The organism is Methylobacterium sp. WL7 (genome assembly GCF_008040085.1).
In the GTDB taxonomy this organism is placed as follows: Bacteria; Pseudomonadota; Alphaproteobacteria; order Rhizobiales; family Beijerinckiaceae; genus Methylobacterium; species Methylobacterium mesophilicum.
This window is the reverse complement of record NZ_VRVG01000006.1, coordinates 56624-103802: the sequence shown is the minus strand read 5'-3', so window position 1 is coordinate 103802 and position 47179 is coordinate 56624. Positions and strand designations below refer to the sequence as shown.

The 47179-nt window shown below is 70.2% G+C and carries 46 protein-coding genes and 1 tRNA gene (1 of these 47 only partly in view); 24 read left to right on the top strand and 23 right to left on the bottom strand.

Translation table 11 applies throughout. From position 1 onward, the window contains the following. The 4 genes from FV233_RS03325 to FV233_RS03305 form a co-directional block, all read left to right on the top strand. A partial coding sequence (locus FV233_RS03325; protein ID WP_147896602.1) for an ABC transporter substrate-binding protein occupies window positions 1-1757 on the top strand: 1757 nt, incomplete at its 5' end. Beyond that, window positions 1754-2770 carry an ABC transporter permease gene (locus FV233_RS03320; RefSeq protein ID WP_147896601.1) on the top strand — a complete coding sequence of 339 codons (1017 nt, stop codon included), beginning with the start codon at window positions 1754-1756 and terminating at the stop codon, window positions 2768-2770. The genes FV233_RS03325 and FV233_RS03320, both read left to right, overlap by 4 nt. Continuing rightward, entirely contained in the window at window positions 2770-3912 is a 1143-nt protein-coding gene (locus FV233_RS03315) for an ABC transporter permease (RefSeq protein WP_147896600.1), read from the top strand. The genes FV233_RS03320 and FV233_RS03315 overlap by 1 nt, the downstream gene beginning before the upstream one ends. Window positions 3913-4796: 884 nt before the next feature. Next, complete coding sequence (locus FV233_RS03305; protein WP_147854746.1) at window positions 4797-5039, top strand: hypothetical protein; 243 nt, start codon at window positions 4797-4799, stop codon at window positions 5037-5039. 28 nt (window positions 5040-5067) lie between these two features. Here the strand turns inward: FV233_RS03305 and FV233_RS03300 are convergent, their stop codons facing one another. Together FV233_RS03300 and FV233_RS03295 are read right to left on the bottom strand one after the other, a co-directional pair. Continuing rightward, window positions 5068-7284 carry an HWE histidine kinase domain-containing protein gene (locus FV233_RS03300; protein ID WP_147896599.1) on the bottom strand — a complete coding sequence of 739 codons (2217 nt, stop codon included), beginning with the start codon at window positions 7282-7284 and terminating at the stop codon, window positions 5068-5070. Between the two features lie 55 nt (window positions 7285-7339). Further along, complete coding sequence (locus tag FV233_RS03295; protein WP_238259915.1) at window positions 7340-7681, bottom strand: SelT/SelW/SelH family protein; 342 nt, start codon at window positions 7679-7681, stop codon at window positions 7340-7342. 170 nt (window positions 7682-7851) lie between these two features. On the opposite strand from FV233_RS03295, the gene FV233_RS03290 reads away from it, so the two are divergent. Together FV233_RS03290 and FV233_RS03285 are read left to right on the top strand one after the other, a co-directional pair. Then, a tRNA-Val gene (locus FV233_RS03290) sits at window positions 7852-7926 on the top strand. Between the two features lie 159 nt (window positions 7927-8085). Next, window positions 8086-9618, top strand: coding sequence for an acyl-CoA carboxylase subunit beta (locus tag FV233_RS03285; protein WP_147856001.1), 1533 nt, complete (start codon window positions 8086-8088; stop codon window positions 9616-9618). 35 nt (window positions 9619-9653) lie between these two features. On the opposite strand, the gene FV233_RS03280 is transcribed toward FV233_RS03285, so the two are convergent. Together FV233_RS03280 and FV233_RS03275 are read right to left on the bottom strand one after the other, a co-directional pair. Then, the gene (locus FV233_RS03280) at window positions 9654-10115 is read right to left on the bottom strand and encodes an ABC transporter ATPase (protein WP_147896598.1); all 462 of its coding nucleotides are present in this window, start codon (window positions 10113-10115) and stop codon (window positions 9654-9656) included. A 48-nt stretch (window positions 10116-10163) separates the two neighbouring features. Then, window positions 10164-11078: a metallophosphoesterase gene (locus FV233_RS03275; RefSeq protein ID WP_147856003.1), complete on the bottom strand. Its 915-nt coding sequence runs from the start codon at window positions 11076-11078 to the stop codon at window positions 10164-10166. 185 nt (window positions 11079-11263) lie between these two features. Here FV233_RS03275 and hemC point away from each other — a divergent pair, with 185 nt between their 5' ends. Beyond that, window positions 11264-12187: a hydroxymethylbilane synthase gene (gene hemC, locus FV233_RS03270; protein WP_147896597.1), complete on the top strand. Its 924-nt coding sequence runs from the start codon at window positions 11264-11266 to the stop codon at window positions 12185-12187. A gap of 61 nt (window positions 12188-12248) precedes the next feature. Here the strand turns inward: hemC and FV233_RS31595 are convergent, their stop codons facing one another. The 4 genes from FV233_RS31595 to FV233_RS31590 form a co-directional block, all read right to left on the bottom strand. Then, window positions 12249-12383 carry a hypothetical protein gene (locus FV233_RS31595; RefSeq protein WP_281407127.1) on the bottom strand — a complete coding sequence of 45 codons (135 nt, stop codon included), beginning with the start codon at window positions 12381-12383 and terminating at the stop codon, window positions 12249-12251. Between the two features lie 9 nt (window positions 12384-12392). Then, on the bottom strand, window positions 12393-13463 hold the full coding sequence (locus FV233_RS03265; protein WP_147896596.1) for a phytoene/squalene synthase family protein: 1071 nt from the start codon (window positions 13461-13463) through the stop codon (window positions 12393-12395). After that, entirely contained in the window at window positions 13444-14967 is a 1524-nt protein-coding gene (locus FV233_RS03260) for a phytoene desaturase (protein WP_147857003.1), read from the bottom strand. Before FV233_RS03260 ends, FV233_RS03265 begins: the two co-directional genes overlap by 20 nt. A gap of 76 nt (window positions 14968-15043) precedes the next feature. Continuing rightward, complete coding sequence (locus tag FV233_RS31590; protein ID WP_147896595.1) at window positions 15044-16609, bottom strand: hypothetical protein; 1566 nt, start codon at window positions 16607-16609, stop codon at window positions 15044-15046. Between the two features lie 273 nt (window positions 16610-16882). On the opposite strand from FV233_RS31590, the gene FV233_RS03250 reads away from it, so the two are divergent. Genes FV233_RS03250 through FV233_RS03240 form a run of 3 tightly spaced genes read left to right on the top strand, consistent with a single transcriptional unit; the run spans window position 16883 to window position 19620 of the window. Next, complete coding sequence (locus FV233_RS03250) at window positions 16883-17854, top strand: GDP-L-fucose synthase (RefSeq protein ID WP_147896606.1); 972 nt, start codon at window positions 16883-16885, stop codon at window positions 17852-17854. A 47-nt stretch (window positions 17855-17901) separates the two neighbouring features. After that, a complete protein-coding gene (locus FV233_RS03245) occupies window positions 17902-18933 on the top strand; it encodes an SGNH/GDSL hydrolase family protein (RefSeq protein WP_147896594.1) in 1032 nt (343 codons plus the stop codon). A gap of 3 nt (window positions 18934-18936) precedes the next feature. Next, window positions 18937-19620, top strand: a complete 684-nt coding sequence (locus FV233_RS03240; protein WP_147896593.1) for a GDSL-type esterase/lipase family protein — start codon at window positions 18937-18939, stop codon at window positions 19618-19620. A 144-nt stretch (window positions 19621-19764) separates the two neighbouring features. Here the strand turns inward: FV233_RS03240 and ilvD are convergent, their stop codons facing one another. Next, window positions 19765-21594: a dihydroxy-acid dehydratase gene (gene ilvD, locus FV233_RS03235; RefSeq protein WP_147896592.1), complete on the bottom strand. Its 1830-nt coding sequence runs from the start codon at window positions 21592-21594 to the stop codon at window positions 19765-19767. Between the two features lie 146 nt (window positions 21595-21740). Between ilvD and ade the strand changes: the two genes are divergently transcribed. Both ade and FV233_RS03225 read left to right on the top strand, forming a co-directional pair. Beyond that, the gene (gene ade / locus FV233_RS03230; RefSeq protein WP_147896591.1) at window positions 21741-23462 is read left to right on the top strand and encodes an adenine deaminase; all 1722 of its coding nucleotides are present in this window, start codon (window positions 21741-21743) and stop codon (window positions 23460-23462) included. Window positions 23463-23551: 89 nt separating this feature from the next. Beyond that, window positions 23552-23977, top strand: coding sequence for an organic hydroperoxide resistance protein (locus tag FV233_RS03225; RefSeq protein WP_147856348.1), 426 nt, complete (start codon window positions 23552-23554; stop codon window positions 23975-23977). Window positions 23978-24205: 228 nt separating this feature from the next. Here the strand turns inward: FV233_RS03225 and FV233_RS03220 are convergent, their stop codons facing one another. From FV233_RS03220 to FV233_RS03195, 6 genes are all read right to left on the bottom strand, one after another. After that, window positions 24206-25039, bottom strand: coding sequence for a MaoC family dehydratase N-terminal domain-containing protein (locus FV233_RS03220; RefSeq protein ID WP_147896590.1), 834 nt, complete (start codon window positions 25037-25039; stop codon window positions 24206-24208). A gap of 1 nt (window position 25040) precedes the next feature. Beyond that, window positions 25041-26189, bottom strand: coding sequence for an acyl-CoA dehydrogenase family protein (locus tag FV233_RS03215; protein WP_147896589.1), 1149 nt, complete (start codon window positions 26187-26189; stop codon window positions 25041-25043). 8 nt (window positions 26190-26197) lie between these two features. After that, window positions 26198-26947, bottom strand: a complete 750-nt coding sequence (locus FV233_RS03210) for an SDR family oxidoreductase (protein WP_147896588.1) — start codon at window positions 26945-26947, stop codon at window positions 26198-26200. Window positions 26948-27410: 463 nt separating this feature from the next. After that, window positions 27411-28547: a CaiB/BaiF CoA-transferase family protein gene (locus tag FV233_RS03205; RefSeq protein WP_147896587.1), complete on the bottom strand. Its 1137-nt coding sequence runs from the start codon at window positions 28545-28547 to the stop codon at window positions 27411-27413. Between the two features lie 141 nt (window positions 28548-28688). Continuing rightward, entirely contained in the window at window positions 28689-31847 is a 3159-nt protein-coding gene (locus FV233_RS03200) for an efflux RND transporter permease subunit (RefSeq protein WP_147896586.1), read from the bottom strand. A gap of 49 nt (window positions 31848-31896) precedes the next feature. Beyond that, window positions 31897-33096, bottom strand: coding sequence for an efflux RND transporter periplasmic adaptor subunit (locus tag FV233_RS03195; RefSeq protein WP_147896585.1), 1200 nt, complete (start codon window positions 33094-33096; stop codon window positions 31897-31899). A gap of 363 nt (window positions 33097-33459) precedes the next feature. Between FV233_RS03195 and FV233_RS03190 the strand changes: the two genes are divergently transcribed. Beyond that, entirely contained in the window at window positions 33460-33681 is a 222-nt protein-coding gene (locus FV233_RS03190) for an HOOK family protein (RefSeq protein ID WP_147855248.1), read from the top strand. A 426-nt stretch (window positions 33682-34107) separates the two neighbouring features. After that, a complete protein-coding gene (locus tag FV233_RS30120) occupies window positions 34108-34281 on the top strand; it encodes a hypothetical protein (RefSeq protein WP_187277754.1) in 174 nt (57 codons plus the stop codon). 4 nt (window positions 34282-34285) lie between these two features. Here FV233_RS30120 and FV233_RS03185 read toward each other — a convergent pair whose 3' ends face one another. The 3 genes from FV233_RS03185 to FV233_RS31730 are packed head-to-tail and all read right to left on the bottom strand — an operon-like array spanning window position 34286 to window position 36359. Next, complete coding sequence (locus FV233_RS03185; RefSeq protein ID WP_147855247.1) at window positions 34286-34504, bottom strand: hypothetical protein; 219 nt, start codon at window positions 34502-34504, stop codon at window positions 34286-34288. After that, window positions 34501-35112, bottom strand: coding sequence for a cysteine hydrolase (locus FV233_RS03180; protein WP_147855246.1), 612 nt, complete (start codon window positions 35110-35112; stop codon window positions 34501-34503). Before FV233_RS03180 ends, FV233_RS03185 begins: the two co-directional genes overlap by 4 nt. After that, window positions 35109-36359 (bottom strand): GNAT family N-acetyltransferase, encoded by a 1251-nt coding sequence (locus tag FV233_RS31730; protein ID WP_147896584.1) that lies wholly within the window; start codon window positions 36357-36359, stop codon window positions 35109-35111. Before FV233_RS31730 ends, FV233_RS03180 begins: the two co-directional genes overlap by 4 nt. A gap of 97 nt (window positions 36360-36456) precedes the next feature. On the opposite strand from FV233_RS31730, the gene FV233_RS03170 reads away from it, so the two are divergent. The 9 genes from FV233_RS03170 (at window position 36457) to ureG (ending at window position 43040) form a co-directional block, all read left to right on the top strand. Beyond that, window positions 36457-37470 carry a LysR family transcriptional regulator gene (locus tag FV233_RS03170; protein ID WP_147896583.1) on the top strand — a complete coding sequence of 338 codons (1014 nt, stop codon included), beginning with the start codon at window positions 36457-36459 and terminating at the stop codon, window positions 37468-37470. A gap of 70 nt (window positions 37471-37540) precedes the next feature. After that, complete coding sequence (locus tag FV233_RS03165) at window positions 37541-38161, top strand: urease subunit gamma (RefSeq protein ID WP_147855852.1); 621 nt, start codon at window positions 37541-37543, stop codon at window positions 38159-38161. 91 nt (window positions 38162-38252) lie between these two features. Beyond that, a complete protein-coding gene (locus FV233_RS03160) occupies window positions 38253-38549 on the top strand; it encodes a type II toxin-antitoxin system PrlF family antitoxin (protein WP_147855853.1) in 297 nt (98 codons plus the stop codon). Next, window positions 38546-38962: a type II toxin-antitoxin system VapC family toxin gene (locus FV233_RS03155; RefSeq protein ID WP_187277800.1), complete on the top strand. Its 417-nt coding sequence runs from the start codon at window positions 38546-38548 to the stop codon at window positions 38960-38962. The genes FV233_RS03160 and FV233_RS03155 overlap by 4 nt, the downstream gene beginning before the upstream one ends. Before the next feature lie 5 nt (window positions 38963-38967). Further along, window positions 38968-40695 (top strand): urease subunit alpha, encoded by a 1728-nt coding sequence (ureC, locus tag FV233_RS03150; protein ID WP_147855855.1) that lies wholly within the window; start codon window positions 38968-38970, stop codon window positions 40693-40695. Window positions 40696-40728: 33 nt separating this feature from the next. Continuing rightward, the gene (locus tag FV233_RS03145; RefSeq protein ID WP_147855856.1) at window positions 40729-41214 is read left to right on the top strand and encodes a DUF29 domain-containing protein; all 486 of its coding nucleotides are present in this window, start codon (window positions 40729-40731) and stop codon (window positions 41212-41214) included. Window positions 41215-41218: 4 nt separating this feature from the next. Continuing rightward, entirely contained in the window at window positions 41219-41737 is a 519-nt protein-coding gene (locus FV233_RS03140; RefSeq protein ID WP_147896604.1) for an urease accessory protein UreE, read from the top strand. Further along, a complete protein-coding gene (locus FV233_RS03135) occupies window positions 41724-42413 on the top strand; it encodes an urease accessory UreF family protein (RefSeq protein WP_147896605.1) in 690 nt (229 codons plus the stop codon). The genes FV233_RS03140 and FV233_RS03135 overlap by 14 nt, the downstream gene beginning before the upstream one ends. 9 nt (window positions 42414-42422) lie before the next feature. Then, window positions 42423-43040, top strand: coding sequence for an urease accessory protein UreG (ureG, locus tag FV233_RS03130; protein ID WP_147856786.1), 618 nt, complete (start codon window positions 42423-42425; stop codon window positions 43038-43040). A gap of 20 nt (window positions 43041-43060) precedes the next feature. On the opposite strand, the gene FV233_RS03125 is transcribed toward ureG, so the two are convergent. From FV233_RS03125 to FV233_RS03105, 5 genes are all read right to left on the bottom strand, one after another. Then, on the bottom strand, window positions 43061-43285 hold the full coding sequence (locus FV233_RS03125; protein WP_147856787.1) for a hypothetical protein: 225 nt from the start codon (window positions 43283-43285) through the stop codon (window positions 43061-43063). Window positions 43286-43418: 133 nt separating this feature from the next. After that, on the bottom strand, window positions 43419-44192 hold the full coding sequence (locus FV233_RS03120) for an ABC transporter permease subunit (RefSeq protein ID WP_147896582.1): 774 nt from the start codon (window positions 44190-44192) through the stop codon (window positions 43419-43421). Further along, on the bottom strand, window positions 44189-45106 hold the full coding sequence (locus FV233_RS03115) for an ABC transporter permease subunit (RefSeq protein ID WP_147856789.1): 918 nt from the start codon (window positions 45104-45106) through the stop codon (window positions 44189-44191). The genes FV233_RS03120 and FV233_RS03115 overlap by 4 nt, the downstream gene beginning before the upstream one ends. A gap of 52 nt (window positions 45107-45158) precedes the next feature. Next, the gene (locus tag FV233_RS03110; protein ID WP_147896581.1) at window positions 45159-46214 is read right to left on the bottom strand and encodes an ABC transporter ATP-binding protein; all 1056 of its coding nucleotides are present in this window, start codon (window positions 46212-46214) and stop codon (window positions 45159-45161) included. A gap of 4 nt (window positions 46215-46218) precedes the next feature. After that, window positions 46219-46905 (bottom strand): Crp/Fnr family transcriptional regulator, encoded by a 687-nt coding sequence (locus FV233_RS03105; RefSeq protein ID WP_147857045.1) that lies wholly within the window; start codon window positions 46903-46905, stop codon window positions 46219-46221. A 246-nt stretch (window positions 46906-47151) separates the two neighbouring features. Here FV233_RS03105 and FV233_RS03100 point away from each other — a divergent pair, with 246 nt between their 5' ends. Next, on the top strand, window positions 47152-47179 hold the beginning of the coding sequence (locus FV233_RS03100; RefSeq protein ID WP_147857044.1) for a UDP-3-O-acyl-N-acetylglucosamine deacetylase. Its footprint extends 884 nt past the window's final position; the window shows 28 of its 912 coding nt (coding positions 1-28); it begins with the start codon at window positions 47152-47154; its stop codon lies beyond the right edge, outside the window.

Below are 47179 nucleotides of genomic sequence, written 5' to 3'. Positions count from 1 at the left end.
TCGCCACCCGGGGCCGCCGCACCGGGACCGCCGGCGGGACGATCCGGACGCTGATCGCGAAGGCCCGGGATGTCCGCTACCTCTCGGTCTACGGCTACACGCGGCTCGTCGGCTACGATGCCGACCTGCAATTGCGGCCCGACCTGCTGGAACGGATCGACGTGGACGGCGGGGTGTTCACCTTCACGCTGCGCCAGGGCCACCGCTGGTCGGACGGGCACCCGTTCACCAGCGAGGATTTCCGCTACTACTGGGAGGACGTCGCCAACGAGAAGGCCCTGAGCCCCGAGGGGCCGCCGGTCTTCTTCCTCGTGGACGGCAAGCTCCCGAAGGTCGAATTCCTCGACCCGGTGACGATCCGCTTCAGCTGGGACCGGCCGAACCCGATGTTCCTGCCGGCGCTCGCGGCGCCGCGCGATCCGCTGATCTACCGGCCGGCGCACTACCTCAAGACCGTCCACGCCCGCTACCTCGGCAAGGAGGCGGCGGACGCGAAGGCCAAGGCGCTGAAGCTGCGCGGCTGGGCGGCCCTGCACAACCGCCTCGACGACAATTACGAGCTGAACAACCCGGATTGCCCGACCCTCCAGGGCTGGGTGCCGCGGACCCGCTCGCCGGCCACGCGCTTCCGGTTCGAGCGCAACCGCAGCTATCACCGGGTCGACACCGCCGGAACCCAGCTCCCTTACGTCGACACGATCGTGATGGACGTCGCGTCGCAGGGGCTGCTGGTCGCCAAGACCAATGCCGGCGAGGCCGACCTGATGTTCCGCGGCCTGTCGATGCCGGACATCCCGAGCCTCAAGGAGGGCGAGAAGGCCCACGGCTACCGCACCAACCTGTGGCCGGTGGCGCGGGGCTCCGAGATCGCGCTCTACCCGAACCTCACCACCCGGGATCCCGGCTGGCGGGCGCTGAACCGGGACGTGCGCTACCGGCAGGCCCTGTCGCTCGCCATCGACCGGCGGACGCTCAACAACACGCTGCTGTTCGGGCTGGGCACCGAGGGCAACGACACGATCGTGGCCGACAGCCCGCTCTACACGCCGGAGTTGCGCACGCTCCACGCCGGCTACGACCCGGCCGGGGCCGCGCGCCTGCTCGACGCGATCGGGCTCACCGGCCGCGACGGCTCCGGCATCCGCCTGATGCCCGACGGGCGCGCCATGGAGGTCGTGGTCGACAGCGACGGCGAGGCCGAGATGGTGCTGGACGCGCTCCTGCTCATAACCGAGTTCTGGCGCGAGGTCGGCATCCGCCTTGTGACCAAGCCGCAGGAGCGGACCAACCTGCACCGCCGCTCCATCGCCGGCATGACCGTGATGGTCGCAGCCCAGGGCCTCGACCTCGCGGTGCCGACCGCGATCATGCCGCCCACCGAGCTGAGCCCGGCCCAGCCCGAGCACTATGCCTGGCCGCTCTGGAGCGCCAACGTCGAGAGCCGGGGCAAGTCCGGCGAGGCCTGCGACGTCCCGGAGGTCCAGCACCTGCTCGACCTCGACCGGGAATGGCGCCACACCGACGACGCCGCGCGGCAGGCCGCGATCTGGCGCGAGATGCTGATGAACCACGCGCAGAACACCTGGGTGATCGGCACGGTGGCGGGCGCGCTGCAGCCGGTGGTCGGGGCCGACCGCCTCGCCAACCTGCCCGGGCGCGCCCTGTACGCCTGGGATCCCACGGCGCTCATCGGCGTGCAGCGCCTGGACGAGGTGTTCTGGGACAAGGGCGCCGACACGCGCGCGGAGGTCCGGTGATCGTCCAGATCCTCCGCCGCATCGTCACCATGGCGGTGACGCTGCTCGTCATCTCGGCCCTGGTGTTCCTCATCATCAAGCTGCCGCCGGGCGACTACCTGACCAACCGGATCATGGAGCTGCGCGCCACCGGCGAGGCGGGCTCCGTGGCCAAGGCCGAGTTGCTGATCCGCCAATACGGGCTCGATCGGCCGGTCTGGGAGCAATACCTAATGTGGATCGGCCTGATGCCGGGGCCGGTCGGGTTCTCGGGGCTGCTCCAGGGCGATTGGGGCTGGTCGTTCGAGTACGACAAGCCGGTGGCGGACGTGGTCGGCGACGCCCTGTGGCTGACCCTGCTGATCAACCTGACCGCGGTGGTCTTCGTCCACGTGGTCGCGATCCCGGCGGCGATCTATTCCGCCACCCACCGGCACACCTTCGGGGACGCGGTGGTGACGCTGCTCGGCTATGTCGGGCTCGCCGTCCCGGGCTTCCTGCTGGCGCTGATCCTGCTGTTCTACGCCAACCGCTGGTTCGGCCTGTCGATCGGCGGGCTCTACGATTCGGCGCTGACCAACCAGCCCTGGGACTGGACCAAGATCCGCTCGCTGCTGGCGCACCTGGTGGTGCCGACCTTGGTGATCGGGCTGGGCGGCACCGCCGCGATGATCCGCCGGATGCGGGCGAACCTGCTGGACGAGCTCGCCAAGCCCTACACGGTCACCGCCCGGGCCAAGGGCCTGCCGCCGATGCGGGCGCTGCTGAAATACCCGTTCCGGATGTCGCTCAACCCGTTCGTCGCCGACATCGGCAACCTGCTGCCGCACCTGGTCTCCGGCTCGGTGCTGGTCTCGCTGGTGCTCAGCCTGCCGACGGTCGGGCCGCTCCTGCTCGATGCGCTCCGCAGCCAGGACCAGTTCATGGCCGGGTTCATCCTGATGTTCGTCGCCGGCCTCACGCTGGTCGGCATGCTGATCTCCGACCTGATCCTGGTCTGGCTCGATCCGCGCATCCGCATGGGTGCGCGGTGATGCCAGAGACGGCCCGAGGCCACTTCGTCGATCCGGCGCCGTTCGAGCCGCACGCGGTGGGCGAGAACCCCGCCGGCAGCGCCTCGGCCTGGCGGCTGATCGTCCGGAAGTTCCTGCGCCACCGGATCGCCGTGGCCTCGGCGCTGATCCTGCTGGCGCTCTATGCGACGGTGCCGTTCGTGGAGATGCTGGCGCCCTACGGCCAGGCCCGGCGCAACGGCGACTTCCTGCACGCGCCGCCGCAGGGCGTACACCTGTTCCACGACGGCCGCTTCGTCGGGCCGTTCGTCTATCCCTACCGGGCGCATCTGGACCTCGACACGTTCCGCCGGGACTACGTCGTGGATGCGTCGCAGCCGCAGCCCCTCCGCTTCCTATGCCGGGGCGACGGCTATGCCTGGCTCGGGCTGATCGCCACCGATCTCCACGTCGTCTGCCCGCCGGAGACGGGCACGCTGTTCCTGCTCGGCACCGACCGGCTCGGGCGCGACCTGTTCTCCCGCATGATCTACGGGGCGCGGATCTCGCTCACCATCGGCCTGGTGGGCGTGGCGATCTCCTTCACGCTCGGCATGCTGTTCGGCGGGATTGCGGGCTATTTCGGCGGGGTGGTCGATGCCGGGGTGCAGCGCCTGATCGAGGTGGTGCGCTCCCTGCCCGAACTGCCGCTCTGGCTCGCCCTGTCGGCCGCCCTGCCGCCGAACTGGAGCCCGCTGCTCATCTTCTTCGGCATCACGGTGATCCTCGGCCTGCTCGACTGGCCGGGCCTCGCCCGGGCGGTGCGCGGCAAGCTGCTGGCCCTGCGCGAGGAGGATTTCGTCCAGGCCGCGGAGCTGATGGGCGCCTCGCCGGCCCGGGTGATCGGCCGCCACCTGATCCCGAACTTCATGAGTCACCTGATCGCCTCGGCGACCTTGTCGATCCCCACCATGATCCTGGGCGAGACCGCCCTCTCCTTCCTCGGCCTGGGCCTGCGACCGCCGGTGACGAGCTGGGGCGTGCTGCTCAACGAGGCGCAGAATCTGGCGGCGGTGCAGCTCTATCCCTGGCTGCTGCTGCCGGTCCTGCCGGTGCTGGTGACGGTGCTGGCCTTCAACTTCATGGGCGACGGGCTGCGGGATGCGGCCGATCCGTATCATTGAGGATGGGTCTGGGCGGCGCGCGGGCGGCCCCGCCTACAAGTGCGGACCGACATCCATCCGCTCCACCGGTTCGGTAAAAGACCCGTTGTGCGCCCTGCCCCAGATTCCGGAGATGCCACGGCGGAAAGCCGAACGTGCCCCGTCGGTCAACAGCTACGGGTTAGACAAGTTGGGCTCGTGATCTCGTTTCGGGGCGGGAAGCTCAGTCGTCTTCCGCTGAAGGCTTGCCCCATGCTGCCACGCGCCGTCATCCCGGGGCCGCGCAGCGGAGACCGGGATCCAGAGCCGCCGCCGTGCCAAGTTCTTGCACCGACAACGTTTCTGGGTTCCGGGCTCGCCTGCGGCGCCCCGGAACGACGGTGCGGGTTATCAGGTATGGGGGATCAACCCTCGGAAGATGTATCGTCCAAAGCGCCCGCCCTCCACCTGCCGATCGATGAACCGCGCAAGGTGGTAGCCGTGCGAGTCCGAAGTGTTCCGGGACATGGATGATCCCGCAGGGCCGAAAATGTACCGGAACTGGGTACCTCTCGAGGACCGGTCGTCGCGCTGCGCCATGCCGGAATAAGCCGTTAGGCCCGACGAAGCGCAGGCATTCGGGACGGTGACCCTTCCAACCTGTCGTTTGGCAGAATGGCGTGACCGGTCGAGTCCCACCGGTCGATCTCGCGAAGCAATACCGAGGATCGAACCGCCCTCGGGTCGCTGGCTGAGCAATTCTGAAAAAACCGCTCAGCATGTGTTCAGTACGGAACAGTCTTAGATGGGACCAATCCGCCGGTCATAATCTCGGCGGATGTGCTCATCTTCATCGCGTCGCGGCAAGGACGCTTCGTTATCATCAGAAGCGCGACGTGAACCATCGATATTCGGAAGGATCATCCATGCGTATCGTCGCCTGTATCGCTGCCCTCATCGTTTCAATGGCCGTTCCCGCCCTGGCCCAGGACTTCCAGAGGCAGCGCGAGCTCAACATCCTGAAGGACATCGAGTCCAGCCAGCGGAAGCAGCTTGAGCTTGCCCGCGAGCAGGCCCGGCGAGACAGGGACCGCGCTCGGCGCGAGGAGAATGCGTACATCAACGCGCAGCGCGACGCGCGGAGCGCCCGCCGCTTCGATCGGCACTGATCGACGGCCCGTCCATCGAAATACCGCCCTACCCCGCCAGCGGCAGCGGCGCGATCCGGGCCGGCGCGCCGGCGCTCTTGCGCTCCAGCAGCCCGGGCGGCGGGACCGGCGCATCGATCGTGCAGATCACGCCGGTCTCCTCGTAGGTCAGCGCCACCTCGCCGGCCAGCTCGCGGGCGAGGCTGCGCTCGATCAGGCGGGAGCCGAATCCGGTGCGCGTGGGCTTCTTCACCGGCGGACCGCCGCGCTCGGCCCAGCGCAGGTACAGGCGGATCTCCGCCTCGCGCCGCACCGTCCAGGAGATCTCGACCGTGCCGCCCTCGACCGAAAGGGCACCGTACTTGACCGCGTTGGTGCCGAGTTCGTGCAGCGCCATGGCGATCGACAGGGCGAGCCGCGGCGGCAGGCGCAGGGCCGGGCCGATCACGGCGAAGCGCGAGGCGTGGCCGTCGCCGGATTCGAGCGGTCGGATCGCGTCCGCCACCACGGCCGACATCTCCGCGCCCTCCCAACTCTCGCGGGTGAGCACGTCGTGGACCCTGGCCAGCGCCAGCAGCCGCGCCTCGAACGCCGCCCGGGCGGCGTCGGCCTCCGGACCTTCCAGACCGCGTAAGGATTGGCCGGCGATCGACTGGACGGTGGCCAGGGTGTTCTTCACCCGGTGGTTCAGCTCGTGGATCAGGAGCAGCAGGTGCTCCTCGGCGAACTTCGCGTCGGTGATGTCGATGTTGCAGCCGGTGTAGCCGAGGAAGTTCTGGTCGTCGTCCAGGCGCGGCACGCCCTCGCACCGGAGCCAGCGCACGGCCCCGCCCCGGTCGATGACCCGCACCTCGGTGCGGAAGGGCGCGCGGGCCTCGAAGGCCTCGGCGAAGGCCGCGCGGAAATGATCGAGGTCGTCCGCGTAGACGATCCGCTCCCAGCCCTCGTTGGTCAGCTCGGCCGCCGGGATCCCGAACATGTGTTCGAAATGCAGGTTGGCGAAGCTGACCCCGCCGGATTCGTCGGTCATCCAGATCAGGGCCGGCGCGGAATCGGCCATGTGGCGGAACCGCGCCTCGCTCTCGCTCAGCGCGGTCAGGCCGCGGCGGGTGTCGGCCAGCGCGCGGTCGCGTTCCGCCTCGCGGGTGCGCAGGCGCAGGGACGCGTCCGACAGCACCGCCCCGAGCCGCTGGATCTCGTGGACCGGCGACGGCACCCGGGGGATCGCCTCGCCCCGCGAGAGCGCCGGGCCCGAGGCCGCCAGCAGCCGCAGCGGGCGCGACACCCGGGACCAGAGGTTGACCGCCAGGACCGACGAGGTGGCGAGCACCAGGAGGCCGAAGCCCGCGAAGGCCCAGACCCAGCGGCGCACCCGGGCATCGACCAGCGCCTGCGGGATGCTGGTGGCGACCATCCAGCCGGTCAGGCGCGAGCGCGCCTCGATCACCACGACCGGCTTGTGCTGGCGGTCCTGGCCCTCCCACACCCCCGGCGTCGCGGTCTGGACCTGGCGCAGGCTGGCGAGCCGGGGCTTGCCGACCACGGAATCCGGGTCCGGCAACCGGGCGAGGACGGTCCCGTTCCGGTCGGAAATGCCGGTGGTCCAGCCGGGTACGACCTCGCGGGACAGGATGCCCTGGAGGCGCGACAGCGGCACCGTGAAGCTCAAAAGGTAGGCGACCTCGCCCTCGACCATGACGGGGACGCCGACCGCGTAGGTGGCCTCGTTCGGGGTCGGGCCCGGGACGTAGCCGCTGACCATGGCGCGCTGGGCGCCCTGCGTCAGCTCCGGATCGAACGGGAGCGGCATCATCGGCATCGGCGCGCCCCGCGGCACGCCGGTGTTGACGACCTCCTGGCCGTTCGGGCGCCGCAGCAGCACGTCGAGGTCGATCGATTCGCGCACCAGGCGCGCCTGCGCGTCGAACGCCTCGAAGTCGCCCTGCCGGATCCGCGGCGACGTCGCCAGCGTCTGGAGCACCGAGACGAGGCCGGCGGTGTCGCGGTCGAGCGACAGGCCGATGCCGCGCACGTTCTCGCGGGCGTCCTGCTCGAAGCGGGCGCGCTCGGCCGAGGCGTAGCGCATGAGCAGGATGCTGGTGAACAGCAGCCCCGGGCCGATCAGCGCCACCACGAGGGCGATCAGGTAGACCTGCGTGGAGAACCCGTTGCGCCCGAACCGGTGCATCCGGCGCGACAGCCACGACCGGCGCGCGGGAAGGACCGCCGGGAGGTTCGCGCCCTCGGCGTCCTGTTCCGGGCTCAAGCGGCGCCCGTCCCCGGCACGCGGTGCCCCGCGGGCTCCTCGCCGTTCCCTCGCTTCATGACCGGTCGATATGGCCGAGATCGCGCCCCGGGTCGAGGTGGTCGCGCACCCGTTGCTTGAGGGCTTTGACGTCCGGAAACCCGCCGTCGCGGACCCGCTCCCACAGGAGCACCCCGGCGATCTCGATCCGGAACGCGCCGCCCGTGGCGGGCACGAGGGCGACCTCGCCGAGATCGTCACGGAATGTCGAGAGCAGCTCCTGCGCCATCCAGGCGGAGCGCAGCAGCCAGTTGCACTGCGTGCAATAGGTGATCGCGACGCGCGGTCCGGCCCGGCGCAGGCCGTCCTCCCTGGTCACGTCGCTGTCGGACGGATCGCCCGCTTGCTTCTCGTGCATGCGGCCACAGCGCATTGCGGCGCCATCCTTGTCAACCTCACCCACCGGAACGGCGCGCGCGGCGCTTGACGTTTCGGGTCGGCGCGCCCTAGAAGGCCCGGCATCCGGTCGCGGCCTGCTCCAGGCGCGTACGACCGCGGTGGTCCCGCCCCCGGGCGGCACACCGGCACGGACGGTTAGCACAGCGGTAGTGCGTTCCCTTCACACGGGAAAGGTCGCAGGTTCGATCCCTGCACCGTCCACCATTCTCCTCCCTCCCCCCCGAATGTCCGACGCGTCTGACATTGGCGTCGGTTTGCCACCTGAAACGCCCGTGCTAAGGCCGCTGGATCGGTGAACGCACAAGCTTCGACCCGGCCTCAACCGGGCAAGGCGGCACGAGCAGGGTAAGGGCGGGAACAGCCATGAAGGACATCCTCGACAAGCTCGCTGAGCGGCGGGCCCAGGCGCGTCTGGGCGGCGGCGAGAAGCGCGTCGAGGCCCAGCACAAGCGCGGCAAGCTCACGGCGCGCGAGCGGATCGAACTCCTCCTCGACCACGGGTCGTTCGAGGAGTTCGACATGTTCGTGCAGCACCGCTCCACCGATTTCGGCATGGAGAAGCAGAAGATCCCCGGCGACGGCGTGGTCACCGGCTGGGGCACGATCAACGGCCGCACGGTCTTCCTGTTCTCGAAGGACTTCACGGTGTTCGGCGGCTCCCTGTCGGAGGCGCACGCGCAGAAGATCGTGAAGGTGCAGGACATGGCGCTGAAGATGCGCGCCCCGATCATCGGCATCTTCGATGCCGGCGGCGCGCGCATCCAGGAGGGCGTCGCGGCGCTCGGCGGCTACGGCGAGGTGTTCCGCCGCAACGTCATGGCCTCGGGCGTGATCCCGCAGATCTCGGTGATCATGGGCCCGTGCGCGGGCGGCGACGTCTACTCGCCGGCCATGACCGACTTCATCTTCATGGTCCGCGACACGAGCTACATGTTCGTGACCGGCCCCGACGTGGTGAAGACCGTCACCAACGAGGTCGTGACCGCCGAGGAACTCGGCGGCGCCAAGGTCCACACTAGCAAGTCCTCGATCGCGGACGGGGCGTTCGAGAACGACGTCGAGGCGATCCTGCAGATCCGCCGCCTGCTGGACTTCCTGCCCGCCAACAACATCGAGGGCGTGCCGGAGATCGAGAGCTTCGACGACGTCGACCGGCTCGACATGTCGCTGGACACCCTGATCCCCGACAACCCGAACAAGCCCTACGACATGGGCGAGCTGATCCGCCGGGTCGTCGACGAGGGCGACTTCTTCGAGATCCAGGCGGCCTACGCCCGCAACATCATGACCGGGTTCGGTCGGATCGAGGGCCGTACCGTCGGGTTCGTCGCCAACCAGCCGATGGTGCTGGCCGGGGTTCTGGATTCGGATGCCTCCCGCAAGGCCGCGCGGTTCGTGCGCTTCTGCGACGCCTTCGCGATCCCGATCGTGACCTTCGTGGACGTGCCGGGCTTCCTGCCGGGCACCGCGCAGGAATATGGCGGCCTGATCAAGCACGGCGCCAAGCTGCTGTTCGCCTATTCGCAGGCGACGGTACCGCTGGTGACGATCATCACCCGCAAGGCCTTCGGCGGCGCCTACGACGTGATGGCCTCCAAGCACGTCGGCGCCGACCTCAACTACGCCTGGCCCACCGCGCAGATCGCCGTGATGGGCGCCAAGGGCGCGGTGGAGATCATCTTCCGCAGCGAGCTCGGCGACCCGGACAAGATCGCCGCCCGCACCGGCGAGTACGAGGACCGTTTCCTGTCGCCGTTCGTGGCCGCCGAGCGCGGCTACATCGACGAGGTGATCATGCCCCACTCGACCCGCAAGCGGATCGCCCGGGCGCTGGGCATGCTCCGCACTAAGGAGATGGAGCAGCCCTGGAAGAAGCACGACAACATCCCGCTCTGAGGCGTGCGCGGGCCGGCGGCGCCGTCTCGCCGGCCTCAGCTCCGGTCGCTGTGCTCGATCACCGCGCACAGCGTCAGCGGCCCCTTGTCGGGGGAGACCATCGCCGAGCAGGTGATCCGGGCGCCGCCCAGGTCGACGTTGCTGTGGCGCAGGCGGACGGCCGCGGCCTGGGCCTTGTGCGCCGCCTCGGTGATGGTCGCGGCATCGATGCCGGTCACCGCGTGGCCGGCCCGGCCGAACGTCTCGTAATACGCCTCCGGGGGACTGGCCCCGCGATACTGCGCGCCGACCGAGGACAGGTCCGGGCTGCCGCAGGCCAGCGACAGGGTCATGTCGGGGCCGTCCGCGAAGCTGGCGTAGTCGCTGCGCCGCTCCGTCACCTTCGCGGCGGTGGCCGCCGTGACCTTGTCGATCAGGGTGTCGCAGGATTGGGCCCAAGCCGTGCCGGGGCCGGCTGCGAGGATCGTGAGGGCGAGGACGGGAAGAAGCGCGCGCATGGCCGGTAGCTAGCGCAGCACGAACGCAAAAGACGCGTGGCGCGGCGTTCAGGCGCGGGGCGGCTCGGCGGTACCGCCAAGTTCCAGCAAAACGATCTCCGGCGGCACGCCGAAGCGCACCGGGATCCGGCTCATGCCGAAGCCGCCGGACACGATCAGGTGGCGCCCGTCCTGGATGACGTGGCCATAGGCGTAATCGTGGCCGCGGACCCGCCGGATCGCCGGGGAATGGCCGAACAACCGGACCTGGCCGCCGTGGGTATGGCCGGACAGCGTCAGCGAGACCCGGTCGGGGACGGCGGCGAAGATGTTGGGCTCGTGGGCCATGAGGATCACCGGCGCGTCGTCGGTGATCGTCCCGAGGGTGGCGGGCAGGTCGTCGAGTCCCTCGTCCTGGCTGTTGTAGAACGGCTGCTGGTCGGCGAGGCCGGCGAGCCAGAACGGACGCCCGTCCTTCACCAGCCGCAGCGTCTCGTTCTCCATCACCGGGATGCCCCGGGCCTCCAGCAGGTGCTTCACCGCGGGCGAGCCGCGGCGGGAGCGCTGGACGGCGTGGTCGTCCCACCAATCGTGGTTGCCCAGGATGGCGTGGGTGCCGAGGGGCGCCTTCAGTCCCTCGACCATCCGGGCGAACTGCGCCAGCGGCAGCTTGCGCCACGCGATCTTGCCGGCCGGGTAGTCGCCGAGCATCAGCACGAGGTCGGGCTTCAGGGCATTGGTCGCATCGATGATCTCCGCCACCCGGTCGAACGGCATGTACGGCTCGCAGATGTGGAAATCCGCCAGCACCGCCACGCGCAGGTGCAGGGCGGGGTCCCAGCGCGGCAGGACCGGCGCATAGGTGGTCACCACCAGCCGGTGCAGCGGCTCGACGTCGAAGGCGTAGACGCCCGTCCCGGCGAGCAGGCCGGCGCCGGCGCCAAGCCCGGTCAGGAACTGCCGGCGGCTCGGCACGATCAGCATGGAGATGTCCAAAGGCTCTCGGATGGATGTGCCTGCCGCTAAGCGCTCAGTCCGGCGAAACCGGGGCGGTGCCTAACCTGACACGAAGACGATTCAGCGAGGCTGAATCCCGCATCCGGCGATGGCCTGCGGCTACGGGCAGGCTATAACGGGCGCATAACGCCGCAAGAAACGTCCGGACCCCAATGTTGAACCGCCCCCTGCGCATCGGTACCCGCGGCAGCCCGATGGCGCTCGCACAGACCGGGATGGTGCGCGACAAGATCGTGGCGGCCAATCCCGGGCTCGAGACCGAACTCGTGGTGGTCACCACGGTGGCCGACAAGATCCTGGATCGCCCGCTCTCCGAAATCGGCGGCAAGGGGCTGTTCACCAAGGAACTCGAGCAGGCCCTGTTCGCCGACGAGGTCGACGTCGCGGTCCACTCCATGAAGGACGTGGAGACCTGGCTGCCGGACGGGCTGGTGATCGCCTGCATCCTGGAGCGGGACGACCCGCGCGACGCGTTCCTGTCCCCGCATGCGGACGGGCTCGCGGGCCTTCCGCACGGCGCACGGGTCGGCACCTCGTCGCTGCGGCGGGGGGCGCAGGTGCTGATGCACCGGCCGGACCTGAAGGTCGTGCCGTTGCGCGGCAACGCCAACACCCGGATGCGCAAGCTCGAATCCGGCGAATGCGACGCGACGCTGCTGGCGCTCGCCGGGCTGCAGCGCCTGGGCCTGCAGGATATGGCGCGCAGCGTCCTCTCGGTCGATGAGATGCTGCCCGCGGTGGCGCAGGGCGCCCTCGGGATCGAGTGCCGGGCCGACGACGCGGCGGTTCGCGCCCTGCTGGCGCCGATCGCCTGCGCCCGCACCACCACGACGATCGCGGCCGAGCGGGCGCTGCTCGCCGAACTCGACGGCTCGTGTCGGACGCCGATCGCCGCCCTGGCGCGGATCGAGGGCGACGTCCTCACCCTCGACGGGCTGCTGTTCCTGCCCGACGGCAGCCGGCACTGGTCGGTCTCCCGGCAGGGCCCGGCGACGGAGGCCGAGCGGATCGGCCGCGAGGCCGGCGCCGTGCTGAAGGAAGCCGCCGGGGACACCTACGCGCGCCACCTGCAATAGGCGGGGAACGTCCGCGAGGAGGTGCAGAGGCGCGGGATAGGCCAACCGATCAGGAGCACGATCACTCCCGCTCGTCACCCCGCTCGCGATCCCTGCGGATGCTGCGGCGGACGGCGATGAGCTGCCAGAGGCCGATCCCGAACGCCAGCGCGAAGACCAACCCGATATCGAAGGCCGCGAACAGGCCGTCGCTCATCGGCACGCCTCACGATGGCGCGGAGGGGCCGTAGGCCTCGCGCTCGCGCATCCGCTCGATCAGTTCGAGCACGTGAACGACCCGGCCGCCGACATCCCACCAGGGCCGCAGCACGGAATGCCTCCGATCCGGCAGCGGGGGCTGATTCAGCACGGCGTCGATCAGGAACGCCACCTGCGGCAACGGCGGCGCCGCGAGGCCGGGCGTCGCCGGACCGGAGCGCAGGGCGCGGGCGATCAGGGCGAGCTTGCGCGCCGTCCCGACCCGGGCCCGGGTGCGGACGGAATCATAGTCCTGCAGCGCTACGACCCGGCCGATCTCGGAATAGATCAGGGCGGCGGAGCGGATCGCGGGGCGACAGGGGGACGGCAGCGCCGCGATGCCGGCCTCGGCCCGCCGGTACAGTTCGTCGGCCTCCGTGAGCAGCCGGGCCACGATGCCGGCGAGCGCCGGGCCGGGCTGCGGATCGGCCAGGAAGGCGTCCGGGTCGAGCCCCGCCTCGACCATCCAGTCGAGGGGCAGGTAGAGCCGGCCCATCCGGGCATCCTCGCCGACATCGCGGGCGATGTTGGTGAGCTGCATGGCGGCGCCGAGATCGCAGGCGCGGGCGAGCGCGTCGGCAGAGCGCGCGCCCATGATCAGCGCCATCATGGCCCCGACCGAGCCCGCGACCCGGGCCGCGTAGGCATGGAGCGCCGCGATGTCGGCGTAGCGCCGGCCCTCGGCGTCCCAGGCGAAGCCCTCGATCAGCGCGTAGGGCAGCGCCTCGGGGATCGCGTAGGCGCCGACGATCTCGGAGAACGCCCGGTCGGCGGGCGCGTCGGCGGGGTTGCCGGCATAGGCCCGCGCGACCCGGTCGCCGAGGCGCACCACCGCGTCGCGGCGAGCGGACGGGTCGGCGGCCTCGTCGACGAGGTCGTCCGACAGCCGGCAGAAGGCGTAGAGCCCGTAGGCCGCCTCGCGGACCTCGCCGGGCAGCAGCCGGCCGGCCGCGAAGAAGCTCTTCGAGCCGGCGCGGATCGCCTGCCGACAGGCTGTGCGGTCGGCGGCCGCGGCGAATTCAGGCGGAAACGCGGGCATCCGGAACCACAAGATCGAGGATTCGGGCAGAGGAGAGCACGCCGGGCAGGCCGGCGCCCGGATGGGTGCCGGCGCCGACCAGGTAGAGGTTGCGCACGTCGCTCGACCGGTTGTGCGGGCGGAACCACGCGGATTGCGTCAGCACCGGCTCCAGGCCGAAGCCGGATCCCCGGTAGCTCTGGAAGTCGTCCTGGAATTCCAGGGGCGTCGTCACCTTCGAGGTGACGATGGCCTCCGACAGGCCCGGCATCACGCTGGATTCGAGCATCTCGGCGATCCGCCGCCGGTACGGCTCGGCCAGAGCGCGCCAATCCTGGCCGCCGGCCAGGTTCGGCACCGGAGCCAGCACGTAGAAGGCGTCGCAGCCGGGCGGCGCGAGGCTCGGATCCGTGGCGGTGGGTCGGTGGAGGTAGAGGCTCGCATCCTCGGCCAGCACCTTGCGGTCGAAGATGTCGGAGAGCAGCCCGCGATAGCGCGGCCCCAGCAGGATCGTGTGGTGGGCGACGTCCGGGTAGCGCCGCTTCGTGCCGAAATACCAGACGAACAGGCCCATGGAGGAGCGCGCGCGCTTCAGCCGCCCCGGGCTCCAGCGCCGGGGCTTGGGCAGCAGCCGCGCATGCGTCACCGCCGAATCGGCGTTCGAGACCACGATGTCGGCTGCGATCGTCTCGCCGCCCGCGAGCTCGACCCCGGTGGCGGTCCCGTTCTCGACGCGGATTCGGGCGACGTCGACGCCGAGCCGGACCCGCCCGTTCTGGCCGCGGATCAGCCGGACCAGCCCGTCGACCAGCTTGCCGGTGCCGCCCATGGCGAAGTGGACGCCCCAGCGCCGCTCGAGGTCGGCGATCAGGCAGTAGATCGCGCTGGCCCGGAACGGGTTGCCGCCGATCAGGAGCGGGTGGAAGCTGAAGACGGTGCGCAGCCGCTCGTCGCGGACGAAGCGCGCCACCACGTCGTGGACCGAGCGGTGGCCCGACAGGCGCAGCAGGTCCGGAGCGATCTTGAGCATCGACCCGATGCTGCCGAACGGAACGTGGCCGAGCTGCTCGAAGCCGATGCGGCAGACCGAGCGGCTATGCGCCATGAAGCGTTCGTAGCCGGCCACGTCGTCCGGGGCGAACCGCGCCACCTCCGCCCGCATCCGCTCGGGATCGCCGCTGTACTCGAAGGTTTCGCCGTCGGCGAAGCGGATCCGGTAGAACGGATCGATCGGGACAAGGGCGACGTCATCGGAGAGGCGTCGGCCGGCGAGCTGCCACAGCTCCTCGAACAGCTGCGGCGCGGTGACGATGGTCGGCCCGGCATCGAAGGTGAATCCGTCCTGCCGGTGGACCCGGGCGCGGCCGCCCGGCTGCTCCAGACGTTCCAGCACGGTGACCCGGTAGCCCCGCGCCCCGAGCCGGACGGCCGCGGCGAGACCGCCGAAGCCGGAGCCGACGACGACCGCGTGCGGTCGCCGATCCGTCTCGTGCCGTCCCGACTGCTCGACCGCGAGTGTCAACATAACTTGACACTATGCCGGGGAATTTCCCGGGCGCAAGGCCGAAACGTCGTTCCGGCCCCGCCGCGTCGTCTCGCCGTCAGAACTCGCCGGCCAGACCGGCGCGGACGCCGACGTTGCTCTCGCCCGCATAGGCGACGCCGGCCGTGACCGCGATCGGTACGCAGCAGGTCGGCAGCCGGTGCGCCACCGCGACGCCGCCGGCCCACTCGCCGCGATAGGTCGCGCCGTTCGTGGCCCAGGTGGTCTTGCCCGGCGCCGAGGGCATCGGAGCGGTCGCCATCGCGATCGCCATGGCGACGCCCTGCCGCGACTCCTTGCGGGTCTGCACCGCGTAGCGCTGCATCGTGTCGGTCTTGGCCTCCAGGTTGTTGACCTGGGACTGGACCGAATCGACCCGGTTGCCCAGCGCCGCGATGGTCGAGGGGCCGTAGGCCGAGGCCGCGAGGTTGCCGCTGGCGTCCGTGGTCACGAAGGCGGTCGCCCCGCTCTGCGCCGCGGCGCTCGCCTGCGAGGCGACGCCCGCCAGGGTGTAGGTGTTGGCGGCGTTGCCGATCGCCACCTGGTTGGCCTGGGTGGTCTTGACGTTGGCCCCGATGGCGATGGTGTTCGCCTGGTTGGCGGCCGCCCCGTTGCCGAGCGCGACGCTGTTGTTGCCGGCGGCCGAGGCCGCCGCGCCGATCGCGGTGGATCCCGTGCCGGTCGCGCCGGCGACGAAGCCGAGCGCCGTGCTGCCCGCTCCGGACGCCGCGGATGCGGTGCCGACCGCCGTGCCGCCCAGCCCCTGTGCGCTCGCCGCGTAGCCGACGGCGACGCTGCCGGTGTTGACCGCGGATGCCCCGGTTCCGACCGCGGTCGACGCCGTCCCGGCCGCGCTCGATCCGAAGCCTACCGCGATGGCATCGCCGCCCACGGCGACGGGGGCCGCGAGGGCGCTGGTGTTGTTGGCCGCGATCCCGGTGGCGCTGGACAGCTGCGAGAGCCGCAGGTCGGCGATGAAGGTCTGGCCCTGGGACTGCGTGACGTTGCCGGTCACGATATAGATGCCCTGGCCGTTGCCGCCGCCGCCACCGCCAGCGGTCCCGCCCGCGCCACCGGCCCCTCCGGCGCCGCCCGCACCACCGGCACCGCCTGCTCCGCCGGTACCGCCACCGGTGCCGCCACCGCCGGTGCCGCCGCCACCGGTGCCGCCACCGCCGCCGGCGACTCCGCCGACGGTGCCGAGGTACAGTCCGGTCCCGAGCAGGCCCTGACCGGGGCCGGTGGTCCCGACCAGCAGGCCGGTCCCGAGGACGCCGCCGCTGGTGCTGCCGACATTCAGGCCCGTGCCGAGGACGCCGGTGCCGGGATTGGTGGTGCCGACGGTCACCCCGGTCCCAAGGACGCCGCCGCCGGTGGTGCCGACATTCAGGCCGGTCCCGAGGATGCCGGTACCGGGATTCGTGGTGCCGACCGTGATTCCTGTTCCCAGGATACCGCCTCCGGTTGTATCAAGAGTCCCACGGAGAAGTTGCGCCTGCGCCGGTGCGACAACCGGGAGGGCGAGCAGGGTGCCGGCCAGCAGGGGGGCGATGCGGCCGGCCGTCCGGCGCAGGGCGGCATTCGATGTCCGCGGCCCAGCCGGGACGTCGGTCGAGTTACGCATCTCAGACTCCATTGCTGCGCGGCCCGGTCGCTTCCACCCCGAACCTGAAGTCCGGTGGGCGCTAGGCTGGTACCGGCACACCTTCTGGTAGAATGCTTAACACCAACTTTCAGTTGTATTTGTATTCGCCACTTCGCGTCTGACGCGGCATCCCCCGCTCCGAAGCGGCCGCGATGCCGTGCGCCTCAGAAAATCCGCCTTTGCGCGGCGATATCCGCCCCGGACGGGGGTATGCTGGCCGAGCGAGCGCTGGCCGCAGGGATTGGACGCGTGATGGACGGGCGGGACAGGACCATCTTCGTTGCGGGGCACCGCGGGATGGTGGGGTCGGCGATCGTGCGCCGGCTGCGGGAGCTGGGCTACGGGCGCATCCTCACGGCGGACCGGCAGGCCCTCGACCTGCTCGACCAGGCCGCGGTCCGGGCCTTCTTCGCCCGGAACCGGATCGACATGGTCTACCTCGCCGCCGCCAAGGTCGGCGGCATCCACACCAACAACACCTACCCGGCCGAGTTCATCCACGAGAACCTGCTGATCCAGGCGAACCTGATCCACGCCGCGCACGTGGCCGACGTCGACCGGCTGCTGTTCCTGGGTTCCTCCTGCATCTACCCGAAGCACGCCGAGCAGCCGATGCGCGAGGACGCGCTGCTCACGGGGATCCTGGAGCCGACCAACGAGCCCTACGCGATCGCCAAGATTGCGGGGATCAAGATGTGCGAGAGCTACAACCGCCAGTACGGGCGCCGCTACCGCAGCGTGATGCCGACCAACCTGTACGGGCCCAACGACAACTTCCATCCGCAGAACGCCCACGTCCTGCCGGCGCTGATGCGGCGCCTGCACGAGGCCAAGCAGGCGGGAAGCGCCTCCGTCACGGTCTGGGGCACCGGCCGGGCGATGCGCGAATTCCTGCACGTGGACGACATGGCGCGCGCCAGCGTGTTCGTGATGAAATTGGACGACGCGGTCTACGCGGCCAACACCCGGCCGGACCTGTCGCACATCAATGTCGGCACCGGCGAGGATTGCACGATCCGCGAGTTGGCCGAGGCGCTGGCTCGGGTGATCGGCTACGCGGGCCGGCTGGAGTTCGACGCGACCAAGCCCGACGGGACGCCGCGCAAGCTGATGGATGTCTCGCGTCTGCGCGCCATGGGCTGGCAGCCGGAGATCGATCTCGACCGGGGCCTGCACCAGACCTACGGGTGGTTCCTCGAGAATCACGCCACGCTGCGCGGCTGACGCCGGACGCAGCACGACACCGCATCCGACCGGGTGGGAGAACCAGCATGGCCCAACGGGCCCCCGACGACATCGAGCAGGCTCGGCGCCGCACGTTCCTCCGCGACTTCCACAATTTCGATTCGAACATCCGTTTCCCGGCGCCCTACACGCAGTTCGCCGGCAAGCCGCTGTCGTCCGCGGCGGGCCAGAACTGGCGCTACGACGCGCTCGGCTACCGGAACGACATGCACGCGGAGGCGCGCTCGCCCGCGGAGACGCTGCGCGTGTTCGTGGTCGGCGACAGCACGTTGATCGACGGCCAGGTCTTCGCCGACACCATCCCGGGCCGATTGGAGACCGGGCTGAAGCGCCTGCACGGCGAAGGCGCCCGGGTCTACAATTTCGGTGCGACCTCCGCCTGCCTGAACCAGATGATCGCCCTGATCACGACCCGGCTGATGGACCTTCAGCCCGACGTGATCTTCGTGATGGGCGGCGCCACCGACATCTTCCAGCCCTGGAGCTTCGATCCGCGCGCCGGCTACCCATACAACCACTTCGCGCAGGAAACCCTGTACGACTACTTCTTCAACACGACGAAGTCGGGCGCGGACGCCGAGGACCTGAGCTACGACAGCCTGCAGGCGCTGATCTTCGGCCGGCTCGACAACCTCCGGGCGCTGACCAACTGGCAGTCCGACATCTGGGAATGGGAAGTGGTGCGCCAGTTCGAGCTGGCACTGAAGCGCCTCGCCCGGCTGTCGGGGGGCATCGGCGCGCCGGTGCGGTTCCTCCTGCAGCCGGCGATCGTGCGCAAGACCGAGCGAGTCGGCGACGAGCAGAACACCGCCTCCCAAGAATTTTTGGGCTATCTCGACCGCCAATACACCCGGATCGAGCAGGTTCTGGGCCGGCTCGACGCCGATGGCCTCACGCAGGGGCCGTTCACGACCCGGGACCTCAGCCGGATCTTCGAAGCCGATACGCGAGCCCTGTTCACCGACATCGTCCATGTCGGCTCCGAGGGCCGCCAGGCGATCGCCGACCGCCTGGCCGCCGAGGTCGCGGAGGTGCTCGGCCTCCCCGCGGAGGCGTAGGCGTTGGTCGCGCCGATCGTGTTCATCGGGGACTCGATCACCGAGGCCTGGGGATTCCACCGGGCCGAGACCTTCGCGGCCCACGACCTGATCCCCCGGGGCGGGTCCGGCCAGACGGCGCGCTGGATCACCATGCGGTTCCGCCGCGACCTGGACGAGACCGGCGCCCGGGGCGTCCACCTCCTCTGCGGCGTCAACGATATCGGGCGCAACGAGGGGTTCTTCGTCCCCGCCGACGAGATCGGCCGGACGCTGGCCGGCATGCTCGACGAAGCCCGGGCGATGGGCGTGACGGCCTGGGTCGGCTCGATCATGCCGGCCGCCCGGATCCCGTGGAATCCAGAGGTCCCCGACGCCCCGGCGATGATCGCTGCGGTGAATGCCTGGCTCCGCGACCACGCGCACGAGCACGGCGCGACCTTCATCGACTACCACGCGGTGCTGGGGGACGGATCCGGGGCGCTGCGCCGGGCCTACACCACCGACGGCCTCCATCTCAGCCCGGCTGGCTACAAGGCGATCGAGCCGCTGATGCTGTCGGCGTTGGGGCGGGCGCCGGTAGGGGATGTGCACCACGCGCCCGGCGGTGCGACGAGGCGGAAGTTCGGCGGACGGTGGCGTGCGGTGCTTGCGGCCGCGGTTGCGATCGTGATCGCCGGCCTGATCCTCATGCTGGCCCTGCGCTGATGAGAAAGTCGGCTCGGCGATAAGCCCAGGCATTATCTCGACGCGTGGACGTCCAACGCGTCATCCCGGGGCCGCGAGGCGGCGCCCGGGATCCAGTCGATTTCCCAATCCCGAAAGACGGCGTCTCCCGAAACCAGTTCTCCATCACACCCGCCGCACCGCCCCGTGCGCCGCGCTGGTGGTGAGCATCGCGTAGGCGCGCAGAGCGGTGGTGACCTTGCGCTTGCGCGGGCTCGCCGGCTGCCAGCCGGCGGCGTCCTGCTCGGCCCGGCGCCGCTCCAGCTCGGCGGGTTCGACGGCGAGGTCGATGGAACGGGCCGGGATGTCGATGGCGATGGTGTCGCCGTCGCGCACGAGGCCGATCAGCCCGCCCTCGGCCGCCTCCGGGGAGACGTGGCCGATCGACAGGCCGGAGGACCCGCCCGAGAAGCGGCCATCCGTCACCAGCGCGCAGGCTTTGCCGAGGCCCTTCGATTTCAGGTAGCTCGTGGGGTAGAGCATCTCCTGCATGCCGGGGCCGCCGCGCGGGCCCTCGTAGCGGATCAGCACGACCTCCCCGGCCGTGACCTTGCCGTTGAGGATGCCGTCCACGGCGGCGTCCTGGCTCTCGAACACCCGGGCGGTCCCCGTGAAGGTCAGGATCGAGGCGTCGACGCCTGCCGTCTTCACGATGCAGCCCTGCTCGGCGAGGTTGCCGTAGAGCACCGCCAGGCCACCATCGCGCGAATAGGCGTGGGCGGCGTCGCGGATCACCCCGCCCTCCCGGTCGAGGTCGAGCTCATCGAAGCGGGATTCCTGGCTGAACGCCACCTGGGTCGGCACGCCCCCGGGGGCCGCGCGGTAGAAACTCTGGACCGAGGCGCTGGGCGCGCCGCGGACGTCCCAGCGGGCCAGCGCCGCGCCGAGGGTCCCGGCGGCGACGTTGCCGACCTGGGTTTCGATCAGCCCCGCCCGGTCGAGCTCGCCCAGGATGGCCATGATCCCGCCGGCCCGGTGCACGTCCTCCATGTGGACGTTGGCCACCGCCGGGGCGACCTTGCACAGGACCGGCACGCGCCGGGACAGCCGGTCGATATCGGCCATGGTGAACGGCACCTCGCCCTCGTGGGCGGCGGCCAGCAGGTGCAGCACCGTGTTGGTCGAGCCGCCCATGGCGATGTCCAGCGTCATGGCGTTCTCGAACGCCGTGACGCTCGCAACCGCGCGGGGCAGCACGCTCGCGTCGTCCTGCTCGTAGTGGCGGCGGGCGAGGTCCACGATCAGGTGGCCGGCCTCCACGAACAGGCGCTTGCGGTCGGCGTGCGTCGCCAGAACCGAGCCGTTGCCCGGCAGCGCCAGACCCAGCGCCTCGGTCAGGCAGTTCATCGAGTTCGCGGTGAACATGCCCGAGCAGGAGCCGCAGGTCGGGCAGGCCGAGCGCTCGATCACCGCCACGTCTTCGTCCGAGATCCGGTCGTCGGCGGCCGCGATCATGGCGTCGACCAGATCGACCTTCTTGGCGATGCCGGGCAGCTGGACCTTGCCGGCCTCCATCGGGCCGCCCGAGACGAACACCGTCGGGATGTTCAGCCGCAGGCAGGCCATGAGCATGCCGGGGGTGATCTTGTCGCAATTCGAGATGCACACCATCGCGTCGGCGCAGTGCGCGTTGACCATGTACTCGACGGAATCGGCGATCAGCTCCCGGGACGGCAGCGAGTAGAGCATGCCGTCGTGGCCCATCGCGATGCCGTCATCGACCGCGATGGTGTTGAACTCCTTGGCGACGCCGCCGGCCTTCTCGATCTCCCGGGCGACCAGCTGGCCGAGATCCTTCAGGTGGACGTGGCCGGGCACGAACTGGGTGAACGAGTTCACCACGGCGATGATCGGCTTGCCGAAATCGCCGTCCTTCATGCCGGTGGCGCGCCAGAGGCCGCGGGCGCCGGCCATGTTGCGGCCGTGGGTGGTGGTGCGGGAACGATAGGCGGGCATCGCGCGGTTCAATCGGTTCAGAAGCGAATCTTTCAAAGGTAGGGGCTTCTGCGCCCGCCGACGCGTCGCTGCAAGCGTCGCCGAAGCGGACGCGACCGTGTCATGCTCCCGGCGGATACCGGGACGCGAGAGAGGCGAATCGTACGATGGACCGAGTGGATTTCCTGAAGCGGGCCATCGACCAGGGCCAGGGCCGGACCGAGGCCGACCTCGTCCTGAAGGGCGGGCGCTTCCTAGACCTCGTCACCGGCGACCTCGTCGCCTCCGATATCGCGATCTGCGGCGACCGGATCGTCGGCACCTTCGGCAGCTATCGCGGGCGGCGCGAGATCGACATCGCCGGCAAGGTCGTGGTGCCGGGCTTCATCGACACGCATTTCCACGTCGAATCCTCGCTGATGCCGCCGCAGGAATTCGAGCGCTGCGTCCTGCCCCACGGCGTCACCACCGGCTTGTGCGACCCGCACGAGATGGCGAACGTGCTGGGAACCGAGGCGTTCGCGTGGTTCCTGGCCTCGTCCGAGACCCTGGCGATGGACCTGCGGGTCCAGCTGTCCTCCTGCGTGCCGGCCACCGACCACCTCGAGACCTCGGGCGCGCGGATCGGGGTGGCGGACCTGCTGCCCTTCGCGGGCCATCCCAAGGTGATCGGGCTCGCCGAGTTCATGAATTTCCCGGGCGTGCTCGCCGGCGACCCGGCCGCCCTCGAAAAGCTCGCGGCGTTCCAGGGCCGGCTGATCGACGGCCACGCGCCGCTGCTGCGCGGAAGCGCGCTCAACGGCTACATCGCGGCCGGCATCCGCACCGAGCACGAGGCGACCACGCCCGAGGAGGCGATGGAAAAACTGTCCAAGGGCATGACCGTGCTGATCCGCGAGGGCTCGGTCTCCAAGGACCTGCACGCCCTGGCGCCGATCCTGACCGAGCGCACGGCGCCGTTCCTGGCCTTCTGCACCGACGACCGGAACCCCCTCGACATCGCCGAGGAGGGCCACCTCGACTACGTCGTCCGCACCGCGATCGCGCTGGGTGCGCCGCCGCTGGCGGCCTACCGGGCGGCCTCCTGGTCGGCGGCCCGGGCGCTGGGGCTGCACGACCGCGGCCTGGTGGCACCAGGCCAGCGTGCCGACCTCGTCGTGCTCGACGATTTCCTGGAGTGTCGCGTCGCCCGGGTCTTCAGCGCCGGGCGACTGGTGGAGGACGCGCTGTTCGCCGACCGGCCCGCGATCCAGCCGATCGGCCGGGGCAGCCTGCGGGCCCGCCGGGTGACGGCGGCGGATTTCGCGGCCCCCGGTTCCGGGCCATCGACGCCGGTGATCGGCGTGGTGCCGGGCAAGCTCATCACCCTGCGGCACGACCTGTCGCTGCCCTACAGCGCGGGCGAGCGCCGGATCGACCTCGATCAGGACGTCATCAAGGTCGCGGTGGTGGAGCGCCACGGGAAGACGCCGCCGGGGCAGCGGGGCATCGGCGTGGCGTTCGTGAAGGGTTTCGGCCTGAAGCGCGGCGCGATCGCCTCCTCGGTCGGGCACGACAGCCACAACGTCACGGTGGTCGGCGCCGACGATGCCGACGTGGCCGTGGCGGTGAACCGGCTCAGCGCCATCGAGGGCGGGTTCGTGGTGGTCGAGGGCGGCCGGGTGCTCGCCGAGATCGCCCTGCCGGTCGCCGGTCTGATGAGCCTGCTCCCGTTCGATTCGATCGGTGCCGCGCTGATGACCCTGCGGGCGGCGGCGCGCGGCCTCGGCGTCGTCCTGCCCGAGCCGTTCCTGCAGGTGGCGTTCCTGCCGCTGCCCGTGATCCCGCACCTGAAGATCACCGACAAGGGCCTGGTGGATGTCGACCGCTTCGCGCTGATCGACCCGTAAAATCGATTGCGCACAATCTATCTCGTGATTATATGAGGGCTGTGCCGGCCCTATATGCCGACTCCCTTCCTGTTCCTGGAGATCGCACCATGTCCGTAGACGTGAAGTACCGCACCAGCGCGACCGCCACCGGAGGCCGCGACGGCGCCGCCAAGACCGCAGACGGCAGCTTCGAGGTGAAGCTCGCGACCCCGAAGGAGCTCGGCGGCGCCGGCGGCCCGGGCGCGAACCCCGAGCAGCTGTTCGCTTCCGGCTACTCGGCCTGCTTCCTCGGCGCCATGAAGGCGGTCGCCCCCTCGCTGAAGCTGAAGGTCCCGGCCGAGACCACCGTCACCGCCGATGTGGGCATCGGCCCGCGCTCCGAGGGCGGCTTCGGCATCACGGCCGACCTGACGATCAGCCTGCCGGGCCTCGACCGCGCCGACGCGCAGAAGCTCGTGGATGCCGCCCACCAGGTCTGCCCGTACTCGAACGCCACCCGCGGCAACGTCGATGTCGGCCTGACGCTCGCCTGAGCCGGGTCGTCATCCCATCCGTTCGAAGATCCTGAGGAGCGCCGACCCTGCGGGCGCCCCTCGGGCTCCGGTCGTCGACGGAACAACGTCCTGTGGCGAGCATCCTCAACCGTCATAGCGAGCGCAGCGCAACAACCCAGGGACGCGCTACGTCTGAGATCGCGCGCTGCACTGGGTCGCGGCGCTACGCTCGCAATGACGGCCAGCTGAACGCCGAGGCGTCAGCGTTCATACCGCCGCCCGCGCCCGCATGCAGACGCGGCCTGCCTCGTCCAACGTGACGCCCTCGAACCCCTCCCCGGTCCGCCGCCCACAGATCCGAAAGATCTGGTTGGCCGTCAGCGGCGAGACGCCGCGATGCGTGAAGGTGCGCGGCACCCGTCCGAGCAGCGTCGCGGCCAAATTCATCAGCAGCGTCGCCTGGATCGGGCCGTGGACCACCAGGTCGGCATAGCCCTCGACGCGCGTGGCGTAGGGCTGGTCATAGTGGAAGCGGTGGCCGTTGAAGGTCATGGCCGAGTAGCGGAACAACAGCGTCGGCGTCGCCGGCACGGCCCAGACCTGCTCGTAGGCGGCCGCGTCGTCGCGCTCGGCCGTGGCCCCGGTGCCGGTCTGCGCGCCGGCGGCCTCCCGGTAGACGATGTCCTGCCGCTCGCGGATCGCCACGCCGCTTGCTGTGGCGAGCGCGTGCTCGACCGTCACGAAGCACAGCCGGCCGCTGCGCCCCTCCTTGAACGCCACGTCGCGCACGGTCTCGGTCCGGGTGACCAGATCGCCCTCGCGCAGCTCGGCCAGCGTCTCGACTTGCCCGCCGGCCCACATCCGCCGCGGCAGAGGCACCGGCGGCAGGAACCCGCCCTTGGCGGCGTGACCGTCCGGGCCGAGGGCGTCGGCGGGCGGCGTCTCCGGGGCGAGGCACCAGTGCAGGGCCGGCGGCGCCGCCCCGTCCGGGACCGGGGCGAGATGCGGCGTGAAGGTCGCGCGGAATTCGGCGCGGAGCCGCGGCGTGACGAGATCCGAGGTCTCGCGGGTGCGGCCGATCCAGGCTTCGAGGTCGGTCATGTCAGTACGCGCGCGGCAGGCCGAGCACGTGCTCGGACAGGTAGGCGAGGATCAGGTTCGTGGAGATCGGCGCGACCTGATACAGGCGCGTCTCGCGGAACTTGCGCTCGATATCGTATTCCTCGGCGAATCCGAACCCGCCATGGGTCTGGATGCAGGCGTTGGCGGCCTCGAACGAGGCGTCGGCGGCGAGCATCTTAGCCATGTTGGCCTCCGCGCCGGGATTGGTCCCGGATTCGTAGAGGCTCACCGCCTCGCGGACCATCAACTCTGCCGCCCGCATGTTGGCGTAGGCTTTGGCGATCGGGAACTGCACGCCCTGGTTGGCGCCGATCGGCCGGCCGAACACCGAGCGGTCCGAGGCGTAGGTCTTGGCCTTGTCGATGAACCACTTGGCGTCGCCGACGCATTCCGCGGCGATCAGGATGCGCTCGGCATTCATGCCGGACAGGATGTAGCGAAAGCCCCTGCCCTCCTCGCCGATCAGGTTCTCCGCCGGCACCCGGAGGTTGTCGGAGAACACCTCCGTGGTGGCGTGGTTCATCATGGTTCGGATCGGCCGGATGGTCAGGCCGTTGCCGATCGCCTCCCGCATGTCGACGAGCAGCACCGACAGGCCGTCGGTGCGCTTCATGCCCTCGCTCCGCGGCGTCGTGCGGGCCAGGAGCAGCATCAGGTCCGAATGCTCGGCCCGGCTGGTCCAGATTTTTTGGCCGTTGATGACGTAGTGGTCCCCGTCGCGCCGGGCCGTGGTCTTCAGGCTGCCGGTATCGGTGCCGGAACTCGGCTCGGTCACCCCGAAGGCCTGGAGCCGCAGGCGGCCCTCGGCGACGGCCGGCAGGTAGGCGGCCTTCTGCGCCTCCGAGCCGTGCCGGAGCAGCGTGCCCATCGTGTACATCTGCGCATGGCAGGCGCCGCCGTTGCAGCCGGCCCGCTGGACCTCCTCCAGGATCGCGGCGGCGGCCGAGAGCGGCAGGCCGGAGCCGCCATAGTCCTCCGGGATCAGCACCGAGAGGTAGCCGCTCTCGGTGAGCGCGGCGACGAATTCGGTCGGGTAGGCCATCTCCCGGTCGAGGGCGCGCCAGTACGGCCCGGGGAACCCGGCGCAGAGCTTGGCGACGGCCTCGCGGATCTCGGTATAGGCTTCCATCGCGCGCCTCAGGCCGTGCGGCCGCCATCGACCGGCAAGTCAACACCGGTGATGAATTCGGCCTCGTCGGAGGCCAGGAACAGGGCCGCCGCGGCGATGTCCTCGGCCCGCGACATCCGGCCGAGCGGGATCGTACTGATGAACTTGTCGCGGTTCTCCGGGGTGTCGGGCACGCCCATGAAATGCTCGAGCAGCGCGGTCGCGCCCATCACCGGGCACAGGGCGTTCACCCGGATCTTCCAGGGGGCCAATTCCAGCGCCAGCGACTTCGAGGCGAGGCTCGCCGCCCCCTTGGAGGCGTTGTACCAGGTCAGGCCGGGACGCGGCCGGAGCGCCGCCGTCGAGCTGACGTTGAGGATCACGCCGCCGCCCTTGTCGCGCATCAGCGGGGCGATTGTCCGGACGTAGTGGAAGATCGACTTCACGTTCACCCGGAACACGCGGTCGAACTCGTCCTCGGTGACCTCCAGCAGCGGCTTGTTGCGGTGGGTGGTGCCGGCGTTGTTGACGAGGATGTGCGGGATGCCGAACCGCTCCCGGGTCTCGGCGACGCTGGCCTCGACATCGGCCGCCGCCCCGACATCGGCGGCGATCGCGATGGCATTCGCGCCGATGCCTGATGCGACCCGCTCGGCCGCCGACCTGTCGATGTCCACGCAGGCGACGCGCGCGCCCTCGGCGGCAAAGCGCTCGGCGATGCCCGCGCCGAACCCGCTCCCGGCCCCCGTCACGATCGCGATTTTTCCGTTCAGTCTCATCGCTTCCTCCCGGTTTTTGTATTCAAGCGTGTCCAACGCTCACGCCTCTCCAGACCACCACCTCATCCTGACAGGTTCTGGATCTTTCGATCGATCGCCCTTCGATCCCCATGCACCCGACGCCTTAGCGGTCCCGGACGGGCCTATTGCCCCAGCAGGAACCGCGGGTCCCCTCTCCCGTGCGGGAGAGGGACAGGGTGAGGGATGCGCGCTTTCCGGAAAGACCTGATCCCTCACCCCAGCCCTCTCCCGCACGGGAGAGGGGGCATGTCGCGGTCCGTCATCGACTGTCGCGAGCGATGTATTGAAAGACTCATAGCCTCTGAGGTGCGGACGCGCAGCGGTCGCCTCGAAGGAGCCCTCCAGGGATCGCGGCGCCATCTGGAGGCCTCTTTCGAGGCTCGCGCTTCGCGCAAGCACCTCAAGACGAGGGCGCGGCTGGGTTTCCTGGTGCAACGCGCACTCACCGCTCTGCCCCGAACTCCCGCCGGATCCGTTCGCTGTGCTCGCCGATGTCCGGCACCCGCCCGAGCGCGCGGACTTCGCCGTCGATCAGGACCGGCGGGGCGACGATCCGGGCCGGGCCCGCCGAGGTCTCGACCTCGGCGCGGACCAGGGCCGGGTGCGTGGCGAGGTCGGCCAGGGTGTTGACGAACCCGTAGGCGGTGCCGGCGGCCTTCAGCCGGGCTGCGGCCGCGTCGCGGCTCAGCTGCACCAGGGCGCCGCCGACGCGCAGATCGACGGCGGCGCGGTTCGCCACCCGGGCGTTGTTCGACGAAAACCCCTCGGCCCGGGCGAAATCCGGCTCGCCCAGCACCGTGTCGCAAAAATTCGCCCATTCCCGCTCGTTCTGGATCGAGATGAGCACCAGGCTGCCGTCGGCGGTCGGGTAGGCGCCGTAGGGCGAGATCGTGGGATGGGCGAGGCCCACGCGCTGGGGCTCCCGGCCGGTGCCCTCGAAGTAGAGCAGCGGCACGGTCATCCAGTCGGCCGCGCCGCTGAACAGGCTGACCTCCAGGGCGCAGCCCGCGTCGGAGATGGAGCGGGCGATCAGCGCCTCCAGAACCGCGGCATGGGCGTCCATCCCGCAGGCGATGTCGCAGACCGAGACGCCGACCCGGCCCGGGCCGGCCGGATGCCCGGTGATGCCGGCCATGCCACTCTCGGCCTGCACCAGCAGGTCGTAGGCCTTCATGTCGCTGTAGGCGTGGCCGGCGCCGTAACCGGTGATGTCCACCGTGATCAGGCGCGGATGGCGTGCCCGCAAGTCCGCCGCGCCGAAACCCGCCCGGGCTGCGGCCCCGGGGGCGAGGTTCTGCACGAACACGTCGGCGCCTTCCAGGATGGCGTGCAGCAGCCGGGCATCGTCCGGATCCTTGATGTCGGCGACCAGGCTCTCCTTGCCGCGGTTGAGCCAGACGAAATAGCTCGCGAGCCCGTTGACCGCGGAATCGTAGCCCCGGGCGAAATCCCCCTCGGGCCGCTCGATCTTGATCACCCGGGCGCCGGCATCGGCCAGTCGCGACGTGCAGTAGGGTGCGGCGACGGCCTGTTCCAGGGCGAGGACGGTCAGCCCTTTCAGCGGCCGGTTCGGGTTCATCCGCAGCCTTCGCGTTCCATCAGGCCCCGCGGGGCCGCCGCCGGGGGATCTGGGTCGGCGGCGGCGTGCGCCAAGCGGGACGGGGTGACACCGACGCGGTGACGTGACCGGCGATGTGCGCCTTGCGCAGGATCGCTCAGCTCACTCCGCGGCCCGCAGGGTCGGCGCCTCGTGGTCGTCCCGGCCGCCCTCGGCGAGCGCCGCGTCGACCGCCTCGGGCCTGTCGCGGAACGAGAACCGGTGCGCCAGCCGGTCGAGGTAGACGTAGATGACGGGCGTGGTGAACAGGGTCAGGATCTGGCTCACGGCCAGCCCGCCGACCATGGCGTAGCCGAGCGGCTGCCGGATCTCGGAGCCGGTGCCGGTGGCGAGCATCAGCGGGATGCCGCCCAGCAGCGCCGCCATGGTGGTCATCAGGATCGGGCGGAACCGCAGAAGGGCCGCCTTCCGGATCGCCGCCTCCGGGCTCAGCCCCTCCTCGCGCTCGGCCACGATGGCGAAGTCGATCAGCATGATGCCGTTCTTCTTCACGATGCCGATGAGGAGGATGATGCCGATCAGCGCGATCAGGCTGAAGTCGAACCCCGCCCACATCAGCACCGCCAGGGCGCCCACGCCGGCGGACGGCAGGGTCGAGAGGATCGTCAGCGGGTGGATGAAGCTCTCGTACAGGATGCCGAGGATCAGGTAGACCACGAACAGGGCCGCCAGGATCAGCAGCGGCACCGTCGACAGCGATTGCTGGAACGCCTGCGCGGTGCCCTGGAAACCGGTGACCACGGTGGGTGGCACCTGAAGCTCGCGCATCGCCTGCCCGATCGCCTCGGTCGCCTGCCCGAGCGCGACGTCGGGGGCGAGGTTGAAGCTGATCGTCACCGCGGGGAACTGGCCCTGGTGGTTGACCACGAGGGGCGCCACGGGCTCGGTCGTCCAGTGGGCGAAGGCTGCGAGCGGCACCTGCCCTCCGCCGATCGGCGCCTTGATGTAGATCTTGTCGAGGCTCTCGACGCTGCCCTGGAGGGCCGGCAGCACCTCCAGGATCACGTGGTAGCTGTTGAGCTGCGTGAAGTACTGCGCGATCTGCCGCTGGCCGAACGCGTCGTACAGCGTGTCGTCGATGAGCTGGGGGGTGATGCCGTAGCGGGAGGCGGCGTCGCGGTCGATCGCCAGCGTCAGGGTGGTGCCGCGGTTCTGCTGGTCGGTGGCGACGTCGCGCAGCTCCGGCAGCGTCTTCATCCTGTCGAGGATGCGCGGCGCCCAGGTGTTCAGCTCGGCGAGATCCGGGTCCTGCAGGGTGTATTCGAACTGCGTCCGGGAGGTCCGGCCGCCTGTGCGCACGTCCTGGGTGGCCTGGATATAGGTGCGGATCCCCTCGACCCGCTCCAGCTTCGGCCGCAGGCGGCCGATGATCTGGAACGCGTTGGCCTCGCGCTCCTCGCGGGGCTTGAGCGTGATGTACATCCGCCCCGAATTGAGCGCCTGGCCGTTGCCGCCGAGCGACATGCCCACCGTCGCCACGTCCGGATCGGCCTGGACGATGGCGCCGACCTTCTCCTGCAGCGTCTTCATCGCCGAGAACGAGACATCCTGCCCCGCCTCGGTGACGCCGATCATGAAGCCGGTGTCCTGCTGCGGGAAGAACCCCTTCGGGATGACGATGAACAGGTGGACCGTCAGCGCCAGCGTCGCGAAGAAGGTCAGCAGCGTGACGAACCGGAAGCGCAGGGCGAGGTCGAGGCCCTTCGCGTAGGACGACAACAGCCCGTCGAACACCGCCTCGCTCGCCCGGTAAAGGCGGCCGTGGTGCCCGGTGCCGTGGGGCTTCAGGAGCCGCGCCGCCATCATGGGCGTCAGCGTCAGGGACACGAAGGCCGAGACCGCGATGGTCATCGACAGGACGACGGCAAATTCCCGGAACAGGCGGCCGATGATGCCGCCCATCAGCAGCAGCGGGATCAGCACCGCGATCAGCGAGACCGAGATGGAGACGATGGTGAAGCCGATCTCGCCCGCGCCCTTGAACGCGGCCTCCATGGGCCGCATTCCCTCCTCGACGTAGCGGCTGATGTTCTCCAGCACCACGATGGCGTCGTCGACCACGAAGCCGACCGAGATGGTCAGCGCCATCAGGGACAGGTTGTCGAGGGTATAGCCGGCGAGCCACATCAGCGCGCAGGCGCCGAGCAGGGCGAGCGGCACGGTCACGCTCGGGATCACGGTCGCCCAGAAGCTGCGCAGGAACACGAAGATCACCCCGACCACCAGCACGATGGTGATCAGGAGGGTGAACTGCACGTCCTCCACGGAGGCCCGGATCGTCTGCGTGCGGTCGCTGAGGATGCCGATCTTGATGCCGGCCGGCAGGGTTGCGGTCAGGCGCGGCAGCTGCGCCTTGATGCTGTCCACCGTGTCGATGACGTTGGCGCCGGGCTGCTTGAACACCACCAGGAACACGCCGCGCTGACCGTTGGTCCAGCCGGCCTGCTTGGTATCCTCGGGGCCGGCGACCGCGGTGCCGATGTCCCGCACCCGCAACGGGGCGCCGTCCCGGTAGGCGACGATCACGTCGTTCCAGTTCTGCGCCGTGGTGAGCTGGTCGTTGGCGTAGATCGTGTAGCTGTGGCTCGCCCCGTCGAGGCTGCCCTTCGGGTTGTTCACCGTGGTGAGCGACAGGGGCGCGCGGATATCCTCCAGCGACAGGCCCTTGGCGACGAGCTTGGCCGGATCGACCTGGATCCGCACCGCCGGCTTCTGCTGGCCGCCGATGAACACCTGCGCGACGCCCGAGATCTGGCTGATGCGCTGGGCGAGCTGCACGTCCACCGCGTCGTCCACGTCGATCAGCGGCATGCTGTCGGAGGTGGCCGAGAGCAGCAGGATCGGCGAATCGGCCGGGTTCACCTTGCGGTAGGTCGGCGGGGTCGGCAGGCTCTTCGGCAGCTGCCCGCTGGCCGCGTTGATCGCCGCCTGGATGTCGCTGGCCGCGCCGTCGATGTTGCGGTTGAGGTCGAACTGGACCGTGACCGTCGAGATGCCCAGCGAGCTGGTCGAGGTCATCTGGGCGACGCCCGGGATCTGCGAGAATTGCCGCTCCAGGGGCTGCGCCACCGAGGAGGCCATGGTCTCCGGGCTGGCGCCGGGCAATTGCGCGGTGACCTGGATCGTCGGGAAATCCACCTGCGGCAGCGGCGCGACGCCGAGCAGCGGGTAGGCCACCATCCCGAGGAACAGGATGCCGACCATGATCAGCGTGGTCGCCACCGGGAAGCGGATGAACGGCGCCGAGATGCCAGCCTTCATCGCAGACCCTCTTGCGGCATCGTGGCCGGCCTGTCCGAGCCGGCCCCCATCACGGCTTGGCCTCGGCCGACAGGACCGCTGCGCCCGTCTCCGCCTGCGCGGTGTGGGCCGCGCGGGGATCGGCGACGAGGCTGCCGTCCTGCACCTTGTACTGCCCGGCGGTGATCACCCGCTCGCCCGGCTTGATGTCACCGCCCAGAACCTGCGTCCTGCCGGAATCGGAGCGCCCCGCCTTCAGCGTGCGCTGATGCGCGTGGTTACTCTCGTCGATCACGAAGGCGAACAGGCCGTCGGGCCCGTGCTGGACGGCATCGTCCGGCACCGTCGTGGCGGCCGCCACCGTGCCCACCCGCATCCGGGTCGAGACCGACAGGCCGGGCCAGAGGGCGTGGTTCTGGTTCTGGAACACGGCCTTCAGGCGGATCGTGCCGGTCGCCGTGTCGACCTGGTTGTTGAACAGGGCGAGCTTGCCGTCCGCCAGCTTGGTCAAGCCATCCGAGGTCCGCGCCTCCACCGGCACCTCGCCGGCGCGCAGGGCCGCGACGATCGCGGGCAGCTGGTCCTCGGGCGCCGTGAACACCACGAAGATCGGCTCGACCTGGGTGATGGTGACGATCGCCGACTGCCCCGCGGCGTTGACGATGTTGCCGATGTCGACCTGCCGGAAGCCGGTGACGCCGTCGATCGGCGCCCGGATCGTCGCGTAGCCGAGCTGCGTGGTGGCGTTGTCGATGGAGGCCTGATCGGAGGCCACCTGCGCGGTCAACTGGGCGACCAGGGCGGTCTGCGTCTCGGTCTGCTGGCGCGACGCGTAGGCGCCCAGCCCGGTGTAGCGGACGAGGTCCGCCTTGGCGTTGTTGAGGTTGGCGGTGTCCTGGTCCTTCTTGGCCTTCGCCTGGTCCAGGGTGGCCTGGTAGGGGCGCGGGTCGATCTGGACCAGGATGTCGCCCTTGTGGACGTTCTGCCCCTCGCGGAACGCGATCTGGTTGATCTCGCCGTCGACCCGGGTGCGCACCTGAACGGTGTTGTAGGCCTGGACCGTGCCCAGGCCGTTCAGCACCAGCGCGAACGGACCCTGCTCGACCATCCCGGCCGTCACCGGAACGGCGATCGGGGCGGCCGCCTTCGTCTTGGCGATTGGCCGCTGGGTCGTGCGCACGTAGCCGTAGGCCCCGCCGCCCAGGACCGCGACGGCCACGATCGTCGTCACCAAACCGCGGGACCGCCGCGGCTTCCGCTCACCTGTCATCGGCCGCAGCCCCTTCCGCCGTGTAACGCGACAGCCTCGTCCGATCGGGTCGTGCCGCGATGGCTGTCCTCATCGCGTGCCATGCCGGATTGGGCCTTGCGTGATCGGGCCGCGAAGCCCGCCGCGAAGCCGCCGCGAAACTCCGCGACGCGCCTCGGAAGAATATTGCATTCCCTAGCATACAATCGCCGCGGCAACATTAGGGCGGGGCGGCGGCCGCCATGGCCGGTCGGCGCCCGGCGCGTCCGCGCCGGATCGATTGCGCCCGTGACAACAGCCCCGCAGATGCGCCAGAAGGCCGGTTCGACGACGCGCGGGAATGCGCGCCGGCCGGATCGCGAAGCCAGGAGACCGGGACGCCGCATGGCCGAGACGCTGGAATTGGATGGCCTGACCGAGCTGCGGGCCGCGCTGATCGAGGAGCGGCAGACCATCGCCGCCTCCGTGCGCAAGCTGCGCGACGCCCGCCGGCAGAAGGGCACCTTCGTGCTCGGCGACGGCGCGGCCGCGGGTCCGCGGCTGGTGGACGTGCAGCACCAGATCGACGTCGTCGATTCCATCATCGCCACGCTGACGAAGGTCTGAGCAGGGTCCGGCCCGCCGTGCCGAAGGCACGACGCCGCGCGGACCGGACAGGTGGCACCTTTGCGTGTCCGTTGTGTTTCCGGGGTGTGGCGAGCCTGGCGTCCCGGCCGACATCCGGACGGTCGCGACCCGATACGCCGGGATGCGCGGAGGGTCGGCGGCGTCCCTCGAAGCGACTCACTGCCTGGAGCCGACAAAGCATTCGGTGGCTCGACGCATCGTCCATCGCGTTCATTTCGCCATGCGGGCGTAAAATTCCCAGATCCGGTTGTCTCGCGATGCGCCCCGCGACAGCTCAGCCGTTCACGAAACCTGTCGGTGGTGACGAACCGGGCCGGTTGTACGGCCGATGCCTGTATTTGAGGCTGGACCGCGGAAGGTTTGTGCTGATACCGGACCGCACCTCAAGGCGCGGGATGCCACGACATGGACGCGTTCGATCAGCGCGAGACCGAGACCGACGCAACGGTCGAGCCTGAGGGCATCGCCGAGGCGGCGCTGCTCTGGGCCGCCATCCGGGCAGACTTGCGATCGCGCGACGAGCGCACCGCGCGGCTGCGCGCCATGCGCCTCATCGCCGGCGACGACGCGGTCGTCTGACCCGTCAGGACTCGCCGGCCTCCGGTAGGGCCGGCATGCGGGACGCGAGGGCGAACCCCACCGCCATGGCCATGGCCTCGGCCTGCGCGATCAGCGCCGCGTCGCCGCTCTCCCGGGCGGCCTGAACCAGACCGACGGCGTGTTGTCCGAGCCGGCGATCGATGGCGTCGTAATCCTGGGGACTCTGCGGCGCGGCGCGTTCGTGGGGATCGGAACCGGTCATTGGCGTGCCGAGGGATTCAAGAAGGTCGATACGGGCCTGAACGGCGCGGACGCCGTGACCCAAGCTTGCGTGTCCATGACATCCGCGAAGGCGCGCATCACGGCGCTGATCGAGCGGTGGACGTCGTGGGCCGCGATGCCTTCGAGATCGTGGCTGGCCGAGGCGTCGGAGAGGAAGGTCACATCCTGCCCGCGGTGGAACCCGTCGATCGCCGTGGCGAGACAGGCGGCCTCGCCGGCGAAACCCGCGATGACCAATTGTACGCCGCCGCGCTCCATCGCGTCGGCGAAGGCCGGGCTGGCGTAGCAGGACGGCCGGTCCCGGTCGAAGACCATGTCGCACCCGTGAGGCTCGAATCCCTCGATCCAGCGGGCGAACCGCGAGCCGGCCTGGAACAGGGGAGCCCCGATCCAGCGCACGTAGGCGATCGGGATGCCGCTGTCCCGGGCATGATCCAGGGCCAGCCGGCACTTCTCCAATGCCGGGGCGATGCCCGGGAGGGCCAGCGGGCGGCCGGCGATCTCGTATTCCTGCTGCATGTCGACCAGGACCAGCACGGGCACGCTGCTCGGCCGGCGGTAGAGCGCCGGATTCACGTGGCGGGTCATCGCGCCAGCTGCCCATCGACGGAGGGCCGCGTCACCGCCCGGGCGCGCGACCGGTCCAGGGCGCCGGCCTTGTGCCACCGGCCCTCGGGACGGATGATCACGTAGGGATCGACGCCGATCCCGATCGCCTCCGGGTGCGGCTCCGCCTCCAGCAGCATCTCGACATAGTCGAAATCCGAGAACACGAGTTCCTGCGCGCCCTCGAAGACCCGGAAGCCGAACCGGCTCCAGAACCCGACGAGGCGCTTCTGCGCGTGGCCGTAGAGCCGGCGGTAACCCTTGACCCGGGCCAGCTCGATCCCGGCCCGGACCAGCGCGAAGGCCATGCGGGTGTTGCGGTATTCCGCCCGGACGGCCAGCCGCTCGATCTTGGCGAAGTCGGCGAAGAACCGGATCCGCAGGCAGCCGGCCGGCTCGTCGCCGACATAGCCGATCAGGTGGGTGGCCGAGAGGTCGTTGCCGTCGAACTCCTCCTCGTACGGGCAGGCCTGCTCGGCCATGTAGACGGCGGCCCGCAGGGCGATGACCCGGGCGAGATCCTCGAAGCTGCGCGCCACGGCGACGCTGACGCCGCTGAGGCCGGGCCTGTGGCTGTCGTATGGGGGCGAGATCTCGGGAACCGGCGTCCGGGCGAAATGATAGAGGAGCCCGTTCGCCCCCCCGCCCTTGGCGAAGCCCAGGGTCGTGAGCAGGTCGGCGCCTTCGGGCGTCGCCGCGCGGGCGTAGAAGTCGACGCCCCGGTACAGGGGGCTCGACAGGCGGTCGAACACGAGGCCGACGCCGCCGGCGAGCCGCCGACGCGCATACACGGCCCAGACGTAGATCGCGGCCGGACGCTCGTGCTGCCCGGCCAGCAGGGCGGCGGGCGGCTCGGCCGCATCGAAGGTTCCCGCCTGCAGGGCCGCGAGGCCGGCGCGGTTCAGCATCAGGCAGGCCACGAAGCCCTCGCCGCGTGGGTCGGCGGCATCGAACCGGTGCCGCTGGGCGATCGCGACGACGCTGTCGGGATTGATCGACAGCACCCGCTGCACCGTGGCGAGCGGTGCCAGGTCGGGCAGGTCCACCCGCGCCGCCGCGATGAGCCGTCCGAGGTCGTCCGGCGTCGGCAGGAAAGCGACGAGGTGCCGGGCAACCCGATCGACCCGCATCGCACCGAGTTCATGCCGCGGCTCCGGAAGCAGCGGCGGAATGCTCAGCCGCGCCGGGTTCTGTGCCGCGAAACGGGAGTGGGCGACGTGCACCGTCATCGGATGACCTGTCATTCGGGAACGGATTGACGCTGCAGCACTTCGCATCTAGCGCAGCCGCTGTATGTGCATGATTTGAAACAGGGGTGTTCCGCGGATGGAACGGGTCGAGGTCGACCACGGCTCGATGCCCGATTGGCAGAGTGTCCGGGTGTTCCTCACCCTGCATCGGTGCGGCAGCTTCCGGTCCGCGGCGGCCAGCCTCGGCCTCTCGATCAATTCGATCCGGCGGCGGGTCAGCGACCTCGAAGCGCGGATCGGCGCGCCGCTGATCACCCGGCACATCGATGGGGTGCGGCTGACCGCCGAGGGACGCGCGATCCTGGAGGCTGCCAGCCGCATGGAGGCGGCGGCGTTCGGGTTGATGCTGGCGGGCGACGCAGCCCCGTTCGCCGAGACCGGCGAGGTGCGAATCGCGGTCACGGAAGGCCTCGGCGCGTTCTGGCTGGCACCGCGGCTGGTTGAGTTTCAGCGTGCCAACCCGCGCCTGACCGTCGACTTGCGCTGCGCCATGGAATCCGCCGACGTGCTGCGGCTGGAGGCGGATGTCTCGATCCAGCTCACGCGGCCGACGAGCCCCGACCTGCGGATGGTCAAGCTCGGGCGCATGCACGTCATGCCCTACGCCGCGCGCAGCTACGAGCAGATCTACGGGTTGCCCGAGAAGCCGGCGGACCTCGCCCGGCACCGGATCGTGGTCCAGGCCGCGAGCCAGACGATTCGCCTGGAAGACTATGCGAAAGGCCTGGAGGGATTTCCCGCGGAGATTCCGGTGACGCTGAAGATCAACGTCAGCAGCGCCTATTACTGGGCCATCGCGAAAGGCGCGGGGATCGGCCTGTTGCCGACCTATGCGACCGCCATCGGCGCCCAGGTCGTCCCGGTGGACAATCTCGGCCGCACAAGTCTCGACATCTGGTTGACCTACCACCCCGATGCGGAGCGGATCGGCCGCGTCCGCCGGGTGATCGACTGGTTGCGCGGCTCTTTCGACGGGAGCCGCTACCCATGGTTCCGGGACGAGTTCATCCATCCGCGCGATCTGCCGAGCCGGATCCGGGGCGAGACGCTGCCGGATCTGTTCGCCGGGTTCACCGGGATGTCGGAGTGAGACGCGCCGAGCCTTGACCCCGCGGCGCGCATGTTTCTTGCTCGCACGGCCGCAACGACGAGGTTCTCACGTGCTGCTGACGCCCCGCGAGAAGGACAAGCTGCTGATCGCCATGGCGGCGCAGGTGGCGCGCAACCGCCTGGCGCGCGGCGTCAAGCTCAACCACCCCGAGGCCGTGGCGCTGATCAGCGACTTCGTGGTCGAGGGCGCCCGCGACGGGCACACCGTGACCGAGCTGATGCAGGCGGGGGCGAACGTCCTGACGGCCGACCAGGTGATGCCCGGCATCGCCGAGATGATCCCCGACATCCAGGTCGAGGCGACCTTCCCGGACGGGACGAAGCTCGTGACGGTGCATCACCCGATCCGCGGGGCGCTCTCGGCCGACGTGCCGGGCCGGGTGACCACGTTGCCCGGCGAGATCGTGTTCAACGTCGGCGCCGACCGCGCGGTGATCGAGGTCGCCAACACCGGCGACCGGCCGATCCAGGTCGGCTCGCACTACCATTTCTTCGAGGTGAACCCAGGCCTCGTCTTCGAGCGCGAGAAGGCCCGCGGCCGGCGCCTCGACATCGCGCCGGGCACGGCGGTGCGGTTCGAGCCGGGCTCCACCCGGGAGGTCGTGCTGGTGCCGCTCTCGGGCGGACGCACCGTGTACGGTTTCCGGGGCGACGTGATGGGCAAGCTGTGACCATGGCCAAGCGCCACGCCTGCACGCTGATCGGTCTTGTCCGGCGTTCAGGAACCTCCTTACTGTCCGGGCATACGGTAAGGAGGCCGAGATGAAGGCGACGGAGGCCACGCTGACGTCGAAGGGGCAGGTGACGGTGCCGGCGTCGCTCCGCCGGGCGCTGGGCGTGAAGGCCGGCGACAAGCTTGTCTTCACGCAGGATGCGCACGGACGCTTCCTCGTCGAGGCACGCACGGACGCGCTGGCTGCGCTTCGCGGTATCGTCGGCCGTGACACCTGCGATCCGATCGCGCCGGTCGACGGCGCGCGCGTGGCCGACTGGATCGAGGCGAGCCGCGGCGCCCGCTGGGAACGGACGCACGACGATTCCCAGGACGACGAGGCGTGATCGGGCTGGACACGAACGTGCTGCTGCGGTGGCTCGTGGACGAGACGGTGTGGCCGGACGACGCGCCGGAGCAGACTGCGCTCGCGACGGAAGCTCTGAGCCGGCGCGACGCTCAGTTCTTCGTCAACGCGGTCGTGCTTGCCGAAACCGTCTGGATCCTGGCGCGGCCCCTGCGCCAGAAGAAAGCCGCCCTCGTCTCGGTGATCCGCCGCTTGCTCAACGCGTCGAATGTCGTCGTCGATCACCGCGAGGCGGCCGAAGCCGCCCTGTCAGCCTGGGCTGGCGGAAAGGGCGACTTCGCCGATCACCTCATCGGCGCCATCAACCGCTCCGCCGGCTGCCTCACGACGCTGACCTTCGATCGGAAGGCCGAACCCGCGGACGCCTTCACGCGCTTGCGCCGGGAGCCCTGATATTCATGGCCAACACGCCCAAACCCGCCGCCCTCCCCCGGGCCGCCTACGCCGACATGTTCGGGCCGACCACGGGCGACCGCATACGCCTGGCCGATACCGCCCTCGAGATCACGGTCGAGCGTGATTTCACCACCTACGGCGAGGAGGTGAAGTTCGGCGGCGGCAAGGTGATCCGCGACGGGATGGGCCAGAGCCAGGTCACCAACGCGGCGGGGGCCGTCGATACGGTGATCACCAACGCGGTGGTGCTCGACCATTGGGGCATCGTGAAATGCGATGTCGGCATCGTGCGGGGCCGGATCTTCAAGCTCGGCAAGGCCGGCAACCCCGACGTGCAGCCCGGGATCGACATCGTCGTCGGGCCCGGCACGGAGGTGATCGCCGGCGAGGGCAAGATCCTCACGGCGGGCGGGTTCGACAGCCACATCCACTTCATCTGCCCGCAGCAGATCGAGGAAGCTTTGTGCTCGGGGGTGACCACGATGCTGGGCGGGGGCACCGGGCCGGCGCACGGCACCTTCGCCACCACCTGCACGCCGGGCCCCTGGCACATCGCCCGGATGATCGAGGCGGCCGACAGCTTACCCATGAACCTGGCGTTCGCCGGCAAGGGCAACGCCTCTCGGCCGGAGAGCCTGGTCGAGATGGTCCGGGCGGGGGCCTGCGCGCTGAAGCTCCACGAGGATTGGGGCACGACTCCGGCAGCGATCGACACCTGCCTGTCGGTGGCGGACGCTCACGACATCCAGGTCATGATCCACACCGACACGCTCAACGAGTCGGGCTTCGTGGAGGACACGATCGCGGCGTTCAAGGGCCGCACGATCCACGCGTTCCACACCGAGGGCGCGGGCGGCGGCCACGCACCCGACATCATCAAGGTCGCTGGGCTGCCGAACGTCCTCCCGTCGTCCACGAACCCAACACGCCCATACACAAGAAACACCATCGACGAGCATCTCGACATGCTCATGGTCTGCCACCACCTCGACCCGTCGATCCCCGAGGACCTGGCCTTCGCCGAGAGCCGGATCCGGCGCGAGACGATCGCGGCCGAGGACATCCTGCACGATATCGGCGCGCTCTCGATGATGTCGTCGGACAGCCAGGCCATGGGGCGCGTCGGCGAGGTCGTGATCCGCACCTGGCAGACCGCCGACAAGATGAAGCGGCAGCGCGGCGCGCTCGCGGGGGACGCCTCCGGCACCGACAACCTGCGCGCCCGGCGCTACGTCGCGAAATACACGATCAACCCGGCCATCGCGCACGGTGTCTCGAAGCATATCGGCTCGGTGGAGCCCGGCAAGCTCGCCGACCTCGTGCTCTGGACACCCGCCTTCTTCGGCGTGAAACCCGATCTCGTGCTGAAGGGCGGCAGCATCGCGGCCGCCCCGATGGGCGACCCGAACGCCTCGATCCCGACGCCCCAGCCGGTGCATTACCGCCCGATGTTCGGCGCCTACGGCCGCGTGCCCTATGCGACGGCCCTGACCTTCGTGTCCCGGGCGGCGGTGGAGGACGGGTTGCGGGAGCGGCTCGGGGTGCAGAAGCAGCTGGTCGCCGTGGAGAATGTCCGCGGCGGCATCTCCAAGAAGAGCATGGTGCTCAACGATGCCACGCCGGTGATCGAGGTCGATCCCGAGACCTACGACGTGCGGGCCGACGGCGAACTCCTGGTCTGCGAGCCGGCCGAGGTGCTGCCGATGGCGCAGCGCTATTTCCTGTTCTGAGCTATCGTGGCGCGAACGAACAGGAGGCCGGACATGGCGAAGGCCGCGCTGAAACCACCACCGAGGGCCGACCTCTACGAGACCGACTTCTTCCTCTGGACGCAGGCCCAGGCCGATCTGCTGCGCGCCCGCCGTTTCGACGAGCTCGACCTGGACCATTTGATCGACGAGGTGGCGAGCGTGGGCGCCAGCGACAAGCGCGAGATCCGCAACCGTCTGACCGTTCTGCTCACGCACCTGCTGAAGTGGAAATACCAGCCCGGCCTTCGCTGCAGCAGCTGGAAGGGAACGATCGCGGAGCAACGCAACGGGCTGGCCGAACTTCTCGATGCCAGCCCGAGCCTGCGCCGCTATCCCGGCGACGTCTTCGCGGTGTGTTACATGTCCGGCCGCCGCAAGGCATCCGAGCAGACGGGGATCGATTTCACCCTGTTCCCGGAGCAGCCGCCGTTCACCCTTGAGAACGCGCTGGCCGATGGCTTCCTGCCGAAGGAGCCCGATCTCATTGACCAATCCTGAGTTCATGATCCGCGCCACCCGAATCCTCCGCCGCGAGCACCTGTCCGGGGGCGAGATCGTCGACCGGGTGGTCCTCGATTCCGGCGAGCGTCATCGCCGCCGCGTCGGCATGCGGGGGCAAGGGGGCCTGCGGTTTCTGCTCGATCTGCCGGAGGCGGTCGTGCTGGACGACGGCGATGCCCTGGTGCTGGAGGATGGCCGCCTGGTCTGGGTCGAGGCCGCGCCGGAGCGCCTGCTGGAGATCCGCGCCGCCAGCGAGCACGCCTTGAGGCGGTTGATCTGGCACATCGGCAACCGGCATATCCCGGCCGAGATCGGCGCGGAGGCGGTGTGGATCGCCGACGACCACGTGCTCGCCGACATGGTCCGGGGGCTCGGCGGGACGGCAGAACCCGTGGAGCGCCCGTTCCGGCCGGAGGGGGGAGCCTATTCCGGCGGGCACGCGCACGGCCATGGGCATGGGCACGGGGATGCGCACGGGGATGCGCACGGCCCGCATCATCACCACCATGCCGATGGCTGAGACGCTGGCGGCACTCCGGCTGATGGCGTGGCTGTCGCCCGGGTATCCGGTCGGAGCCTACGCGTATTCGCACGGCCTGGAATGGGCCGCCGAGACCGGCGACGTGCAGGACGAGCCGAGCCTCGCCGCGTGGTTGGCGGACGTGTGCGAGCACGGCGCCCTGCGCAACGACCTGATCCTGGCAGCCCACGCCCATCGGGCGGCCGGCGCCGCCGAACCGGACGGAATCGCCGCGATCAACGATCTCGCCCTGGCCCTGGCGCCGTCGCGCGAATTGCATCTGGAGACGAGCCAGCAGGGTCGCAGCTTCCTCGACGCAACCCTGGGCGCCTGGCCCTGCGAACGGCTCTCGGCGCTGGCCGGCCGGCTTCCGGGACCGGTCGCCTATCCGGTCGCGGTCGGCGCGGCCGCGGGCGCGCACGGCATGGCACTGCCGCCGACGCTTGCGGCCTACGCCCTCGCCTTCGTCCAGAACCTCGTCTCGGCGGCCTTGCGTGCGGCCCCGGTCGGTCAGGCCGCCGGCACGCGGGTGGTCGCGGCGCTCGCACCCCTCCTGGTCCGGCTCGCGGAGGCGGCGCACGACGCGGATCTCGACGCGATCGGGTCTGCCACCATCCGGCTCGATCTCGGCTCGTTCCGGCACGAGACCCAGTATTCCCGCATCTTCCGATCCTGAGAACGCAGCATGACCTCCTCGAACGGCCCGCTCCGCGTCGGCATCGGCGGCCCCGTGGGCTCCGGCAAGACCGCCCTGATGGAGCAGCTCTGCAAGCGCTTCCGCGACCGCTACGAGATCTGCGCGATCACCAACGACATCTACACCAAGGAGGATGCCCGGATCCTGACGGTGGCGGGCGCGCTGCCGGAGGAGCGGATCCTGGGCGTCGAGACCGGCGGATGCCCGCATACGGCGATCCGCGAGGATGCCTCGATCAACCTCGCCGCGGTCGCCGAGATGAGCCGGCGCTTCCCGAAGCTCGACCTGGTGCTGATCGAATCCGGCGGCGACAACCTTGCGGCAACGTTCTCACCGGAACTCGCCGACATCACCCTCTACGTGATCGACGTGGCCGGCGGGGAGAAGATTCCCCGCAAGGGCGGTCCCGGCATCACCCGGTCGGACCTGCTGATCGTCAACAAGATCGATCTCGCGCCGCTGGTCGGCGCCGACCTGTCGGTGATGGAGGCCGACACGAAGCGGATGCGCGGCGCCCGGCCCTACGTCTTCGCATCCCTGCGCGGCGGCGATGGTGCGGACGCGGTCGCGCGGTTCATCGAGGAGGCCGGCGGCCTCGGCCGTTAGCCCTTCCGACGTTGCGCGTACTAGCGCCCGGCCTCCGCCGAGCGGGACCGGGGGGCCGCCCGGGGCGACAGGCCCATCAGGGAATCGAGGCGGCTCATCCGGGCGTCGAAATCCTTCAGCGCAGCTTGGCGCGCCTTGACGGCGGGGCTGGGCGATGGCTGCGCCTGCGCGCGGGTCGGGCGGGCCTGCGCCGCCGGGGCCAGGAGGAGTGCTGCCAGGGAGATCGTTGTCAGGGCACGGATCATGACGGTGGTCCCTCGGGGAACGGCCGCTTCAGCAGCCGAATCCCGGCAAGCCTATGATCCACCGGCGTGGGGCTGCGTGCGCGGGCGCACCTGGCGCGCGGCTGGGACCGTCTCCCGCGGGATGAATCGGCGCTCAGGCGTTCGCGCGTCGGACGGTCAGCCAGGAGGCCAGCAGGACGAACGTGCTGACCAGTACGACGAGGATCGTCGAGGCGGCATTGATCTCGGGATTCACCCCGAGCCGAACCTGGCCGTAGAGCCGCATCGGCAGCGTGGTCGAGCCCGGGCCCGAGACGAAACTCGCGATCACGAGGTCGTCGAGCGAGAGCGTGAAGGCGAGCAGCGCGCCGGCCAGCACGGCGGGCGCGAGCAGCGGCAGCGTGATCGTGAGGAACACCCGCAACGGACCGGCACCGAGATCGGCGGCCGCCTCCTCAAGCCCACGGTCGAGGCCGCGCAGGCGCGCCGCCACCACGACGGCGACGAAGCCGGTGCAGAAGGTCGCGTGCGCGATCACGATGGTGGCGATGCCCCGGTCGATGCCGATCCCGATGAACATCAGCAGGAGTGACAGGCCGATCATCACCTCCGGCATCACCATCGGCCCGAAGATCAGTCCGGTGAACAGCGCCCGCCCGCGGAAGCGGCCGTGGCGTTCGAGGGCCAGAGCCGCCAGGGTTCCCAGGATGGTCGCGATCAGGCTCGTGAACAGCGCGACCCGCAGGGAGACCCACGCCGCCGCCATCAGCGGCGCGTCGGCCAACAGGGCGCCGTACCACTTCATGGAAAATCCGCCCCAGACGGTGACCAGGTGCGAGGCGTTGAACGAGTAGACGACCAGAACCAGGATCGGCGCGTACAGGAACATCAGCCCGATCGTCAGCGCCGTGCGGGTCACCCAGGTCACGGACGGCCCTCCCCGCCGGTGCGCAGGCTGTCGCGGAACAGCACCACGGGCCCGATGACGATAGCGAGGATCAGCACCGCCACGGCCGATGCGAGCGGCCAGTCGCGATTCGAGAAGAACTCGCTCCACAGCACCCGGCCGAGCATCAGGGTCTCCGAGCCGCCCAGGAGATCCGGGATCACGAACTCGCCGACCATCGGAATGAAGCAGAGCCCGGCCCCGGCCGCGATCCCGGGCAGGCTGAGCGGCAGTGTCACCGACCAGAACACCCGCGTCGGCGAGGCGCCGAGATCCGCCGCCGCCTCGCGCAGCGCGGGATCGAGCCGGTTCATCACCGCGTAGAGCGGCAGCACCATGAACGGCAGGTAGGCGTAGACGAGACCGATGAGAATCGCGGCATCGGTGTTCAGGATGATCAGCGGCTCGGAGACCAGGCCGAGGCGCAGCAGGATCAAGTTCAGCAGTCCCTCGGGTTTCAGGATCGCGATCCAGGCGTAGATCCGGATCAGAAAACTCGTCCAGAACGGCACCACCACCAGGGCGACGAGGAGCGGCTGCCATCGCGACGGCGCCCGGGCCAGCGCGTAGGCGAGCGGCGTGCCGAGGGCGACGAGGATCAGGCTGGACGCCGCGGCGTAGGCGAGCGAGCCGAGGGCGGCATCGCGGTAGAGCGTGTCGGCGGCGAGCGTCGCGTAATTGTCGAGGTTCAGGGCTTCGAGGAAGGACGACCAGCCCTCGATACCGCCCTGCCAGTCGAAGACCGGCAGGTAGGGCGGGATCGCGGTGGCCGGCTCCGACAGGCTGATCTTGAGCGTGATGGCGACGGGCAGCAGGAAGAAGGCCGACAGCCAGAGCAGCGGCGGCAGGCGCACGAGCCGGTCGAAAAGCCGCTTTCCGGGCGCCTTCACCCTCATGGCTGCCGCTCCAGGGTCCCGGCCGGGCGGGCCCGGGTCATTGCAGCGCGCATCATGCCGGCAGGATCACGGCGTCGCTCGGGGCGAAGCCGGCGCGGGTGTCCGAACCCGCGGATTCCCGCTCGCCGCCCGGCCTGCCGCTCGACCGCAGCAGCGTGCCATCGGGCAGGCGCAGCGTGCGGCGCAGGCGGTCGCCGAGAAAGGTCGCGTCGGCGATCGTCACCGGCAGGCCCTCGGCGCCGAGGACGAGGTCTTCCGGGCGCACGGCGACCACGACCGAGGCGCCCTCGGGCAACGAAGGCGCGGCGGCGCGGACCGGCCCGTGGGCGGTCTCCACCGTGCGGGTGTCGCCGGGCTCGGCGGGTCCCAGCCGGCCCGGGATGAGATTCACGTCGCCGAGCAGGCCCGCCACGAAGCGGCTGGCCGGGCGGCGGTACAACTCGGCCGGGGTCCCGACCTGGGCGAGCCGGCCATGCTCCATGACGCCGACGCGGTCGGAGAGCATCATCGCCTCCTCGGGATCGTGCGTCACCACCACGAAGGCGGTGCCGAGGCGGCGCTGCACGGCGCGCAACTCGGCCTGGGTCTCCTCGCGCAGGCCCCGGTCGAGGGCGCCGAGGGGCTCGTCCAGGAGCAGCAGCTTCGGCTCGCGGGCGAGCGCCCGGGCGAGCGCGACCCGCTGGCGCTGCCCGCCCGACAGGGTGTCGGGGCGGCGATCCCCGAAACCGTCGAGGCGGACAAGGCGCAGCAGCTCCGTGACGCGGGCCGTGGCGGCAGCCCGGCCCAGTCCCTTGAGGCCGTAGCCGACATTGCCGGCCACGCTCATGTGCGGGAACAGCGCGTAGGACTGGAACATCATGTTCACGGGCCGCCGGTGCGGGGGCAGCGCCGTGAGGTCCTGCTCGCCGAGGCGAACATGGCCGGAACTCGGGATCTCGAAGCCCGCGATCATGCGCAGGAGGGTGCTCTTCCCGCATCCGGACGGCCCGAGCAGGCAGAAGAACTCCCCGGGCTCCAGCGTGAGGTTCACCGCATCGACGGCGAGGTGGCTGCCGAAGCGCTTGGTGAGATCCTCCAGCCGCAGGCGCAGCGCCGGTGCGTCGGCCAAAGCGTCAGGAATCCTCGCGCAGCGCCTCGGCCACGCGCGCCTCGAGGAGATCGGGCCGGCGCAGCACCAGGGCGCCGCGGGTGCGGTCGACCAGGCCCTCGGCCGCCATCGCGGTGAACTCGCGGGTGACCTGCTCGCGGCGGCAGCCGATCCGGGCGGCCAGCACGTGGTGGTAGGGCGGCGGCGACACGACCCGCTCGCCGGAGGTGCCCGACCGCGGGACCGAGAGGCGCAGCAGCTCGGCATAGAGCCGGTGCTTCAGGTCCAGGAGCGCGTGCTCCATCAGCCGGGTGTTGAGTTCGCGCACGCGCTTGGCCAGCAGCCGGAACAGCCGGTCGGCGATCGCCTCGGAGGCGAACACCATCTGGCGGAACACCGCGGCCGGCACCACGCAGACCTCACCGCGGGTCAGCGCCGTGACGTTGGCCGAGCGGCCGATCCCGTCGATGGCGGCGAGCTCGCCGAAGAAGGCCCCGCCGCGCATCTCGCCGAGGATCACCTCCTTGCCGGACTGGGTCCGGTTCAGGATGCGGACCTCGCCCGTGGCGATGAAGTAGACGTCCGTGGAGATGTCGTCGAAGTCGACCAACACCTCGTTCTCGTCGAAGCGGCGCCAGTGGCAGCGGGTCTCGAACGGACCGAGCTCGATGCCCGGATCCTTGAAGAAGGGTATCGTCCCCAACCGCGCCATCGATCCTGTCCCTTCGGCCCCAGCCTCCGTCCCTGTCCTGACGGGTGCCGACCAGCAACTGTGGGGACGGAAGCAGCCCGCATCTTGGAGCGGCGCGCCGACCCGGCCGCGCGCCAGCGATGAGGCGAAATCGATGGTGACGGTCACGCGCGGGCCGGTCAAGCCGCGCTTGGCTGAACAGGAGTTTATTAGCGGGAATCGGTGGAGAGGGATAATTTCCCGCGCCTCGGCGCCAGACGATTCGCAATGCACCAGACGTTCGACATCGCTCATC

What these genes read in the sequence shown, in the direction of transcription:
- FV233_RS31730 (WP_147896584.1), bottom strand. Translation starts at nt 36,359, where the DNA reads ATGACGGTGCACGTCGCCCACTCCCGTTTCGCGGCACAGAACCCGGCG.
- FV233_RS03275 (WP_147856003.1), bottom strand. Translation starts at nt 11,078, where the DNA reads ATGCTGATCGTGCCGAGCCGCCGGCAGTTCCTGACCGGGCTTGGCGCC.
- FV233_RS03135 (WP_147896605.1), top strand. Translation starts at nt 41,724, where the DNA reads ATGCCGATGGCTGAGACGCTGGCGGCACTCCGGCTGATGGCGTGGCTG.
- FV233_RS03170 (WP_147896583.1), top strand. Translation starts at nt 36,457, where the DNA reads ATGGAACGGGTCGAGGTCGACCACGGCTCGATGCCCGATTGGCAGAGT.
- FV233_RS03215 (WP_147896589.1), bottom strand. Translation starts at nt 26,189, where the DNA reads ATGGAAGCCTATACCGAGATCCGCGAGGCCGTCGCCAAGCTCTGCGCC.
- FV233_RS03180 (WP_147855246.1), bottom strand. Translation starts at nt 35,112, where the DNA reads ATGACCCGCCACGTGAATCCGGCGCTCTACCGCCGGCCGAGCAGCGTG.
- FV233_RS03210 (WP_147896588.1), bottom strand. Translation starts at nt 26,947, where the DNA reads ATGAGACTGAACGGAAAAATCGCGATCGTGACGGGGGCCGGGAGCGGG.
- FV233_RS03195 (WP_147896585.1), bottom strand. Translation starts at nt 33,096, where the DNA reads ATGACAGGTGAGCGGAAGCCGCGGCGGTCCCGCGGTTTGGTGACGACG.
- FV233_RS03280 (WP_147896598.1), bottom strand. Translation starts at nt 10,115, where the DNA reads ATGCGCGCGCTTCTTCCCGTCCTCGCCCTCACGATCCTCGCAGCCGGC.
- FV233_RS03265 (WP_147896596.1), bottom strand. Translation starts at nt 13,463, where the DNA reads ATGCCCGCGTTTCCGCCTGAATTCGCCGCGGCCGCCGACCGCACAGCC.
- FV233_RS03315 (WP_147896600.1), top strand. Translation starts at nt 2,770, where the DNA reads ATGCCAGAGACGGCCCGAGGCCACTTCGTCGATCCGGCGCCGTTCGAG.
- ade (WP_147896591.1), top strand. Translation starts at nt 21,741, where the DNA reads ATGGACCGAGTGGATTTCCTGAAGCGGGCCATCGACCAGGGCCAGGGC.
- FV233_RS03185 (WP_147855247.1), bottom strand. Translation starts at nt 34,504, where the DNA reads ATGACCGGTTCCGATCCCCACGAACGCGCCGCGCCGCAGAGTCCCCAG.
- FV233_RS03225 (WP_147856348.1), top strand. Translation starts at nt 23,552, where the DNA reads ATGTCCGTAGACGTGAAGTACCGCACCAGCGCGACCGCCACCGGAGGC.
- FV233_RS03260 (WP_147857003.1), bottom strand. Translation starts at nt 14,967, where the DNA reads ATGTTGACACTCGCGGTCGAGCAGTCGGGACGGCACGAGACGGATCGG.
- FV233_RS03220 (WP_147896590.1), bottom strand. Translation starts at nt 25,039, where the DNA reads ATGACCGACCTCGAAGCCTGGATCGGCCGCACCCGCGAGACCTCGGAT.
- FV233_RS03105 (WP_147857045.1), bottom strand. Translation starts at nt 46,905, where the DNA reads ATGGCGCGGTTGGGGACGATACCCTTCTTCAAGGATCCGGGCATCGAG.
- ilvD (WP_147896592.1), bottom strand. Translation starts at nt 21,594, where the DNA reads ATGCCCGCCTATCGTTCCCGCACCACCACCCACGGCCGCAACATGGCC.
- FV233_RS03305 (WP_147854746.1), top strand. Translation starts at nt 4,797, where the DNA reads ATGCGTATCGTCGCCTGTATCGCTGCCCTCATCGTTTCAATGGCCGTT.
- FV233_RS03160 (WP_147855853.1), top strand. Translation starts at nt 38,253, where the DNA reads ATGAAGGCGACGGAGGCCACGCTGACGTCGAAGGGGCAGGTGACGGTG.
- FV233_RS03145 (WP_147855856.1), top strand. Translation starts at nt 40,729, where the DNA reads ATGGCGAAGGCCGCGCTGAAACCACCACCGAGGGCCGACCTCTACGAG.
- FV233_RS03295 (WP_238259915.1), bottom strand. Translation starts at nt 7,681, where the DNA reads ATGCACGAGAAGCAAGCGGGCGATCCGTCCGACAGCGACGTGACCAGG.
- FV233_RS03190 (WP_147855248.1), top strand. Translation starts at nt 33,460, where the DNA reads ATGGCCGAGACGCTGGAATTGGATGGCCTGACCGAGCTGCGGGCCGCG.
- hemC (WP_147896597.1), top strand. Translation starts at nt 11,264, where the DNA reads ATGTTGAACCGCCCCCTGCGCATCGGTACCCGCGGCAGCCCGATGGCG.
- FV233_RS31590 (WP_147896595.1), bottom strand. Translation starts at nt 16,609, where the DNA reads ATGCGTAACTCGACCGACGTCCCGGCTGGGCCGCGGACATCGAATGCC.
- FV233_RS03200 (WP_147896586.1), bottom strand. Translation starts at nt 31,847, where the DNA reads ATGAAGGCTGGCATCTCGGCGCCGTTCATCCGCTTCCCGGTGGCGACC.
- FV233_RS03245 (WP_147896594.1), top strand. Translation starts at nt 17,902, where the DNA reads ATGGCCCAACGGGCCCCCGACGACATCGAGCAGGCTCGGCGCCGCACG.
- FV233_RS31595 (WP_281407127.1), bottom strand. Translation starts at nt 12,383, where the DNA reads ATGAGCGACGGCCTGTTCGCGGCCTTCGATATCGGGTTGGTCTTCGCG.
- FV233_RS03115 (WP_147856789.1), bottom strand. Translation starts at nt 45,106, where the DNA reads ATGAGGGTGAAGGCGCCCGGAAAGCGGCTTTTCGACCGGCTCGTGCGC.
- FV233_RS03205 (WP_147896587.1), bottom strand. Translation starts at nt 28,547, where the DNA reads ATGAACCCGAACCGGCCGCTGAAAGGGCTGACCGTCCTCGCCCTGGAA.
- ureC (WP_147855855.1), top strand. Translation starts at nt 38,968, where the DNA reads ATGGCCAACACGCCCAAACCCGCCGCCCTCCCCCGGGCCGCCTACGCC.
- FV233_RS30120 (WP_187277754.1), top strand. Translation starts at nt 34,108, where the DNA reads ATGGACGCGTTCGATCAGCGCGAGACCGAGACCGACGCAACGGTCGAG.
- FV233_RS03285 (WP_147856001.1), top strand. Translation starts at nt 8,086, where the DNA reads ATGAAGGACATCCTCGACAAGCTCGCTGAGCGGCGGGCCCAGGCGCGT.
- FV233_RS03125 (WP_147856787.1), bottom strand. Translation starts at nt 43,285, where the DNA reads ATGATCCGTGCCCTGACAACGATCTCCCTGGCAGCACTCCTCCTGGCC.
- FV233_RS03140 (WP_147896604.1), top strand. Translation starts at nt 41,219, where the DNA reads ATGATCCGCGCCACCCGAATCCTCCGCCGCGAGCACCTGTCCGGGGGC.
- FV233_RS03250 (WP_147896606.1), top strand. Translation starts at nt 16,883, where the DNA reads ATGGACGGGCGGGACAGGACCATCTTCGTTGCGGGGCACCGCGGGATG.
- ureG (WP_147856786.1), top strand. Translation starts at nt 42,423, where the DNA reads ATGACCTCCTCGAACGGCCCGCTCCGCGTCGGCATCGGCGGCCCCGTG.